Here is a 56,152-nt window from a genome sequence, read left to right as displayed (position 1 = left end):
CATCGCTTGCGGCGGGCCTGGTGTTGATTACAGGCGCTATCGGTTGTCTGGCGGCGCCCCCCATCTTCCGCTGGTTGAAAATTGAAGATGACGCGGTCAAGGGGTTCACGCTGGGCTTGTCATCTCATGGCTTTGGCACAGCCTTTGCGTTTGAATTCAGTACATTGGCAGGTGCTTTTGCGGGGCTGGCGATGGGGCTGACGGGCTTGCTGACCGCCTTCCTGGTCCCGGTGCTGGTGGGTCTGTTGGGGCTTGGTTGATAAATCGAGCCCACATTAAAAGGCTGTGGCCGATTTGCCAAAAAATGCGACCGGCAGTAAAGTTCGCCCCCGTTAAGGTGTGCACAAACCCAATCAGAGGTACAAACTGACGATGACTCCGCTCGAGCGATACCAGCAGGATCTGAAACGTGATGATTTCTCCTATGATCCGACACAGGAAATGGCTGTAGGGCATCTGCAGCGCCTGTACGATGATCTGGTAGCCGCGGAGCGAGCGCCCAAGCCGAGCTTCATGCAGCGTCTGGGCGGCAAGATCAAGCGTCAGAAGGAAGAGCCCATCAAGGGGCTGTACTTCTGGGGTGGTGTTGGTCGTGGCAAGACTTACCTGATGGACACCTTCTTCGACAGCCTGCCGTTCGAGCGCAAGATGCGTACCCACTTTCACCGCTTTATGCAGCGTGTGCATAAGGAGCTGAAAGAGCTTGATGGTACCAAGAACCCGCTGGTTGAAATCGGTCGCAAATATGCCGATGAAACGCGCATCATCTGCTTTGACGAGTTCTTTGTTACCGATATTACGGATGCCATGATCCTTGGCGGCCTGATGCAGGAGCTGTTCAACAACGGTGTGGCTCTGGTCGCTACCTCCAATATTGTGCCCGATGGTCTGTACAAGGATGGTTTGCAGCGCCAGCGCTTCCTGCCGGCTATCGATATGCTCAAACGCTATACCGAAGTGGTGAATGTGGATGGTGGTGTCGATTACCGTCTGCGCACCCTGGAGCAGGCCGAACTCTATCATTGGCCGCTGGACGAGGGCGCTGACAAAAGCCTGAATGCCAGCTTTGAAAGCCTGGCACCGGACCTCGAAGAAGAGCAGAAAGAAGCGGAAGTAGAGGTTAATGGCCGACTCATTAAAGCGCGTCGTGTTTGTGAAGATGTGGCCTGGTTTGACTTTAGCGCGCTTTGTGAAGGTGCGCGCTCGCAGAACGACTATATTGAGTTGGGCAAAATCTACCACGCGGTGCTGCTGAGTAATGTGCCGCAAATGGGACGCAAGAATGATGATGCCGCACGTCGCTTCATCAACCTGGTGGATGAGTTCTACGATTCCGGGGTTAAGTTGATTATCTCTGCTGAAGTGGGGATTCCTGATATCTACACCGAGGGTCGTCTGAATTTCGAGATTGAGCGCACTCAGAGCCGGTTGCTGGAAATGCAGTCGCATGAGTACCTGGCACGAGAACATCGCGCCTGACGTTCAGTGCAATCTACACTTCCCATACCCGATGGGTGTGGGTATAATGCGCGCTCCCTGATTACAGGGTGCCGAAAAAGTGTACGTTAGAGTCTTACAAAAGGCGCTAACCAATAACTATAAGGTAAGTCGGAATTATCGGTAACAGCCGGATTCGAGACTTAAATTGTAAGGTGAACCATTCATGAAAACTTTTACTGCCAAACCGGCCGAAGTAAAACGCGACTGGTATGTTGTGGACGCAGAGGGCAAAACTCTGGGTCGCCTGGCTACTGAAATTGCACGTCGTCTGCGCGGCAAGCATAAGCCGGAATACACTCCGCACGTTGACACCGGTGACTACATCGTTGTTGTTAACGCCGAGAAAGTACACGTTACCGGCAAGAAGCGTAACGACAAAATGTACTACCGTCACTCTGGTTTCCCGGGTGGCCTGAAGGAAGCCAACTTTAACAAGATGGTTGAAACCTTCCCTGAGCGCACTATCGAGCTGGCTGTTAAAGGCATGCTGCCGAAAGGTCCGCTGGGCCGTGCCATGTACACCAAGCTGAAAGTGTACGCCGGTGCTGAACATCCGCACCAGGCTCAGCAGCCGAAAGAACTGAACGTCTAAGGGGAAGGTGAAGATGTCTACTACTCAGTATTACGGTACCGGCCGTCGTAAAACCTCTACTGCTCGTGTATTCCTGCGTCAGGGTACCGGCAAGATCATGATCAACAACCGCACTCTGGAAGAGTACTTCGGTCGCGTAACTGCGCGCATGATCGTTAAGCAGCCGCTGGAACTGACCGACACTGTCGAGAAGTTCGATGCGCACATCACCGTTAAAGGTGGTGGCGGTTTCGGCCAGGCTGGTGCTATCCGTCACGGTATCACCCGTGCGCTGATGGAATACGATGAGACTCTGCGCGGTGCTCTGCGTGAAGCGGGTTACGTTACTCGTGACGCACGTATGGTTGAGCGTAAGAAAGTCGGTCTGCGTAAAGCACGTAAGCGTCCGCAGTTCTCCAAGCGTTAATCGCTGGCGATCTGGTCGCATTATGTATGCGAAAAAAGCCTGCAGCCTGCGTGGTTGCGGGCTTTTTTTGTTTCTGGGGTCAGGTCAATAAAAGCGTTGTTCGCCTAATGGAGAGGGCATTATACCTTGTAAAAAAAGGGTATTTTCTTTAACATTCGGCGCATTTGAACAAACCGATTTTGTGTTTTTCATGACTGAGCGGCCCGTTTGTCTTTTGTGTCCAGCAGAAGCGGCAGGTCGATTGAGGGGAGATGAAGTTAATGAGCAATGACGGCGTGAATAAGGGTCGACGTCGTCTCCTGATCGGTGCCACATCTGCAGTGGGTGCAGTAGGTGCTGTAGGAGCGGCCGTCCCGTTCGTGGCTTCCTGGAATCCGAGTGCCAAGGCGAAAGCCGCTGGCGCGCCTGCCAAGGCGGATATCAGCAAGCTCGAGCCAGGTCAGCAGATGACCGTTGAATGGCGTGGTAAGCCGGTATGGATTGTCCGTCGCGGTGAAGAAGCGCTGGCTAATCTGGAGAAGCTGAACGATAGCGTAGCGGATCCAAATTCTGAAAAGCCGCAGCAGCCGGATTACGTTCCGAAGACCGCTGCCCGTGCTATCCGTCCAGAATTCGCTGTCATGGTAGGTATTTGTACCCACCTGGGCTGCTCGCCGACGTATCGCCCGGAAGTTGCACCGGACGACCTGGGTCCGAACTGGCTCGGCGGCTTCTTCTGCCCCTGTCACGGTTCGCGTTTTGACCTCTCAGGCCGTGTATTCAAGTCCGTACCGGCTCCGACCAACCTGGTCATCCCGCCGCACTCGTACGAAGACGACAATACACTGATTATCGGTGTTGATCCGGAGACTGCATAATGGCTGGCACACGAAATAAAGGGAATCCGGGCCTGATGGGCTGGATTGACGACCGCTTCCCGGCAACTGCCATGTGGGAAGATCACCTGTCCAAATACTACGCGCCGAAGAACTTCAACTTCTGGTACTTTTTTGGCTCCCTGGCACTGCTGGTGCTGGTTAACCAGATCCTGACCGGTATCTGGCTGACCATGAGCTACAACCCGAGCGCCGAAGGTGCGTTCGCATCCGTTGAATACATCATGCGTGATGTAGAATACGGCTGGCTGTTGCGTTACCTCCACTCTACCGGCGCCTCTGCATTCTTCGTGGTGGTTTATCTGCACATGCTGCGTGGCATCATGTACGGTTCCTACCGCAAGCCGCGTGAGCTGGTGTGGATCTTCGGTATGACCATCTACCTGGCGCTGATGGCTGAAGCCTTCATGGGCTACCTGCTGCCTTGGGGCCAGATGTCCTACTGGGGTGCTCAGGTAATCATCTCCCTGTTTGGTGCCATCCCTGTCATCGGTCCGGACCTGCAGCAGTGGATCCGTGGTGACTTCCTGATCTCCGGCATCACTCTGAACCGCTTCTTCGCCCTGCACGTTATCGCACTGCCGATCGTGATCCTGGCGCTGGTTGTTCTGCACATCATCGCCCTGCACGAAGTGGGTTCCAACAACCCGGACGGCGTTGAAATCAAAGAGAAGAAAGACGAAAACGGCGTACCGCTGGACGGCATCCCGTTCCACCCGTACTACACCGTTAAAGACATCGTCGGTGTTGTCGTCTTCCTGTTCGTGTTCTGTACCGTAGTCTTCTTCTTCCCTGAAGGTGGCGGTTACTTCCTCGAGAAGCCGAACTTCGAGCCGGCTAACCCGTTGAAGACACCTGACCATATTGCCCCGGTCTGGTACTTCACACCGTTCTACGCCATGCTGCGTGCGATTACCTTCCCGATGTTTGGTCTGGACGCCAAGTTCTGGGGTGTTGTGGTGATGGGTGCTGCGATTGCAATCCTGTTTGTGCTGCCCTGGCTGGATCGTAGCCCGGTCAAGTCCATGCGTTACAAGGGCTGGCTGAGCAAAGTCTGGCTGCTGATCTTCATTGTCAGCTTCGTGATTCTGGGTGTTCTGGGTGTTCTGCCGGCAACTGATGGTCGTACTAAGCTGTCTCAGCTGTGCACAGCGCTGTACTTCGCATTCTTCCTGCTGATGCCGTTCTACACACGCATGGAGCGTACTAAACCGGTTCCGGAAAGGGTGACAGGCTAATGAAAAAGTTTTTTATCACATTGTTGATGGCGCTGGCGCCGGTAACTGCCAGTGCTGCCGGTGGCGCCGGTGTGCCGCTGGACTCCTTCGACGCTGATCTGACAGATAAGGCGTCTCTGCAGCGTGGTATGCAGACCTTCGTTAACCGCTGCATGGGTTGTCATGAAGCGGGCTACCAGCGTTTCGAGCGTGCTGCTCAGGACCTGGATGTACCGAACGAACTGGTTGAGCAGTACCTGATCTTTGATCCGGAAGTGAAAATCGGCGAGCACATGAAAAATGCCATGCCGAAAGAAGTCGCTGCCGGCTGGTTTGGTGCGCCGCCGCCCGATCTGACGCTGGAAGCACGTCTGCGTGGTGGTGACTGGGTTTACACTTACCTGCGCAGCTTCTACATGGACGAAAACCGTCCCTGGGGTGTCAACAACGCGGTATTCCCTGATGTTGGTATGCCCAACGTGCTGGAAGACCTGCAGGGTAAAGTCGCGCTGCACTGTACGCCTGCAGAACTGGCTCATGGCGGTGAAGGTGAAATTGATCCCCTTACCGGTAAAACCATGGGTGGCTGTCTGACAGTTGCCGAGTCTGGTTCCCAGTCTCCGGAAGAGTTCGACAAGACTGTCTACGACCTGGTCAATTTCATGACTTACATGGGCGAGCCTTCGCGCATGGAGTCTGAAAGCCTGGGTACCAAGGTCCTGATCTTCCTGGCGATTCTGTTTGTCTTTGCCTTTGCTCTGAAGAAAGAGTACTGGAAAGACGTACACTGATCTCTGGTACACTCGGGATCTGAAACTACGCGGTCGTAAGGCCGCGTAGATTTTTTGTTTTTAGAAACAACCTTTTTGATGGGGATAGTTCGATGGGCGTAGTGGCCAAGCGTTCTTCCATGACCTTTTATTCGGATGGTTACGACCATTACAGTCACCGTGTACGTATCGTACTCTGTGAAAAAGGCGTGGCAGTTGATGTAGTGGATTGTAAAGCTAGTGAGCTGCCGGAGGATGTTGCGGCACAGAATCCCTACAACAGCCTGCCGACATTGCTTGATCGCGATCTGGTTTTGTATGAACCGAACGTGATGATGGAATACCTCGACGAGCGTTTCCCGCACCCGCCGCTGTTGCCGGTATACCCGGTTGCGCGTGCTGAAAGCCGTCTGTACATGCACCGTATCCAGCGTGACTGGTGTGTACTGGTTGACCGTATCCTGGCCGACGAAGGTACCGATGACGAGCTGGACGAAGCGCGTAAAGAGCTGAGCGACAGCCTGGTTGCAGTATCACCGATCTTTGATGAAAAGCCGTTCTTCATGAGCGACGAGTTCACGCTGGTCGATTGCTGCCTGGCGCCGATCTTGTGGCGTTTGCCGCAGCTGGGTATTGAGCTGCCTGAAGCTCAGACCACTGCGCTGCAGGGCTACATGGATCGCCTGTTCGAGCGTGAAGCCTTCCAGGCCAGCCTGTCTGACTACGAGCGCGAACTGCGCGACTAAACGCGGGCGCCTTAGTAAAGGCAGCACCACGTTACAAACAGGGATGGAGGTCACTTCATCCCTTTTTTATATCTACGCGACCCATGACTGCTGCAGGAGGTTATTTCCTGTAGCGATGTAATCTGGAGAGTGAATCATGAGTGCCATCAAACCCAGCCGACCCTATCTGCTGCGCGCGTTGTATGATTGGGTACTGGATAATGACATGACGCCACATATCGCTGTCGATGCGAGAGTGGTTGGCGTTCAGGTGCCGGAGCAGTTTGTCCAGGACGGACAGATTACCCTGAACATCGCCCCGGGAGCGGTGCAGGGGCTGCTGATCGATGATCAGGGCATCAGTTTCAGTGCCCGCTTTGGCGGTGTGCCCATGAATGTATATGCACCCATGGTTGCGGTACTGGCGCTGTTCACCCGTGAAAACGGAATGGGTATGGGGTTCGGTATGGAGCCGGGGGCCGATATTCTGGTGGAGCAGGCGGAGGCTGAAGAAGAAGAGCAGTCTGCAACGCTGGCACCTGTACCGGATGCACCGGAGCAGTCTGAAGCTGATGCAGGGGCTGATGAAAACGGTCAGGACGAAGCGGAAAAGCCGGCTGCGAAAAGCGGTAAGCCGACCCTGCGAGTGGTGAAGTAACAGGGAAGAGCCGCTGCTGGATCAGCAGCGGCTATCAGGCATCAATTGATGTATTCGAACACCTTGACGATCTTGCGTACACCGACCACGGAGCGAGTGATATCCACTGCAAGGTCGGCTTCCTGTCGATTTACCAGTCCCATCAGATAAACCACACCGTTCTCGGTAACCACTTTGATTCGGCCGCCGGCAACGCGTTTATCAGCCAGCATCTGTACCTTGATTCGGCTGGTGAGGTAAACATCGTTGCTGCGAACGATGGTTGATGTCGGGCCAGCAATATCCAGCTCATTATGTACCTTGCGTACATGCTGTGTCTGGCGTGCAATGCGCTCGGCTTCCTGCTTCACGTTCTGGTCCGGGACCTGACCAATCAGCAGTACCTGACCATTGTAGCTGACAACATTTACATGCGACTGGGCCAGTGCCTGGGAGCCCTTGCCAACATTGACCAGAATCTTGGTCTCGATGACTTCGTCTTCCAGATAGCGTCCCAGGGTACGGCTGCTCGGGTCTTCCTGGATCGGCTCTTCACGGGCAGTTCCAATCAGGGTTGCGCAACCGGATGTAACCAGGGTGGACGCCAGCATAAGAGCGACCAGAGGGCGTTTGAACATTAATCAGCCTCCAAACAGTTGATATTCAATCAGATCACACAAACAGTGCAGTACCAGAAGGTGAGCGCCATGTATCAGGGCATCTTCGCCACCGGGTATGCAGATCTCGATTTCATCCGGCAGCAGCAGGGCTGCCATATTGCCACCATCGCCACCGCTCAGCGCAATGACCATCATCTCCCGGTCATGGGCCGCCTGAATGGCTTGCACCAGGCTGTTGGCACGACCGTGCGTTGATATCAGCAGCAGAATGTCACCGGGCTGGCCCAGTGCGCGAATCTGCTTGGCATAGACATCGGCAAAGCCGGTCTCTTCGCTGATACCGCTAATGGCGGCTGCATCGTTCAGGGTCATGGCGGGCAGGCCCGGGCGTTCATGACGAAAACGATTCAGCAGCAGTGAGCTGAAATGCTGTGCCAGCGCGGCTGAACCGCCGTTACCGACACACAGGATCTTCTGTTCACTGACCAGACATTGGAGCAGGAGTTCACCGGCCTCAGCTATCAGGGGAGTGTGCTGCTCAATAGTGAGCGCATTGGTCTCCATGGTGTTGTGAAACTGGCTGACAATGCGGTCTTCGAGTTCCATTTAAAGCCTTTTCCGGTGTTCAGGGTCTAAAAGCGTCTTTATACCATATCGGAGGGTTAGACTCCGAATCTCCTTCATACGCAATAACATCAAAACGGCAAGGCAGTTGGCTCCAGTGCGGGTTGCGGCTGAGCATGTAGCGAGCCGCGCGGACCAGTTTCTGTTGCTTGCGCCAATCGACCGATGCCGCAGCACCACCGTGGAGCCGACCTGAGCGTGCGCGTACTTCCACAAACACCAGGTGTTCGCCGTCACGCATGATCAGATCTATCTCGCCCAGGCGGCAGTGAGCATTGCGTTGTATGGTCTGGAGTCCTTGTTGGCAGAGCCATTGCTCTGCATGCAGTTCGGCATCCTTGCCGATACGGTTGCGATCCATCGCATTCTCCATAAGGTTTACTGGGCCGGTACTCCTTCACTGATTTCAGCAGCGTCGGTATTGGCATCCGTTGCCTGGCCCGTCTCGTTGGGGGATTCAATTTCAGCGGCCTGTCCTTCAGTGATGCTCAGGGGCATGCCCTGTTCAAAACGGGTGCAGGTCAGTTCACGCTGAAGCTGGCGGTCGCGCATGACCTGCAGGCGGCCGGTTTCGCCATCAATGTAGACGCCGGGTGACAGCTGCAGCTGTTCCAGCCAGGGGTAGATATTGATGGCGTCCACGCCCAGTGCATAGAGGCGACCGAAGCGGGACAGGGTGTTTTTGCCGCTGCTGCTGAGCAGTCGGTGAGCATCGCTCGGCGGCTGGAGAATCCAGGGCAGATCACAGAACTGAATGCCATTCAGGTCCACGTCACGGGTTGCATCAGCATCGCCGGGGTAAAGGTGCGAGGTGGCATAGATCGGCATGTCGGCTGCAAAGTGGTAGTCCAGCATCGGCTTGATCAGACGGGCTGCTTCAGGCAGGGCCGTCAGCAGAATCGCATCGGCATCCTTGCGGCGACGCTCCTGGAACTCCAGGCGGTGGCGCAGCAGTTCACGCAGCGACTGTTCACGCGCCTTGCTTGCATCGGTCTTCATCAGCTGTGCAATCTGCGCGTCATAGTTGGCATTCACATCGTAGCCAAGGGTGCCGACGACCTGGCCGCCAACTTGCTCGACATGGTTGGTCAGGCTGTCACGGACACGGTCGCCCCAGGGAGCGCCAGGGGTGATGACAAGAAAGCGCTTGTGGCCTTCAGCAACCGCTTTCTGGGCCAGGGTGCGGGCTTCATGCTCCGAAGAAAGTTCCAGCTGCCAGGGCGTGGAAGGGCCGGCAGGGGCAGAATTCAGGGCCAGCACGGGAATGTCCAGCTGTGGCATGCTGGAAAGCTGCTGAATGAGGGTGTTATCCAGCGGGCCGATGAGGAAGTCGACGTTCAGCTGACGTGCCTGCAGCATGATTTGCGAGGCATCAAACAGCTGGGACGAGTCGATATTGACCAGTGTTGGTGTCGGTTTTCCCTGCTGGCGTGCAACTTCCAGCGCGGCTTCCATACCTTCACGAATGGCTGCTGCCGGTTTTGCCAGGTTGCCGCTCAAGGGCAGTACAACCCCGATACGATTGGCGCTAATCAGCTCGCCAGCGGCTTCAACCACCATCAGGTCTTCCGGCGGGAGCTGCATGGCAGGGTGTGATTCCCAGAGGATGCGCCAGTCATTGAGGGCTTGCTCACGCGTCGGCAGGTCAGTGCTTTGACGCAGCATCAGTGCCAGCTCCAGCCAGCCCTGTTCAAAATAATCATTACTGGTGTTCATGCTGGCGCGCAGCTGGGGCTGAGGCACACGTTGCAGTACCTGCCAGATCTGATTGTGGTAGCGCTGCTGCTCGGCAGGGTCAATGCTCAGCTGGCTGCTCAGCATCAATTCACGTGCAGCAGCCAGTGGATCATCCTGCTGCAGCCAGACATCGGCACGCAATTGTGCCAATTCAGCCTGCTGATCGGCAGGCAGCGCGCCAAAACGTGACGGGTCCAGATAGCGCATCAGTTCCTGGGTGTTGTCAGTGTCCAGCGGTGCGCGCACACGGGCAACTTCAAACGCCAGCTCCGGGGGGAGCTGCTCCAGGTCGATAAGCGTCAGAGTGGCCAGTGCCTGTTCCGGCTGGTCTTCCTGCAGCATGATCTGTGCCGCGCGCAAACGCAGTTGCGCGGCGGTTACCGGTGTTTCTGTCTGCGCCTGACGTAGCAGGTCATCAATGCTTTCCTTGGCGGTAGCCGTTTTGTCGACGACCTGTGGGGGCTTCTGCGGGCTTGAGCAGCCACTGATCAGCGCGGCTGTAAGCAGAAGGCTGAAAGACAGCCGGGGCAAAATCGTCATATAATCAGGGTCCTAGCAACCAGTGAGTATCCTTAATGTCTGAACCGGTTCTCTACATCGTGGCAACGCCGATCGGTAACCTCGCAGACCTGTCCGAACGTGCGCGAGAGGTGCTGGGCCGTGTCGATCATGTCGCTGCCGAAGACACCCGTCACAGCGGACGTTTGCTGGCTCACTTTAACATTAAAGTCCCCATGATTTCAGTGCATGATCACAACGAGCGCCAGCGGGCCGAGCATGTGATCAACCTGTTGCGAAATGGCGAGAGTATTGCACTTGTCAGTGACGCCGGTACGCCGCTGATTTCTGATCCCGGGTTCCACCTGGTACGAGCCGTGCGTGAAGCCGGGTTCAGGGTTTCACCGGTGCCGGGTAGCTGTGCCTTTGTCGCCGCTCTGTCTGCATCGGGGCTGCCGTCGGACCGCTTTCAATTTATCGGTTTTTTGCCCGCTAAAAGCGGCGCGCGCCTGCAGGCGCTGGAAGCACTGTCCGAGAATACGGAAACATTGGTGTTCTATGAATCGACACACCGCATCGTCGACAGTCTCAAGGCGATGTCCGAGGCGTTTGGGTGTGAGCGCTATGCGGTGGTCGCCCGAGAGCTGACCAAAACCTTCGAAACCATTCATGGTGACAGTCTTGAGGGGCTGTTGGAGTGGATTCAGGCCGACGCCAATCAGCAGCGCGGTGAGTTTGTTGTGCTGGTGCAGGGGGCTGAAAAGGTGCTTGATGATGAGAGTATCAACCCCGAGGCTGAACGTATTCTGCGGATTCTGGCCAAGGAGATGCCGCCCAAAAAAGCAGCGGGTGTTGCTGCTGAAATCACGGGCTACAAGAAAAATCGCTTATATCAGCTGCTGATCGACTGAAGCTCTTGCTTAACAGCGCCAGCTCGTTATACTCCGCGCCGAGAGTCTGCCAGGCAATCGTCGCTGCGTTTACGCAGGGGAGGAAAGTCCGGGCTCCGCTGGGCAAGGTGCCAGATAACGTCTGGGCGGCGCAAGCCGACGGAAAGTGCAACAGAAAGTATACCGCCTAAGCATCTTCGGATGCCGGTAAGGTTGAAATGGTGCGGTAAGAGCGCACCGCGTGGGTGGCAACATTCCACGGCGATGGTAAACCCCACCCGGAGCAAGACCAAATAGGGACCCATTAAGGCGTGGCCCGCGCCGGGTCCGGGTAGGTCGCTTGAGGCCAGTGGCGACGCTGGTCCTAGATGAATGATTGCCCACGACAAAACCCGGCTTATCGGCAGACTCTCATTTTTCCCTTGCTGATCATTCGTATCAGCTCTCGTTTGGACTCCCTGTCTACAACTAGCGACCCTTTTTTATTCCTGAAGTCTGGATTCATCATCACGACATAATTGTGTCAGCTCTTGGACATGGGTACTTCACACTTCGTTTCTAGCATCTGTTTAACCATCATGTTTGCATGGATGGCCACGCGCGATCCCCATTTCGCTTTAGAACCTGCATTCAGGAGTGGTTAGATGATTAGAATCAACGAGTTCCAGCCGAACCCCCAGGGCACTGACCCTCAAATGGCTGTGTTTGAACTTCAGGGTGAGCCGGGCACGCTTTTTACCGGCTGGATCACGTCCATTGAAGGTGATAACAGCAGCGCGACGATTGATAGCGCCTACCAGATAAGCGGCACCTTCGATGAGCATGGCTTGCTGACTGTTGAAGTGCCTGATTTGGAAAACCCGAGTTTCACCGTTGTTCTCAGCAGTGAGTTCAATGGCGCCTTGGGGAATACGTTCAGCCTTCTGAATACAGGTGCATTTTTTGGCAGGGTGCATGATGCACTGGGTGTGCCGGATGCTTCGGCTGATGCTTCTTATCTGTTCGGCGCGGCACTTGGTGGGGCTGACTTTGCGTACACAGGTGATGAGCCCCGTCTGGTGTTTCGTGACAGCCTGAGCGGGGACTGGTATGCCATTAACGATCCCGACAATGGCCAGGTGATCGACATCAATGGAAATGTGGTCGCTCCAGATGAGTTCGGCAGTGATCCGGCTTCGGGTACGGATACTTTCGGCAGCGCCAATCCGTCCCGTTCGGCTCCTGCGGCTAATCATTTTGTCGAAAGCTTCGAGCAGGCGCCCGGTACAACGTACTTTCTCTTCAGCGATATTGATGACGGCAGCTTCGATTTCTTCGGTCGTTTTGCTTCTCCGGATAACACTAATAGCGCGCGCGATGACTTCCAGAGTGGTTTTGACGGTGGCTATGCCATTTTTGGCCAGGACCATGATGGCGAAGGCGGTGCCTCTACTCAGGTTGTCAGCATTCCTGGCATTGATATCTCGGGCTATGTTGACCTGGCAATGGCGGTTCGCGTAGGTGCTCTCTCCAGCGAGCCGACCTTCCAGAACTACGAAGCCGGTGATGGAATCAGGATTTTTGCCAGTGTTGATTCGGGGGCGCGAGTGTTGGTAGCTGAGTTTGCACCTCCGGTTAGTGGCTCCGGTGACCTTAGGCTGGATACGGACGGCGACGGCATTGGCGATGGCGAGGTTTTGACCACTGCATTGAGCCGTTTTGTTATTGATCTGCCCAATGGTGGCAGCCTGCTCGATCTTGAAATCGAAATGACTTCAGATGCGAGTTATGAGCCGCTTGTTATCGACAAGGTTGAAGTGGGCGAAATGCTGGAGTTGGCACCTGAACCCGAAGGGCCTGAAGCAGTCTTTATTCATCAGATCCAAGGTTCCGGCACTGACGTTGCGATCAGTGGTGAAGTGCAGGTTCAGGGTGTTGTGACAGGCGTTTACGATGAATCCGACGAACTGAAAGGCTTCTTTGTTCAGGAAGAAGATGCTCACACTGATAATGACAGTGCCACATCCGAAGGCATTTTTGTGTATCTGGGCTCCAACTCCGTAGATGGCTTGGCAGAAGGCCAGATTGTCACGGTGACAGGTGTCGCTGAAGATTACTTTGGCATGTCGCAAATTAATGTGACTGATGGAGGCAGTGTCACCATTGATGATGCAACCGACAACCTGAATCTCGTCTCCAGTACGTTGCTGGAGTTGCCTGCTCCCGGTCGAACTGATGCTGCTGCTACCTTTGAAGCTGTCGAAGGGATGTTGGTGAATTTCACCGATACACTGGTGGTCAGCGAGTACTACGAGCTGGCGCGTACCGGGCAGATAGTGCTTCAGGATGAAGAGCGTTCCTATCAATATACCCAGCTCCATGAGCCTAACGCTGAGGGCTATGCGGCTTATCAGGATGACGTTGCCGCAAGCCGCATTGTGATTGATGACTTGAACAACCTGCAGAACAGTGACGAAATCTACTACCCCGGCGCTGAAGGCTTTTCAGTTGATAATTTCATCCGTGGTGGCGACCAGGTCGAAGACTTGACGGGTATCCTGCATTGGAGCTGGGCTGGATACCAGGGCTCGGATGCCTGGGTTGTGCGCCCTACAGAAGCCGCCCCGGTTGAGTTTACAGAAAGTAACCCGCGTACAGATGTGCCAGAAGAGGTGGGAGGCCGTCTTAAAGTTGCCAGCTTCAATGTCTTGAACCTCTTCGCAACAATAGATGATGGTGCAGCCACTACCCAGACGGGTATGGAACCTCGCGGCGCTGACAGCGAGGCAGAGCTGCAGCGCCAGCTTGATAAAATAGTCGCTGCACTGAGTAAAATGGACGCTGATGTCATTGGTCTTATCGAAATCGAGAACGACAATGACGAAACACTGGCCCTGCTCGTTGATGAGCTGAATGCTGCACTGGGGACTGATGTGTATGACTATGTTCCTACCGGTGTCATTGGTTCGGATGCGATCAAGGTAGGCTTTATCTACGACAGCTCCAGCGTGCGTATTGCCAATGATGGCGAAGCCGTCGCTGTATTGGACACCCCTGAATTTATGGCGCCGTTGGGTACTGGTGACAAGAACCGGCCTGCTGTTGCGGTAACTTTTGAGGAACTGGCAACCGGCTCGCATTTCACGGCCGTAAACAACCATCTCAAGTCCAAAGGCTCTCCGGTGGCCGGGGAAGACGATCCGGGCATCGAAGATGGGCAGGGAAATGGTTCTGAAACCCGCAAAATGGCTGCAGATGTCCTGGCTGACTGGCTGGCGACCAACCCGACTGGGGCTCCGGATGATGATGTTCTGATTCTTGGGGATCTGAATGCCTATGCCAAGGAAGAGCCCTTGCAGGAGCTGCGTGAGGGCGCCGATGATCAGGCGGGTACCGAAGACGACTTCATCGACCTGGCCGCGGAAATGATCGGGGATGATGCCTATTCCTATGTCTTCGATGGGCAGCTGGGCACACTTGATTATGCACTGGCTAACCAGGCATTGCTGCCGCAAGTAACCGGTGTTACCCAGTGGCATATCAATGCGGATGAAGTGAGCCTGCTCGACTATAACGACGATATACAGGACCCGACCGAGCGAGGATATGAAGCCAAGCCGAGCGGTAATGAGCTGTATGCCGATGATCCTTACCGGTCATCGGATCATGACCCGGTCATCGTTGGGCTTGATCTTGCCCCGGAATGGAACCTGATCCGTGGCGAGGACGGGCGCAATGACCGTATTAAGGGAACCGATGGCTCAGACCTGATCATGAGCCTGGGTGGTCGTGTTGACCGCCTCTGGGGACTTGAAGGCGAAGACTACTTCGCTGTCGGTCATGAGATGCATAACGGTGTTCGTGAAACCGATATGATCATGGACTTTGAAGGCGGCAAGGACTCGTTGATTCTGATGGAGGGCGCCGAAATAAGGTCGATGCATGGTAGTGAGCGGTCCATGGTTATTTTCCTCGAAGGCGACCGCGACATGATCCATCTATTGGGCACGAACCTGTCGGCTGAAAACCTGAATATCCGGTATGAGCCCGCAGATCTGTTCCTCTAACACCACCTGATACAGGGTACGCATCGAAAGGCCACAGCTATCTGTGGCCTTTTGTTTTTGTATACTGAGTTCTTTGAAGCTCAAGTACATGGAGGCAAGGAACGATGGGAACAGTACCAGGCCCGGATGGCCTGCCACGCTGTGGCTGGTGTGGCGAGATTAGCGAGTTCTTCCCCTATCATGACAATGAGTGGGGCTTCCCGGTCGACGACGATATCCGTCTGTTTGAGAAATTGTGTCTGGAAAGTTTTCAGTCAGGGCTGAGCTGGCGCACGATTCTCGCCAAGCGGGAGAACTTCCGCGCTGCCTTTGCTCATTTTGATTTCAATCGGGTGGCGCAGTTTGATGAAGCCGATATCGAGCGTCTGTTGGCGGATGCCGGTATTGTGCGTCACCGCGGCAAGATTGAAGCGGTCATCAATAATGCCCGGCGGGCCTGCGAGCTGGTTGAACGAGAAGGCTCACTGGCTGCGTATTTCTGGCAGTTCGAGCCGGATGAACGGGATCTTCCCGCGCCACAGACTCAATCGACGTCGGAAGCCTCGATTGCACTCTCCAAAGAGCTAAAAAAGCAGGGCTGGAAATTTGTCGGTCCCACAACCGTCTATGCGTTTATGCAGGCGATGGGGTTGATCAACGATCACCTGGACGACTGTGTCTATCGAGCCAAGGTGGCTGAGGCACGCAAGGCATTCAAGCGACCGGTGAAAGCGAGGTGAGTATGCTCAAGGGTGAATGCAACTGTGGCGCTGTACAGTTCAGTATTCAGGGCCCCTTGCCGGGGTTGTATCAATGTCACTGCTCCTTGTGCCAGAAGCAGAGCGGAACGGCCTCGAATGCCGGTACGCTGGTCGAATGTGAGTATTTCCGTTGGGAGTCCGGTGCTGAGTTCATCAAACAGTGGCAAAAGCCCAGTGGTTTCAGTTCACATTTCTGTCGTGAGTGCGGATCACCGGTACCGAATCGCTTCAAGGACTATATGTGGGTGCCTGTGGGACTCATGTCGGGGATTACCACGCCGGTGGTGGCGCATATCTGTGTCGAAGACACGCCTGCCTGGGATCAGCCACAAGACACTTCGCGAAGTTACCCCGGGATGCCGGATGATATTGACGAATTTCTCCAGTTTCTTAAATCCAGCGCCCACTAACGGCCTGACAGCAGTTTCCGGGAGGCTTGGGGCCCATGTTTGAGCAGCACAGTGCCATGAAATACCTCTGGGGTCTCTGTTTTCTGCTGGTGCTGGTGTGGTCAGCGATTGAGCCCAGGGACCGACTGACCTGGTGGCTTGAAGTGGCGCCGGCTTTGGCAGCGGCGGCTCTGCTGCTGGCGACTCGTCGCGCCTTCCCGTTGACGCCTCTCTTATATGTGCTGGTGCTGGCCCACTGTGTGATCCTGATGGTGGGTGGTCATTACACCTATGCCGAGGTGCCGCTGTTTGATGGTCTCTGGGGCGCGGAGCGCAATAATTACGACAAGCTGGGCCACTTTTTTCAGGGCTTTGTGCCGGCAATTGCGGCACGGGAGTTGTTACTGAGGTTTCAGGTGGTGAACGGTGCGTTCTGGCGTAATCTGTTGATTCTCTCGTTCTGCCTGGGCTTCAGTGCCTTCTATGAGCTGATCGAGTGGTGGGTAGCGGTGCTGTCAGGCGAGGGTGCTGAGGCCTTTCTGGGCACTCAGGGCTATGTCTGGGATACCCAGTCCGATATGGGCTTTGCGCTGCTGGGGGCCAGTCTTGCCTTGTTAACCCTGTCCCGTTGGCATGATCGGCAGCTGGGTAAGCTGCACTCATAAATGATGCAAAGCGGGTGGCAGGCCAATCTCCATGGCTATGGGGCGGTGGTCCGATATGGTCCAGTCCAGTACTTCGACCTTGCGCAACTCAAGGCCCGGAGTGATCAGGATATGGTCCAGTGCTCGCCGGGGTTTCCAGCTGGGGTAGGTATGAAGTATCTCTTCTGCGTAAACAAGGTCGAGCCCCTGCATGGCGGGCTTGGCCAATAAATGCTCCAGCGGGTTGTTCATATCGCCCATCAGAACCACGTACGGATGGTGTTCCACCAGATTTCGTACATAGCGCAGTTGACGGTCTTGTGCTTTCGCACTCAGGGACAGGTGAAGTACCACGATCAGCAGGGAATGCTCGCCTTCGCCCAACTGAACCACAATAGCGCCACGGCCGGGAATCAGCCCCGGCAGCGAGTGATCCTGAACCCGCTCGGGCTGGATACGGCTCAATACTCCGTTGCTATGCTGTGCCAGCTTGCCCAGGTTGCGATTGAGCTGCTGGTACCAGAAGGGAAATTGCCCGACGTCAGCCAGATACTCCACCTGGTTGATATAGCCACTGCGCATGCTGCCGCCATCACATTCCTGTAGAGCGACCAGATCATACTCTCGCATCAGCTTCCCGATGTGCTCCAGCGTTTCACCTCGTTGCTGATGCGGTAACAGGTGCTGCCAGCTGCGGGTCAGGTAGTGATGGTAGGCCTGGGTTTTGATACCAACCTGGATATTGAAGCTCAACAGCTTCAGAGTCTGTCGGTTGCTGGTCTCAGGGTTGGCAGTGCTGCTCTCGGGCCGGACTGCCTGCTGGCGGTGTGCCTTGAGTGTGCGAAGAGCCATGGTCTTGACGCCTTGTCAGAGTTCCTTGGCTTCAGGTTATTGCACTGCTTGCCGAGCGTCCAGACACAATCAGGGCTCGAGGCAGCTTTGTTGCTCTTCAATCGTTAACGCTCGGCTGTCGCCGGGTGCCAGGTGCGGGTCCAGCTGGATGATGCCCATGGACTCGCGGTGTAGGGCGCAGACCTCATTGCCAATGGCCGCAAACATGCGCTTGATTTGATGGTGCCGTCCCTCGTAGATGGTCAGCCGGCAGTGAGTCTCTGCTAGTCGTTCAATCTGTGCCGGTGATGTCCAGACCGCTTCCCGGGCCAGCCAGATACCCTTGGCGAACTCCATCTCCGCTGACGTACTGATCGGCTCCTTGGTCGTGACCCGGTAGGTTTTGGGCGTTTTGTGCTCGGGAGCGGTTATCTGGCGCGACCAGTGGCCATCGTTGGTCAGAAGCATCAATCCAGTTGTTGCGCGGTCCAGTCGACCGGCGATATGAAGCTGTGGCCGTAGCGCGTCAGCTACCAGTTCCATGACTGTTGGGTGAACCGGGTCTGTGGTCGCACTTAGATAGCCCGCCGGTTTGTTGAGCATCAGGTAAACGGCATCCTGCTGCTGCAGAATATGGTCATCCAGCTGAATACTGCTGAAGGCGTTAACCGGGAAGCGTGGGTCGGTTGCTATGGCGCCATCTACCTGAACCCGACCGGAGGCGACCAGGCGTCGGGCAGTTTGGTGGCTGTGCTCGGTATGCTTACAGATAAAACGGTCCAGGCGCACTGGATTGAGTCCTTATAAAATGAGTCCCAAGCATACCCTCTGCCTTGAAGTGGGCAAAGCAGGCTCTTCTTTTACAGTGGGGCTTGAGCTAGGGTGAAGTAAAGAGAATGAGGAGTTAACAGTGACCCAATCACTGACGATTGATTTTGTTTCCGATGTGGCCTGCCCCTGGTGTGCGGTGGGCCTTAACAGTCTGCTACAGGCGCTTGAACAGTTGTCGGACGAAGTGTCGGCAAGCATTCGCTTTCGCCCTTTCGAGCTGGCGCCGGATATGCCGGAAACCGGGGAGCGTATTCTGCCGCACCTGTCGCGTAAATATGGCATCAGTGAAGAGCAGGTGAAGCAGAACCAGGAGCAGATTCGCCTGCGCGGCGCCGAGTTGGGTTTTGTGTTTGATTTTCGCGCCGACAGTATGAAGTGGAATACCTTTGCTGCGCACCAGCTGTTGCACTGGGCAGGTGAGCAGGGTGCTGAGTACCAGCTGGCACTCAAGCAGGCACTGCTGGAAGCTTACTTCAGCCATAACCGAAACCCTTCAGACATAGAGGTACTGGTTGAGTTGGCGGCCAAGGCCGGGCTGGACAGTGTCGTTGCACGTGAGCTTTTGCAGGATCAGCGTTATGCTGAGGTTGTGAGAGCAGAAGAGCAGCAGTGGGTGGAGCTGGGTGTCAGCTCGGTTCCGACAGTGGTGTTCAACCAGCGCTATGCCGTATCAGGCGGTCAGCCCGTCGAGAGTTTTGTGGCGGCAATGCGCGATGTACTGGCTCAGGAGGAGCGCTGATCCGGGCAGGTCGATCTTGCCCAGGCTTGGCGCTACACTGAATCGGGTGATCCCAAGGGGAGCGTGGATATGAAAGGGGTTGTGTTCAATATTCTCGAAGAGATGGTGCTGGAAAAAGGCGGTATGGAAGCCTGGAACGAGATTCTGGCGCAATCCAGTGATGCCAGCGGTATCTATACATCTGCGATTTCCTATCCGGACTCGGAGCTGTTTGCTCTGGTGGGCGGGGTTGCCGAGTATCTCGACCTGCCGGTACAGGAAGTGGTTAAAGGGTTTGGCGAGTATATGTTCGGCAAGCTCTCCCGGCGCTATCCCATGTTTATGGAAGACAGTCCTGACCTGTTCACGTTTCTCGAGAGCATTGATGGTGTGATCCATGTTGAAGTAAACAAACTGTATGAAAACCCAAGCCTGCCCCGAATACAGTGCACGCGAACTGACGATAAACTGATCATGAATTACCGTTCCGAACGCAAACTGTGCATGTTGGCTGAAGGCCTGACGTTCGGTGCTGCCAAGTACTACGCCACACCCATCACTATCACGCATAGCCAGTGTATGCATGATGGGGCTGACCACTGTGTTTTAGAGGTTCAATATATTGATGCCTGAGGTGAAGGATAATCCTTACAAGGTGGCGTACGAGCGCGAGCGGAACGCGCGCCTGAAAGCCGAGCAGCTGTTGGAGGACAAGTCCCGAGAGCTGTATCAGCAAAACCGCCGCCTTGAAGAAAGCTATGACCAGCTTCAGCAGCAACAAACTGCGCTGGTACAAAGCGAAAAGCTTGCGACCCTGGGTACGCTCACTGCCGGTGTAGCGCATGAGATCAATAACCCTTTGGCGTATGTGATCAGCAATGTATCGGCGGCCAAGGAATATATAGAGGCCTATGATCAGCTGGTGAAGTTTGTTCAGCAGCACGATCTGGCAAGCTTGATGCCCGAGGCATTACAGCAGGAATGGGACAGCTTGCAGGAAACTCTGGATCTGGCCTTTATTCAGGAAGATTATCCCGGTGTGATTGAAGATACCCAGGAAGGTCTGGATCGGGTACGCGACATCGTGCACAGCCTGCGCAGCTTTTCCCGTGTCCAGGAGGGCGAGCGTGAGCCGGCCGATCTGGTTGAGGCGCTCAAGTCCACTCTGCGCCTGCTGAACAATGAACTGAAGAATCGTGTCAGAATCTCGCTTGAGCTTGAGCCCTTACCTCTGGTGCGATGTAACCTGAACGAGATTAATCAGGTGTTCACCAACCTGATCATTAATGCTGTGCATGCCATGAGGGACCAGCCGCGTGCCGAGTTGAAGGTCAGCAGTGAAGTACAGGATGGTTATGCGCTGATCAGTGTGGCTGATACCGGCTGTGGCATGACCCAGGATGTGGTCAAGGAGATATTCACGCCTTTCTACACGACCAAGCCGGTAGGGGAAGGAACGGGGCTTGGACTATCGATCACCTGGGGCATCGTGCAGGACCATGGCGGCGAAATTCAGGTGGAAAGCGAACCGGGCGAAGGCACCCGGTTCCTGGTGAAATTACCGCTGGCTAAGGCCTGATCACTCGCCTTTGAGCTGCTTGACCAGTGCGGAAGGGAGGTCTTTCAGTGTCAGTGTCTCGGTGCTCGGGTCAAAGGTAATCGACTTGCCCAGCGACTCGTTGCTGAAGCTGATGGATACTTCCTTGGTACGTCCGGTGTAACGGATGTATTTCTTAAGGCTGCTGCGATCCGGGATGAACTCTTCCTTCATCTCGGGTGCTCGCTCGGCAATAAAATCATCCAGAGATACTTCGGCTACCGAGTCCACATTGCCGGACAATTCGTGGTAATTCACCGCTGCACCTTCCTTTGACTGCTCCATGCAGAACTCGGCTACCTCTTTCTGGTAGCGTTTGGCAGTATCCTCTGGCATCGCCTCGGAATAATCGCTCACCAGCTCCATAAATCGTTCGGTATCGGCCTGGGTGTCGACGGTATCGGTAAAGCCGAAAAAGTCCATCAGGTGCTGCTGCAGCGGGCGGTCGCCAAAGCCGAAGCTGAGCGTCAGATAGCGCTTGCCATCCGGGTTATCGATATCGTGCAGGTCTATGCAGGCACAGAGGCCGGTTTTGGCAAAATCGATATAGCCGGTGTCCTGCAGGTCGTTATCAGCGTTCAGCAGCAGGCCGTCTTTCTGTTTCAGCAGCGCAATCCAGAGGCGGTGTGAGGCCTCCAGCTCCTCTTCGATAAACAGCCAGTGTCCGTCCGTTTCCAGGTCTTCCTGCTCCATCAACATGGCCAGGTTTTCAATCACCTTGGCGGTGAACTGGGTAAAGCTCAGCGTCTGGTCGCGCCAGTTCACCAGCAGGCCCTTGAATACCGTCGCTTCCTCGGCGAAGCAGCCATAGCGTTTGCTGGCGCGGCGGGTAAACAGTGGCTTGATCTCCGCCAGCATACGATTGTTCAGGCCTTCGCGATCGAAAGGCGTTTCGCGCAGGCTGAAGGACTGATCGCCGGTACGGCGGGTCAGGCGGTGGGCAATGGCGGCTGTGGCGGGCATGGTCGGACTCCCTGCAGGATGTGAACGGGACGGGGATTATAAACAATCCTCGCCCCGAAAACGTCCTTGCCAGGCAGAGAGTTTCGGCACCTTAACTGTTTTGCAGTAGCCGCTCGGCCAGCTCAACAAAACCATATCCCCCATTACGGGTGGTTATAAAGCGGGGAGGCTGAGGCAGGCTGTCGAGGAAACGGTGGATATTGGCGACCCCAACGGTGTTATTGAACTGCTCGAACATGGCAGCGTCGTTGCCCGAATCGCCGATAAACGCAACTTCATTGTCGCTGATGGCAAAGCCTGTGCGCTGGGCTTCCTGAGCCAGCCATGCCCGTGCTGAGCTTGCCTTGTCGTAGTCACCAAGCCAGGCATTGATATGGATGGAGCTAAGCCGTGCCTGCACGCCTGCCTGTTGCAGCAGATTAAGTAGTGTGTACTGCTGCTCGGGCGACGCTTGCCATTGCTGGCCAATATCAAAGGCGATATCGGTTTCACGGTAGGGCTGATCATCAGTGGGGCGGGCAAAATCGTGCTGTTGAGCCAATTCCGTTTGCAGTTGTTGCAGCAGGCCGAAATTCCGGCTTCTTTCCTCAGAGGTCTGTCGGTAGTGACGCTGGATCTGGCCCTGTTCGTCTCGTTGCATCCAGAAGGCACCGTTTTCGCCAATCACGGCGGTGACTGGCCAGGTGCGGACGATACAGTCACACCAGCCGGCACAGGCGCCGGTTACCGGGATGACATCTATACCGGCCTGCTGCAAACGGTCCAGAGCGGCAAAGGTGGCGGGTGGCAGGCGGCCTTCCCAGGTCAGGGTGTCATCTACATCAGTAAAGAGGTAACGAACGGGGTGTTCCAGCTGGTCTGGCAAGGGCAGAGGGGGCATTGATGTCATCTTAGTGTTCCAAAGTCAGCACCAGAGGCTGGTGGTCGGATAGGGGCGTGGTGGTGTCCACATCAAGGGCAGTTGCCTGCACCTGCTGCAGCCAGAAATAGTCTCGGCAATGCGGGCCATCGGGCCACTGGTCTCGGTCATGGATACCGCAGGTGGGCTGACGAAGCTGAGCATCGCCAAAGGCTGTGGCGGCATCCTGCCAGCCCAGCCTGGTGAACGCGTGGTATTCGTCGTGTCGGCTATCCATGTTCAGGTCACCGCAAAGGACTGTATGGTCGGTTGCCCAGGGCTGAGCAAAGATGCCGGGGGCAGAGCCGCAGCGGTGTTGATACTGCCTCAAGGCCGCCTGCTGGATTGCATCCAGGTATCTCAGTTGCTGGCGTCGTTCCTCATCGTCGTGATAAGCCAGGTGGGTATTGAGAACGCGCAACGGGCCTGTATCTGTTTCGACCAGAGTTTCTACTACGCAACGGGGCGTACGCCAGGCGTTGGCATTGCCACCGGCAACAGCGCCCGGCAGGCAGTGTACCCGCCGATCCAGCAGCGGCAGCCGAGTCAGTGTCAGGTTGCCGAACTCCTGCCGCTGTTCTCCGTTGCTTCCCGGCCAGCTGAGTGCGGCGCCCCATACGGGCGTATGGTCCGGAAAGGCCTGGGCCAGTGCATTGAGCTGGTCCGGATGATCAGGCGTTGTATAGTCGGGAAAAAAGCGCGCGACCTCCTGCAGGCAGATCAGGTCCAATGGTGCCTGAGCCTTGATATATGCGATGGTTCGATCCAGGTCGACCAGGCCATCGCAGCCTTTGCCGTTCTGGATGTTCCAGCTGAGAATACGCAGTGAATTGGACATTACTTAAGCCCCGCGTGCATAAAGGATTGAACGAAACGGCGCTGGAATAGCAGAAACACCGCCAGCAAGGGGCCGATGGCTATCAGGGTGCCGGCACAAATCACCGGCCAGTCAACGCCGGACTCGGGGGCACCAAAAATGGCCATGCCGACAGTGAGGGGGCGGCTGCTCTCGGTATTGGTGACGACCAGTGGCCAGAGGAAGTTGTTCCAGTGGTGGCTGATCGAAACCAGTCCGTAGGCCAGGTAGGTGGGTTTGGCCAGGGGGACATAGACCTTCCAGAGCACACCCAGCCTTGAGCAGCCTTCCAATCTTGCAGCGTCTTCCAGCTCCTGAGGCACGCCCTTGAATGTTTGGCGCAACAGGAAAATGCCAAAGGCACTGGCCATATAGGGCAGGCCGACACCGATATGGGTGTCGATCAGGTCAAGCCCGGCCAGGGTGCGGTAGTTTTCCACGATGAGTATTTCCGGCATCACCATCAACTGCAGCAGTACCAGTGCAAACACCAGTCCTCGGCCGCGAAACTGCATGCGGGCCAGGGCGTAGCCTGCAAGTGTGCAGAGGATCAGCTGGAAGAAGAGGATCAGCCCGGTAATGATCACCGTGTTCAGCATGTAGCGCATGAACGGTGCCTGGTTCCATGCGGTGACAAAGTGTTCGGTAGTCAGAGGTGCAAAGAGATCAAATCGGGTGGCATATTCTGCCGGGTGAGTAGCTGCCCAAAAAGCGTACAGCAAGGGCAGTATCCACAGCAGGCCCAGCAGCCAGGCGGCTGAAGTCGAAAGCCAGGTGTTGAATCGCGTCATCATGTTGCAGTCTCAGCGGTAGTGAATGCGGCGCTCGAGTACGCCAAATTGCAAAAGTGCCAGCAGAATCAGCAGAGCCAGCATTACCACGGTCAGGGTGGCGGCGTAGTTGCTGTCGAAGAAACTGAAGGCGTTTTCGTAGATGTAGTAGAGCAGCAGGTTGCTGGCGTTGTTGGGGCCGCCCTTGGTCAAAATGAACAGATGGTCTACCAGCTTGAAAGCGTTGAGGATGGCGTTGACCAGCACAAACAGGGTGGTTGGCATCAGCAGTGGCCAGGTCAGTCGGCGGAAGGTGTGCCAGCGTCCGGCGCCTTCCAGTGCGGCGGCATCGTAGAGGTCTCGGCTCAGGCTTTGCAGAGCGGCCAGATAGAAAATCATGAAGAACCCGGCTTCTTTCCACACGGTCATCAGCATCAGACTTGGCAGTGCCCAATCGCTGTCACCCAGCCAGTTGATACCGGGGTGGCCGAACAGCGCCAATACCTTGTTGAAAAGCCCGATCTCGGGGCTGTAAAAAAACAGCCAGATGTTGGCGACGGCGATCATCGGCAGCATGGTGGGGGTGAAGTACGCCAGACGCAGGGCGGTACGGCCGCTGATCTTGCTGTTGACCCACAGGGCCATGGCCAATGCCAGCGCGATCGAGGTAGGTACTGTGCCCAGGGCATACCAGAGGTTGTTACTCAGGGCCTGCCAGAAGACCGTGTCGTCCAGCATCATGCGGTAGTTATCCAGCCCTGCAAACTCGGCCGGTGCGCCACCGCGCTCAGGGAAGAACAGCGAATGCCAGACGGTTGTCAGCGTCGGGATATGGGTAAATGCCAGTAGCATGGCCAGGGCAGGGAGCAGCATCAGCCAAGCATGTAGCCATGAAAGTCGGTTCATCGAATTGCCTTGAAGTAGGCCGGACAACCCCACCCGACACTGATAGGCCGGGTGGGTTGATCACGGACAAGTGGATCAGTAGCGAGACAGAATGCGCTTGGCCTGGTTCTGGGCAGCATCCAGTGCGGCCTTGGGCTCGGCCTGACCGTTCAGCACTGACTGGATGGCATCGTCCAGCAGCTTGCGCACGCGTCCGGCCTGGTGAGTTGCCAGCTCAGCTGTGGCGTATTCCAGCTGGTCGCGAGCCACGGCCGCCGGCGGGAAGGATTTAACGTACGCTTTCAGTTCTGGCGTTTCATATGCAGCCGGGCTAACACCCATGTAGCCGGTCGCGATACTCCAGTTGGCTGCCTGCTCGGGGGAGGTCATGAAACGCACCAGTTTCATGGCCGCACGGCGCTCTTCCTGAGTGGACTCCTTGAAGATGTAGAAGTTGCCACCGCCTGTCGGTGAGCCCAGCTGCTGGTGTGCCGGCATCATGGCGACGCCAAAGTCGAAGTCGGCGTTCTTTTTCACGGCGGTCAGGTTGCCGGTGGAGTGCCACATGATGGCGGTTTTCTGCTCCAGGAAGTTTTGACGCAGGGTGCCCCACTCGATGGTGCCTTGCGGCATGATTTTGTACTTGCTGCCCAGGTCGCTCCAGTATTGCAGGGCTTCAACAGTGCCGGGCTTGTTGAAGTAGGTCTCGTTACCGGCGCTGTTCATCAGTACCTCACCGTTCTGTTTGGCCAGTGCGCCAAACATCCAGTAGGGGTAGCCGGTTGAAGGGATCATGGCACCCCAGCGCTCAACCTGACCGTTACTGTCTTTCTTCACCAGCTTCTGGCCCATGCTGACCAGTTCGTCCCAGCTGCGCGGTGGCTGTTCCGGGTCCAGCCCCGCATCGCGGAAAGCATCCTTGTTGTAATACATGACAATGGTGGAGCGCTGGAACGGAATACCGTAGGTGGTGCCGTCTACCTGGCTGTTCTCCATCAGCGCCGGGTAGAAGCTGTTCAGCCACTGGCGCTCTTCATCGGTTTCCACGATGTCGTCAAAGGCGACAATGGCGTCAAGGTCCTTGAGTTCATGCACGTCGATAGCGGCCATAACGGACAGCTGGGTCGACTGGCCACCCTTCAACGCGGCCAGGGCTTTGACGCGGGCATCGTTATAGTTGCCGGCGTAAATGGCGCTGACATCAATCTCCGGGTTCTGCTTTTCGAACTGGTCGATCATGCCGTCTACAACCTTGGTCAGCGGGCCGCCAACCGATACCGGGTAGTACATGGTCAGTTCAGTCTTGGCCTGAGCGGCTGTCGCAGCCAGTGAAGTCAGGCCGATTGCCAGCAGGTGCTTTCCTTTATGCAACATGGTGTGTTTCCGTCTCATCGGGGGTTAGAGTGGGTGATGCAAAAACAGGGTTGAGTCGCTGCCCGCTCTGCAGGCAGAAGTGGTGCTCGTGGTGGCGGTCCCAGCTCAGACCCAGCTCTCGGCCCTGGGGCAGCTGCTGGTGACCGGGCAAACGCAATTTGATGGTTTGCTGATTCAGGTGCGGCAGCACCGCATCAATAATGGTATCGGCGCCATGATAGTCACAGTGCATGACGTGAGCCGGGACGCCTTTTGGGTCGACCCTGACATGTTCCGGGCGCACGCCAAGATGCTGCGCATCCTTCTGCATGAGATTCATGGGCGGGTTGCCGATGAAGCGGGCGACGAAAGTACTCTCCGGTGCGCCATACAGTGTTTCGGGCGTGCCGTTCTGGACGACTTTGCCCTCATTAAGCAGCAAAATACGGTCGGCCATGCTCATCGCTTCCACCTGATCGTGGGTGACATAGAGCACGGTCATACCCAGGCGCTGTTGCAGCGACCGCAGCTCCGCGCGCATCTCGTTGCGAAGCTTGGCATCCAGGTTGGAAAGAGGTTCATCCATCAGGCAAAGCGGTGCTTCGGCGACAACGGCGCGCGCCAATGCAACTCGCTGGCACTGACCACCGGAAAGCTGGCCCGGTTTCTTGTGCAGTTGTGCACCCAGGTCGACCAGCTCGGTGACCTGACGCAGCCGGCGGTTCTGCTCTTCAATGGCAACACGTCGTGCCCTGAGGCCGAATACAATGTTTTCGGCCACGCTCAGGTGCGGGAAGAGGGCGTAAGACTGGAACACCATGGCCAGGCCACGCTTGCCCGGTGGCAGGTGGGTAAGATCCCGTCCATTCAGGTGGATGGAGCCGGACGTTGGCTCTTCCAGTCCAGCGATCATTTTCAGAGTGGTGGATTTACCACAGCCGGATGGCCCCAGCAGGGCCACGAACTCACCGGGCTCGATGGTAAAGCTGACATCATTGACAGCCCGGGCATCGCCCCAGTGTTTATTCAATCCTTTAACTTCAAGCTGGCTCATTTTACGGGCTCCTGTTGCTGGGGGGATGCGCACACGACTTCCGCGTCGGTAGCGGCAAGAAGAGCCTGTACCGGCTCGGGCAACATTTCGGTGATAAACAGGTCTATTTCACTGAGGTGGCCGGTGCGGACGGGGGCGCTGCGCAGATACTTGCTGCTGTCGGTGACCAGAATGCGCTGATCGCTGCAATCGATAATGGCGCGGGTCAGGTGCGATTCTTCCGGTGAGAAGTCGATCAACTCGCCTTTGGCGCTGAGGCCGCCGATGCCGAAGATGCCGAAATTGACCTGAAAACGGCGCATGAAACGGGTGGTGTCTTCACCCATCAAGTCCTGATCGGATGGGCGAATGCGTCCGCCGGCCAGCAAGGTTTCGATATTGGGGTTCTGACACAGGGTCAGAGCGGCATCCAGGTTGTTGGTGATCACCTGAAGGCCGGGGTGGTCCAATAATGCCTGGGCAACCTGCTGTGGCGTAGTACCGTTGCCCAGAAAGATGGACGCCCCTTCGGGCAGACGTGCGGCCACTGCCCTGGCAATGGCCTGTTTCGCTTCCAGATTGATGACCTGACGATTGGTGAAGGACAGGTTGCGGTTCTGGCGTGGGCGGGTAATACCACCGTGCACCCGTTGTACCAGACCCAGGTTGCTCAGCTCATTCAGATCCTTGCGAATGGTTTGCACGGATACGCCGAAGGCCTGGGTCAGCTCGGTGCTGGTCAGGTTGCCTGCGGCTTTATCCAGCAGTGCAAGAATATGGTTTTGTCGCTCGGATAGTGTCATCGGGTTTCGTTCGCGCGCTCAATGTGTTTCGCAAGGTTGCGGTTGGTGTTCGAGCGAAGATTTTCTGTGTGCCGGGTTACAGCGGGGCAACAATCAGATGACGGAGCGGTTAAGGTTTTGTGGCTAAACTGGGTCAGGCTGGGGCTTATAAAGAACCGGTTGGCGAGGCGGTTAGGCTAATCCAGGTGAACAGCAGTGACTGATAAGCGGTACAAGCCGAAAAATATGCCATTTTTAAAGGTTTGGTCTTTATTTCTGTTTTTTTAACCAAAACAGAAATTATGGCTGATCATGGGTTTATATTCATAAATTTAAATCTGTATGGGCGGTCCGCTGAAGGTAAAATTGATATAAACAAAATTTGAGTGCGGCACGATGTATTACCGTGATACCTGGGTCGAGGTTGATCTCGATCGAATTCAGCAAAACGTCAGCAGAATCAAACAGCATTCCGGCTTCGATCACCTCTATGCGGTGGTGAAGGCCAATGCCTATGGTCATGGCGATATCAATGTCGCCCGGGCGGCGCTGGATGCAGGTGCGGATATGCTCAGTGTTGCCTTTCTGGATGAGGCGCTGCACCTGCGTCGTGCCATCAAGGATGTGCCTATCCTGGTAATGGGGGCCATCCGTCCAGAAGACCTGGCGGTTGCGGCGGCGGCCAACATCGATGTCACCGCGCATGACCTGCACTGGATTGAGTCGATTCTGGCTTACGATGGCGTACCTGCCAACCTGCACCTCAAAATTGATACCGGCATGAACCGTATCGGCCTCAAGGATGCTGACAGCGTGCATAAGGCCTGTCAGCTGATTGATACCAACCCGAAGCTCAACAGGGTTGGTCTCTTCACCCACTTTGCCACGGCCGATGCTCAGACGCGCGCAGGCTATGATGCCCAGATGCAGCAGCTTGATGCCCTGACTGCGCAGGTCGATCTGGCCGATTTCCGCTATGTCCATCTGTCCAACAGTGCTGCCTTGCTGCGCTTCGGCCGTCAGTCGGTGGCCAACACGGGGCGCCTCGGCATCTCCATGTATGGCCTGCCGCCGAGTCATGAATTTGAGCTGCCGTTTGAGCTGAAACAGGCGTTTTCTCTGCATAGCCGTATCACCCAGATCAAGGAGATCGATGCCGGCAGTGCCGTCAGTTACGGTGCGACCTATGTGGCGGGCGAGAAAGTACGATTGGGCACCCTGCCGATTGGCTATGCCGATGGCTGGTTGCGTTATCACCAGGGTCGTCAGGTTGAAATCAACGGTGTGCAGTATCCCATCGTAGGACGCATCTGCATGGATCAGTGCATGGTGCAGATTGATGATCGGGTGCAGATTGGTGACCAGGTCGACCTGATCAACGACAACCTGACGGTTGAAGATGCCGCGCGTGATCTGGACACGATTGGGTATGAGATCGTTTGCTCCATTTCCGACCGCGTGCCACGAATTTACAAGCAGGGCGGCGCCGTGACCGGCGAGCGCAATGAACGCTTCCGCCCTGATGTTACAGGAGAAGAATAAGATGCAGTCACCAAAAGAGATTCGCCTGGCGATCCGCAATGGTGCCCACAATACCAATACCTCCGGTCTGGCTGGTGGGTTTGTGCAGGCCAACCTGGCGATTTTGCCGGCAGACTGGGCGGCCGAGTTCCTGCTGTTCTGTCAGTTGAACCCCAAGCCCTGTCCTCTGGTGGGGGTTGCTGCCAATCCGGGTGATATTGCCATTGAAGGTCTGGCAGCCGGGATGGATATCCGTACCGATGTGCCCAAGTACCGTATTTTTGAAGAAGGTCAGCTGGTCAACGAAGTGGAAGATATCCGCGATTACTGGCGTGATGACCTGGTGACCTTCGCGCTGGGCTGTTCCTTCTCCTTTGAAGAAGCCTTGCTGGCCGACGGTCTGGAAATCCGCAACGTAACCGAAGGCGTGAACGTGCCCATGTTCCGCACCAACCTGGCCTGCAAACCGGCAGGGCGTTTCAGTGGCAACATGGTGGTTTCTATGCGCCCGATGAAACCGGCAGATGCGATCCGTGCCATTCAGATCTGCAGCCGCTTCCCCTCGGTGCACGGTGCCCCCGTCCACTTTGGTGACCCGGCCGCAATCGGTATTGATGATATTCACACACCGGATTTCGGTGATGCCGTCAGCATTCGCGAAGGTGAAGTGCCGGTGTTCTGGGCCTGTGGTGTAACCCCGCAGGTAGTACTTGAGCAGGCGCGCCCGCCGTTCTGTATTACCCATAGCCCGGGGCACATGCTGGTGACCGACCTGCCCAACAGCAAACTCTCGGTTTTCTAACAGCCTACTCAATGTTTTAAAGGCGGTTGAGCTGCGTGCTTGGCCGTCTGGGGATCACCCCCGGATTCAGGAGTGACAATGACAATAAAACTGAACTGTGATCTTGGTGAAAGCTTTGGTGCCTGGCGCATGGGACTGGATACAGCCGTGATGCCGCACATCGATCAGGCCAACGTGGCCTGTGGTTTTCATGCTGGCGATCCGCAGGTGATGCGCAAAACGCTGAATTTGGCACGAGAGCATCAGGTAACCGTCGGTGCCCATCCCGCTTATCCTGACCTGGTCGGCTTTGGTCGCCGCTCACTGAACTGCCATCCGGAAGAGGTAGTCGCGCTGATGCACTACCAGGTATCAGCACTGGATGGCATGGCGCGTGTGCAGGGGCTGGATGTGAGCTACGTGAAGCCCCACGGTGCGCTCTACAACGACATGATGGCCAACGCCGATGTGCGCCGCGCCGTGATGCAATCCCTGGCAGAGTTTCATCGTCCCATGGCGCTGATGTTGCAGGCAACACCCGCGTACAAGCAGCACCGCGAAGAAGCCAAAGAGTGGGGCCTGGACCTGATCTTTGAAGCCTTTGCCGACCGCTGTTATGAAGATGACGGCCGTTTGCGTGCTCGTACTAAGGCTGGCGCTGTGCTCAACCGGGAGCAGATGCTGAAGCAGGTGGAGCAGTTGCGTACTGAAGGCACCATCAGCACCTTTGGCAGACAGACGCTGGAGCTGGAAGTGGATACGCTCTGCGTCCACGGGGACAACGAGGAGGGCGTGAAAGCGATTCGCGAGATCCGGGAGGTTCTACAGGGATGAGAGTGGAAGTTGCCGGCGAAAGCGCCCTGATCATCTACTTTGGCGAGCACGGCCAGCCCGGTGTGGCTGCGGCTGTGGCCAGTGCTGCCGAGCAGCTGCGCGAAGAGCTGGGCTACCGCCTGATCGATCTGGTGCCCTCTTATGCGTCCCTGTTGGTGCTCTATGATCCTTTCCGTACCGACCACCTGGAAGTGCGTCAGTTGATCGACCGTGTATTGCAGCGCATCGATGGTGGAGACGAGACCGAAGGGCGTCTGGTGACCTTGCCGGTGTACTACGGCACAGATGCCGGGCTGGATCTGGACTCACTGGCCGAGCGTGTCGGCCTCAGCGTGGAAGACGTTGTGGCCCTGCATCAGGCCGGTGAATACCGCGTTTATGCCATCGGCTTTGCACCGGGCTTTGCCTATCTGGGCGATGTAGATGAGCGTATCGCCTGCCCGCGACTGGCCACACCGCGTCAACGTGTACCTCGTGGTGCCGTGGGCATTGCCGACCGCCAGACCGCGATCTACCCCGCCGTGTCTCCGGGTGGCTGGAACCTGATCGGACGCTGTCCGCAGCGCATGTTCGACCCCAATGCTGAACCGACCATGCCGGTTCAGGTGGGTGACCGGGTTCGCTTTGAATCGATTTCCCGTGATGAATTCTTCGCTTTGGGAGGCAGTCTGGATGATGAATGAACAGGACCTGTCCGGTCTGCGCGTTCGCCAGCCGGGCCTGATGACGCTGATCCAGGATGCCGGTCGTTTTGGCCAGCATCATTTGGGGCTCACTACGGGCGGGCCTCTGGATGCGGAAGCCTTCTACTGGGCCAACCGCCTGTGCAGCAATGAGCCGAGTGCCGCTGCGCTTGAGGTCAGCTTTGGTGGTTTGGTGCTGGAGGCGGAGGCCGACACGCTGATCGCCCTGACCGGCGCTGAGATGACCTTGAAGATCAATGGCACCGAACAGGATAGCTGGCGCAGCCATGCCGTTGCCAAAGATGACCTGATTGAGCTGGGCTATGCCACATCCGGTTGTCGCGCCTATCTGGCAGTCGCGGGCGGGCTCAAGGTAGCGCCCCAGTTTGGCAGTGCTGCAACCGTTGTGCGTGAGCGCATAGGCGGCCTTGAGGGCAGCAAGCTGGCGCCGGGTGACTTCCTCTGCTGCGATACGGGCACCTCGGCACCGACCTTGAGCCTGCCTGAGTCCGGTCGTCCCGACTACGGCACCGACAAACCCTTGCGGGTGATCCTGGGTTATCAGCAGGACCATTTCGATGCCGTTCAGCAGGCACTGTTCTTCAGCAGCGAGTACAGCACCACCGAGCGCAGTGACCGCATGGGGTACCGTTTGGAAGGGCAGGAGATTCACGCCGATATCGACGGCATTCTTTCGGAAGGTATCTGCTTGGGTGCCATTCAGGTCCCTGCCGATGGCCAGCCGATCATCCTGCTGCACGACCGCCAAACCATCGGCGGCTATCCCAAGCTGGGCTCGGTATTCACACCGGATCTGGCACGCCTGGCGCAGTTGACCCAGGGTGCCCGAGTGCACTTTGAACCCATTACCATTGATGATGCCCACAACCAGCTGTGGCTGGCGCGGGTACGCCGTGAACGCACTGAACTGGTGCCTTGCTGAGCGCAAACGGAGTTTCAAACCGATGAACCAACCCCTGACACAAAACAGTGTGCGCGACGCCGTCGCCCTGAGCCACCAGATTGAGTCCCTGCTGGTGCAGCGTAATCTGCGCGGCATGGCCCATGTTCGCGACTGCATGCTGCCGGGTTATTGCCTGCGGGCAGCCCTGATGCTGCAGCAGGCTTCAGACACCGTTCTGATCGGCACCGGCTTCCCCGTTGCCGGCACCTTCGAGACTGATGGCCCCGTTGGCGCCATCTCGCTTTACCAGGCACTGGACGCTACTGGCCGTAACCCGGTGCTGGTCTGTGGTGACCCGCTCGCCAGCGTACTGGAGAAAGACTACCGCGTAGAGCGTCTGCCGCTGAATGAGCGTGACGCCAAGGTCCGCCTGCAGCAGGCCGACGATATTCTCGCCAAGCATCAGCCTTCGCTGGTGATCTCGATCGAGCGCCCGGGTCAGTCCGATGACACCGACTATTACAACATGCGTGGCGAATCCATCGGCCAGCACACCGCCAGCTTCGACGAAATCATGCATCAGGCCGGCTGCCCGACCATTGCCATCGGTGATGGCGGCAACGAGATCGGTATGGGCAACGTACGTCCGGCCTTGAAGAGCCTGGACATCAAGGCGGCGGTGACACGCTGCAATGAGCTGGTGGTGGCTGACGTATCCAACTGGGGTGGCCACGCCCTGGTGGCCTTGATGGGCTGGCTCAATGGCCAGGACCTGCTGGCCGAGTTTGATAATACCGCGGTACTGACTTACCTGTCGGAGCGGGGCAGCGTGGATGGCGTGACACGTCGGAATGAACTGACCGAAGACAGCCTGCCGGCCAGCGATGGCCAGGAGCTGCTGCTGGCCCTGCGCCGCTTAACTGAATTTGCCTGAGGTAGCCAGGGGCTATCTGAGCAAGCGTTTTTAAAGATTAGTGGAGAACACACAATGAGCACTGTTTACCTGAATGGCGAATTCATGCCGATGGATGAAGCCCGCATCTCCCCGATGGACCGCGGCTTTCTGTTTGGTGATGGCATCTATGAGGTCATCCCATCCTACGACGGCAAGCTGGTTGGCTTTGGTCCGCACATCGAGCGCATGAACCAGGGCATGGACCTGATCGGCATCAACTTCGGTTACTCCGAAGCGGATTGGCGTCAAGTCTGTGAAGCACTGATCGAAAAGAACGGTGCCGGCAACCTGGGTATCTACCTGCACGTGAGCCGTGGCACCGACAGCCGTCGTCACCATGCATACCCGGAAAACGTTGAGCCGACCGTATATGCGTTTGCGTTCGAAATTCCGGCAGCACCGGTGGCGGATCGTGAAAAGGTGAAACCGTACAAGGTGTCATCTACCGAAGATCTTCGCTGGCAGCGTTGCAACATCAAATCCACCGCGCTGCTGGGTAACGTCATGCACTTCCAGCAGGGTCATGCTGCGGGTCACAACGAGATCATCCTGTTCAACGCCAATAACGAAATGACCGAAGGCAGCGCCTGCAACGCCTACATCGTCAAGGATGGGGTTGTGATCACGCCGCCACTGGATAACCAGATTCTGCCGGGTATCACCCGTCTGATGTTGCTGGACATCCTGCGCAAGGATGGCAGCATCAAGGTGGAAGAGCGTATTGTCACCATGGATGAAGTACGCAACGCGGACGAAATCTGGCTGACCAGCTCCAGCAAGGAAATTGCCCCGGTCACCGAGCTGGATGGCAAGCCGGTCGGTACGGGTGAAGTCGGTCCGGTATGGGAAAAAGCCCAGACCCTGTATACCGCTCAGAAATACAACTACTAAGCACTGCTGTTAAGTAGTCGCTGCATGCCGCCGGGGCGTTCTGCCCCGGCAGCTTCCCGCATTACTTCTGATACATCTCGGTCCGGTTTCGGCCCCGTTTCTTGGCGCGGTAGAGTGCATGGTCCGCATATTTCAGCACCTTGGCAGGCTCATCGGCCTGTTCGGGCCACTCTGCTACACCGATTGAAATCGTAAGAACACCCACCTCCGCAAACAGGTACTTTGCTACCGCCTTGCGTAAACGTTCTGCCAGCTCCTGCGCCCCTTGCAGGTGGACGTTGGGCAGCAGAATCATGAACTCTTCGCCTCCTGTGCGGCAGGCCAGGTCTTCCTGGCGGGTACAGGATTTCAGTATCTCTGCCAGGGATTTCAGTACCTCATCGCCACAGTCGTGGCCATAGGTATCGTTGACCTGTTTGAAGTGATCGATGTCGATGGCCAAGACGCTGAAAGGCACCTGCTTCTCATGCAGCAGGGCCAGGGTCAGCTCGCTGCCACGGCGGTTGCTTAAACCGGTCAAGGGGTCTGTTTCGGCATCGTTTTTCAGCTCACCGATGCGTGTATGCAGCAGGTTGATCCCCAGCAGCATGGCGCGCTTGAGTTCGGCACTTTCGAAGTACCAGGAACGCACACGCTTAATGCGATCGGGTGTGCAGGGTTTATCCAGTGACTGGGCGTTGTCAGCCAGCTGCCAGAGCGGTTTGGATACCAGACGCGCCAACCACCAGATCAGCAGCAGGGTGACCAGTGCCAGCGGCAGGGTATGGTAAATGACTGCATGCATCTGGCTGTTCAAGGGTGCCAGTGTCGCCTCCAGTGGCCGCTGAGCAACGATCCCCCAGTTGGCGCTGCCGACAGGGGCAAAGCCTGCCAGCATCTCGATGCCCTGGCTGTTTTGCACCTGGTCCGAGCCTTCGTTACCGCTGACCACCTGTTCGATCACGGCATTGTCATGAACACGCTCACCCACGCGCTCGGCATTAGGGTGGTAGAGCAGGCGTCGGTTCTGATCCACCACAAACAGGTAGGAGCCATCCTTGTAATAGTGTGTGCCCAGCAGAGAGTTGAGGATGCTGCGCTCCTTGAGGTAGATGGAGCCACCGATATAGCCCAGGTATTCGCCGGTTTCTGCAAACAGCGGGTGTGATATAAAGACCAGCAGGTTATTGGCAGCAGACAAATATGCCTCGCTGATCAAAGGCTTGCGCTCTTTCAGGGCCTCAAGTGCGCCGGGAGACTGCAGGTGATGGCCGACGATCCGCAACGCCTCGGGTGAAGTGGCCAGAACTTCACCCTCTGCACTCACAATCACTACCGAGTTGAAGCTTTCGGTCAGTCGGCGCAGCCGGTTGGCAATGGCTTGCACCTTATCCTGCTTGTGCAGTTCGGGTACCAGCTCTTCGGCTGTCACCGCCAGTTGCTGCTGGGACGCCTGCAGAAAGTTTTCGGTGGATGTGGCCAGTTTGCGGGCGTATACCTGGTTGCTGTCCAGGCTCTGCTGGATTAGCAGCTTACGCTGCACCTGATAGCTGGCACTCAGGCTGTTGAGCAGGGTGATGGCGGCAGACGAAAACGCCAACAACAGAATCAAGTGCTTCAGGTTGAACTGAAGAAAATTCTTGGCGAACACGTTCGTTACGACTCCTGAACGGCTCCGGCTGAATACCTTGCGTTGCAGCCACTGCGGTGAGGCAGGACGAGACCGCGCAGGTAAACAAACCAGTGTGGGGGCGGACTGTCAGGCCGGGTTCAGGCTGACAGACAGTAAGAAGGTTATGATGCCATCCTCCCCGTGGAAAGCCATACCTGTTGGTAAAGTTTGCCGGTTTACGCAGACAAGTGTGCGCGAATCAATTCCAGAAACAGGTTGCGAGCCTTGTTGGGACGGGCCGACTTTTTCACGATGGCTCCAGAATCCAGCTTATAGTTGCGGGTGTTAGGTAACAAAGCGCGTAGTTCCCCTGGTTGGGTATTCTGATCTACATAGTGCTCTGGTAAAAATCCTACATATTTCCCCGAGCGGATCATTGCTAGCCGAGTCTCATAGTAATAAGCAGTGGCACGAGGATCCATGGGCTCAATTAGATGTATAGCTTTCTTATGTGGTTTGACTCCCGCTTGGATCAATGCTTGAGAATCAACAATTTCATCGGTTAGCTGACGTTCAGGAACCTTATACAGGGGGTGCTGGCGATGGCAGTATAGGCGGCATACATCAGTAAATAGGTGGATGTACTCCAGCCCTTCAATCTCATGATGTAATGGAACGAAGCCAATTTCAGCCTCTTCGTTGATTATTTTTTGTTCAATTGTATTCATGGAGGCTACATCGACCGTGATATACACGTCTGGTGCTTGATCGTGTAACTGATGGATTAATTCGGGTAGTTGTAGTCGGGGGTCGCCACTTACGGTATCGGAAAATAGAAGTCGTAGGTCCCCAGAAAGGGTTGAATTGAGGTTGTTTACGGTGGCGCGAAACTCTTCTAGTGCTCCAAAAAGCTGTTTGGCCGAGTTATAGATCGTTTGGCCCTCGTCCGTAAGAGAGAAGCCGCCGCGCCCGCGTTGACAGAGGGTTAGGTTCAAGCGTGATTCGAGGTTGGCAATATGAATGCTGATAGTGGAGCGGGTGATATTGAGCTCTGTTTCAGCTGCCGAGAAGCCTCCGCACTCTACAACTGTGGTAAACACCTTTAGTTGTTTGATCTCGTAATCACCTACCTGTCCCAACCAAAATTTACGAGTTCCCATAGATATATCCAGTACAACAGAAGGTCTTGTACATGCCGGTAGTGCCGTCATGCGCTGTCTACCATGCGTAAGCGCAAGGCAAATTCCATCTTAATCAATTTGCTTGGTTGGTGATACCAAGCCAGAGGGGTCAATGGCTAAGTTTGACGGCAATTAAACCAGGCTTTTATGCATGAAGGTTTTTAAGGAGAAAAGGCAGGCCTAAACTTGCTTCACTTATTCACGCACTGGTTTGGCAGGTTTGAACATGAAAAGTTATCAAAGCATGGACCATTTTTGGATGCCATTTACGGCTAACCGCGCATTCAAGGCGTCACCGCGGATCATCGAACGCGCTGAAGGCATGTGGCTGCACAATGACCAGGGGCAGAAAGTTTTGGATGCAACAGCGGGTCTTTGGTGTGTCAACGCAGGCCATGGTCGCAAGCAGATTGCTGACGCTGTGTCACAACAGATCCAAACACTGGACTATAGCTCCCCATTTAACTTGGGTCATGATATCGGCTTTGAGTTTGCCGAGCGCCTGGTTAAGCATACCCCGGCGGGCCTAAACCGTGTTTTCTTTACTTGCTCTGGCTCTGAAGCAGTGGAAAGCGCGCTCAAAATCGCTCTGGCATATCAAAATGCTCGAGGTAAGGGCGGCAAGTATCGGTTTATCGGCCGTGAGAAGGGATATCATGGTGTGAACTTTGGTGGTATCTCCGTGGGGGGGCTTACTCCTAACCGAAAAGGTTTTGGCCCACTGCTACCAGTTGATCACTTGCCACATACTCTGGATATTGAGCGTAACGCCTTCTCCAAAGGTTTGCCTGAGTTTGGTATCGAGCGTGCCGAAGAGCTAGAAAAACTGCTTAGTTTCCATGGTGCTGATAGCGTAGCTGCGGTTATTGTTGAGCCCATCAGTGGAGCAGGTGGCGTTGTGCTGCCGCCGGTAGGTTATCTGAAAAAGCTGCGTGAAATCTGTACCCGTAACGATGTGCTGCTGATTTTTGATGAAGTTATCTGTGGTTGGGGGCGTCTGGGTGCTTCCTTTGGTTCGGTCAAATTTGATGTCCAGCCGGACATGATCACCTCCGCCAAGGGCATTACCAATGGCGTACTGCCGCTGGGTGCGGTGTTCGTCAAAGACGAAATCCACGACACTGTTGTGAACTCCGCACCCGAAGGCCAAGTGGAATTTTTCCACGGCTACACCTACTCAGCACACCCGGTAGCCTGTGCGGCAGGGTTGGCAACGCTGAATATCTATGAAGAGGAAGGGTTGCTGGAGCGCGGTTCCGGGGAAATTGGCGAGTATTGGGAGCAGGCGTTGCACTCACTTAAAGGGTTGCCAGGCATTATCGATGTTCGCAACTGCGGCCTGATTGGTGCGGTCGAATTTGCAACCGCCGATGGTTCTCTTGTGGGACCAAAGATTATGCAGCGCTGCTACGAGCTGGGTATGTCCATTCGCGCCGTGGGTAATGCCATAGCATTGTCACCGCCTGTGATTATCGAAAAAGAACACATTGATCAAATTGTCGATATCTTTACCCAGATTTCGCGCGAGATGTTTCAGGCCAAATAACAAATATCTCTCCCTTGGCAAGGCCGTCTTGCCATGGATTTGACCGTGAAGGTCGACCCCTTCCGGGTGCCCCCAAGGCGCCCGGTTTTTTTGTCGCTGCAGCTGCAGTATCAGCCTGCCAAGCCCTGTTCCTGAAGAATATCCTCAATGATTGGAATTGGGTTCATCATGTGCTCGAACACCAGGGTGCGAACCTTCTTTGTATCGCGAGACAATAGCGTTTCAATCAACATCTTGTGTTCGTTACGTTTGTCTGCCAATGCCTCTGGTGAAAAGACGGTGTGTCTAAGCCAGAGCTGGCGATAGCGCTCGGCCTGATCAAGCATAGTAGTGCGTAGCTCCATCAATTTGTTGGAACCGCAGCCACTGGCAATAGCGTTGTGAAATGCCTTGTGACGGCTATCCCAAAGCGACAGCATCTGTTCGGCGTTTTCCACCTCTTCCACTCGTGACAGAGTATGTGCGCTGGCAATGACCGAAGCTTCCCAGCTGTCATCACCTTTCTGGACTGCCAGTTCGGCGATCATGGCTTCAAGGCTGGCGCGGGCAAAATAGATGTCATGTAGTTCTTCGGTCGACATGGCGGCTACTCTAAAGCCACGTTGGCTGGCCGCTGTTACCAGGTGCTCAGCTACCAATCTTGATAGGGCCTCTCGCATAGGGCCTGTACCTATCTCATAGCGGTCACGCAGGTGGCTCATTAAAAGCTTGTCATCGGGCTTGAATGCGCCGGATGTGATATCGCGCTTTAGCTGTAGGTAGGCAGAATCCGCAAGATTGGTTTTTTCGTTCATATGCTTAGGGCCGTTAAGAAATCTCCTTGCATTATATCGACAGGCGGCAAATTTCAGCAAAGGCTGTATTTTGTATATTTTATATAAAAATGTAGATATTTTTTGCAAATGTAGTTTTTATTGTTTATTGTACATATAACAAACTCGATGACAGTGACTGATAAGTTGCTCTTTCGATATATAAGACAAATACCAGAATGAAGACCGAGGTTCTTATGACCGCTACCGTTCAATCGCTGAAAGAATCCACCCTGACAGGCAAGGGCTTCACTTTGCAGCCATCAACTCTTAGTGAGCGCTTGGTGGAATTGAAATTCAGCTCCGAAACCGTGCAAGCATTTCTGGCGCGTATCGCTGAGTGGCCGGTACAAGCGCTGGAATACAAGTCCATGTTGCGCTTCCGTGTTGCTGCTATTCTGGACGAACTCTGCGGTGGTGAATTGAAACCGCTGTTGATTAATAGCTTGGTTGATCGTAAGACCGGTGCTTTGATGATTACACCGGAAGGACTCACCAGTGTTGATCAGGCTGAAGAGATGGTGAAGTTCACTACGGCGATTGCCCATTTGTTTGGGCGTTCAAACTTTGATGCGATGAGTGGCCAGTACTACGCTCGTTTCGTCGTGCAGAACGATGACAATTCAGACAGCTACCTGCGCCAGGCTCATCGTGTAATGGAACTGCACAATGACGGTACCTTTGTTGAACAGGACACCGACTATGTTCTGATGCTCAAGATTGATGAGCAAAATATGGAAGGTGGTAACTCACTTTTGCTGCACCTTGACGATTGGGCAGACCTCAATCATTTCTACTCCAGCGAAATGGCACATCAGGAGATGCGTTGGTCGGCACCGCCCAGTAAAAATACTGGTAAGGATGTGTTCCACCCGGTATTTGATATGGACCGAAGCGGTCAGCCGATCATGTCTTATATTGACCAGTTCGTACAGCCTGCCAACTTCGAGCAGGGCAACTGGTTGACTGATCTGTCCGAATCAATTGAGAGCAGTCCTTCTATTTTGTCTGTGCGTGTACCGGTAGGCAGCTTCCTGCTGATCAATAACCACTTCTGGCTGCATGGCCGCGATAAATTTGTCGCACATCAGGGGCTTCGACGTGAGCTCATGCGTCAGCGGGGCTACTTCACTCACGCCAAAACACTGCGCAACCCCAAGCAGTAACGTCTTGACACAAAATGTGAATAAGTAAGCGAAGACCACTCCTTAGGCGGGTGGTTTTTGTCGTTCCAGCAGGAGTTGAGTATGTACGATTTTATTATTATTGGCGGTGGTATTGTGGGTATGTCGACTGCCATGCAGCTGCTCGAACGTTACCCGGACAAGAGGCTCCTTGTCGTGGAGAAGGAAAGCGGGCCGGCACAGCATCAGACTGGCCATAATTCTGGTGTGATTCACGCAGGTGTGTACTACACCCCAGGCAGTCTTAAGGCTAAATTCTGCTTACAAGGCAATATCGATACCAAACGCTTTTGTGATGAAAACGATATCGAATATGACGAATGTGGAAAGCTTTTGGTTGCCACCAATGAGCTAGAGATGGAGCGCATGAGGGCGCTTTGGGAGCGCACAGCGGCCAATGGTCTTGAACGCACTTGGCTGTCTGCAGGTGAACTTAAAGAGCGTGAGCCGAATATTGTGGGTATTGGTGGTATTTTCGTGCCCTCAAGCGGAATTGTGAACTATCGCAAGGTGACTGAAGGCATGGCTTGCCGTATCCAGTCGATGGGAGGCGAAATCCGTTACAACACCGAGGTTACAGGGCTGAAAGAGGAGGTGACGGGGGTCGTTGTCGTATCTTCTGAGGGCAGCTTTAATGGCCGTTACCTTATCACCTGCTCCGGACTAATGGCCGACCGAGTGGTCCGCATGCTGGGACAGGAGCCAGAGTTCCGTATCTGCCCCTTCCGCGGAGAGTATTACCTGCTGCCTCCCCAGCATAATCAGATCGTGAAGCACCTGATTTATCCGATTCCGGACCCCAATATGCCATTCTTGGGGGTTCATTTGACGCGAATGATCGACGGTACGGTCACGGTAGGTCCGAATGCTGTATTAGCTTGGAAACGTGAAGGCTATCGCAAGACCGATATTTCCTTGCATGACAGCTGGGAAAGCCTGGGGTATTCCGGTATTCGTAAGGTACTGCGTGCTAACTTCAAGCCGGGCCTGGTCGAGTTGAAAAACTCCCTGTTTAAGGGGGGGTATCTGAAGGAAGTACAGAAATACTGTCCCTCTATTGTCAAATCTGATCTCAGGCCTTATCCCGCGGGGGTGCGTGCGCAGGCGGTATCAGCAGACGGCAAGCTGGTAGATGACTTTCTGTTTGTTCGCACTCGTCGTACCATTAATGTATGCAATGCACCTTCACCTGCAGCAACTTCGGCACTGCCTATAGGGCGTCATATCATTGGTGAAGCCTGCAAGCAGTTTGGCATTGAGTGAAGTGGCTATTCACTTGTTTGGTCTGCGTAAAACTTAACGTTTAAAGCAGTCTGAGAGCCTGCAGTGGGGACGGTGTTAGTATCGGATAATCCTCATAACCGACGGGCCGTTTGTATCGGTCTGTCTCAGTTTCAGAGAGTCGATAATGCAGAGCTGCAAACTTGAAAAAAATAAGGCCTACATAGATGGGCGATGGGTAAGTGCCGCGTCTGGCAAGATGCATGCCGTGCTTAATCCGGCAACGGGTGAAAAAGTCGGAGAGGTTCCTGATCTGAGTGCTGAAGAAGCGAGCGCGGCCGTTGAGGCAGCTGACCGTGCCTTTGACGGTTGGAGAAAAACCACTGCCAAACAACGCTGTTCACTTTTGCGCCGTTGGTACGAACTGATTATGGACAATCAGGAAGCTTTAGCCCAGATTTTGACTAAAGAGCAAGGTAAGCCCTTGTCTGAAGCACGTGGTGAAGTGGCTTATGGTGCGTCCTTTGCTGAGTGGTTTGGTGAAGAAGCCAAGCGTACATATGGCGACCATATTCCTTCTCCGTCCCCAAACAACCGCCTGATTACTATTCTTCAGCCTGTGGGGGTTGTGGCAGCAATTACACCCTGGAATTTTCCAGTCGCAATGATCACCCGGAAGATTGCCCCGGCACTTGCTGCTGGCTGCACAGTAGTGCTCAAGCCGGCAGAAGATACCCCGTTATGTGCACTGGCACTGGCAGAATTGGCCGATCAAGCAGGTTTCCCAGCGGGTGTCGTTAATATTGTGACTACCTCTGATCCTGTATCCGTGGGAGATACTCTAACCTCACACCCGCTTGTACGTAAGGTTTCCTTCACAGGCTCTACTCCTGTCGGTAAGCATATTCTGCGTCAGGCTGCGGGAACTGTGAAAAAAGTTTCCATGGAACTGGGAGGTAACGCACCGTTCATAATCTTTGATGACGCCGATTTGGACGAGGCAATCAAGGGTGTGCTTATTTCCAAGTATCGTAATGCTGGGCAGACTTGTGTCTGTACCAACCGTATCTATGTTCAAAGGGATATCAAGGATCAGTTTGTCGAGCGCTTCAAGACTGAGGTTGCGAAGCTGAAAGTGGGCAATGGTGTTGATGCCAATACTGAAATAGGGCCTTTGATCAACGCGCGAGCGGTTGATCGTGTAGAGTCTGTGGTACGCCATGCCCAAGAGCAGGGCGCTGAGCTGCTGTATGGCGGTAGCCGTGATGACGCCGGTGAGCTTTTTTTCCAGCCGACTCTGCTTGGCAATGTGGATGAAAGTATGGAAATAGCTAATCAAGAGCTGTTTGGCCCTGTATCAACGCTCTTCGTCTTTGATGATGAAGCAGAAGTGATAGAACGTGCCAACGCCACGCCCTTTGGGTTAGCGGCCTACTTTTATTCTCGTGATATTGGCCGCTGTTGGCGTGTGGCAGAGGAGTTGGAATACGGCATTGTCGGTATCAACGAAGGTATCATTTCCAATGAAGTTGCACCTTTTGGTGGCGTAAAGGAGTCTGGCATGGGGCGTGAAGGGTCTCGTCACGGTATTGATGACTACCTGGAGATCAAATATCTCTGTATGGGGGGGATTTAACACTGAGGCTGTTATACGTCGACGTGAAGGGGCTGCCTATGCTCCTTCCATGTAGTTTCAAAAAAACCGGAGCCTTAACAGGCCCCGGTTTTTTGTTTATCAGGCTGGGAAGATGGTTTTTAGATATGGGCCATCACACTCTTGAAACGAAATTTCTAATCTTCAGTAAGACTTTCGTATAAGTTGAAGTCAGTTCCAGAGAGGATAAGTGTGTGCATAAGTCTGTGTTTTCGTATTTTGATATATACCACTGGTTGTATTTGCACTAGTACGGTGCATTGAAGGGGTCTATCTGTTTGAGGTGTTTTTTTCAAGTCGGCCAATGTCGTCTTGTATAGGGCAGTTTCCTGAAGAAAGCATATCGTTTCGTTTTTTGTGTGCAGGATTGGTGCATTTGAAGGCTTTTTTGGTGCGTTTTTCCGAAACAAACAGTTTTTGGATTGTTTGAAGAGTTTCAAAGTAAACGTCAGTGTTCAGCCGTTTACCCAACCTCAGGTGTTTGCGATAGTCCTGCTATCCCTTGTGGATATCTCTGAAGCAGGTCGAGATAAGAAGCATGCTTCAATACAGCATGGCTTTCCAATTCTAATAACTAATGGGTAAGTGATTATGAGGAAACTTCTGGGCAAAATGTCACGTCGTGTTACAGCCGGCGCACTTGCGTTGGCTCTTTCTGCGGGTGCTAGTGTCAGTGTAGTGGCGGCTGAGCATAATTGGCGCTTTGCTAACCTATACAGCCGTGGGACTGCATTTGGCGAGGTATACCAAAGCCTGGCAGATAATATCGAGAAAATGTCGGACGGACGTATCTCTGTACAGATGATGTATGCCGGTGAGGGTGTTAGTACAAATGGCATTTTCGGTGCGGTGAAGTCTGGACTCATTACTATGGGGGCTCCTTTTCAGCCTATGCATGCAGGTGAAATGCCTGCTGGCATCATTGAAGTAGGTTTGCCGGGCGGTACTGATAATCCTGCCGAATTGATGGACCTATTCTACGAGAAAGGTTGGCAGGCTATTCTGGAAGAAGCTTATGCTGAGCATGGCCTAGTATGGCTCGAGCCGTACATTCAGCCACCGGTTTACATTTTAACCAAAGAGCCTGTGAACTCAGTTGAAGACTTCCAGGGGCTGAAAATACGTGCTCCCGGTGCTTATGGAAAGTTCTTGCGCAACCTTGGAGCATCTCCTGTAAACCTGACATGGGGGGAGATTTACACTAGTCTTTCTACCGGAGTTATCGATGGCTCTATCGGTTCTAATCTGATTGACCATCGGGATGGTAACCATGTCGAAGTGGCTAAATACATGTACCGCATGCCCTTGGCTGGTGCCCAGGTATTGCCCGTCATCGTTAATCAAAGTGCTTGGAACAAACTACCAGATGATTTGAAAGAAATTGTGCGTGGTGCTACCGCTATCCATGCTCAAGAGCAGCTAACCAAATCGCGTTTGTGGGAAGCGCAGGCAATTGCTGACATGGAAGAAAAGGGTATGAAATGGAGCCCGGAACCCAGTGAAGCGGATAAGGCTGCATGGAAAGCCGCTGGAGCCAACCTGTGGGATGAATATGCTAAGGAAGGACCTTTCAGTGCACGTATGATCGATGTACTGAAAAAAGATGCTATGTGAGTAAAACCGAAAAGCAGAGGGCTCAGCCCTCTGTTTTTGTTTCTGGGGTAAATATAAATGACCACTTTACTTCGTAGCTATTGTTTGGCCATTGAGTTTTTTGTTCGCATTATAGGGCGTTCGGTTGCATGGTTTGTTCCGATCCTGTCATTGGTCGTGGCGTTTGAAGTTTTTGCGCGTTATGTTTTAAATAGTCCAACTATTTGGGCATACGATTTGTCACTCTTTTTGTTCGCTTATATTGCTGCACTGGGTGGGGCATATGCACAACAAAAAAATGCACATATAAACGTCGATATTTTCTACCTTAAAGTTTCAGAAAGAACGCGTCGTTTTTTCAACATGCTCACATACCTTTTGGCAATGTATTTCATGTTTGTCCTAATAAAGGTGGGTCTGGATCAGCTTGAGCAAACCATAAAATTCAATTATCGACGTCAAAGTGAATGGGCTCCGCCTATGCATCATTTCTGGGTGATGATTATTACTGCAGGAGGTTTAATGATGTTACAGCTTTCAGCACAGTGGGTCAGTGACTGTTACGGCTTAATTACGGGTAATGATCTTATTAGTCAGCCGGAGAGTGATGAATAATGGGTATTGAGCTTTTGACGGCAGTCTTACTGTGCTGCATTTTGTTTGCCTTCGCTCTAGGCGCACCGGTAGGTTTAGCGTTAGGTGGTATTGCGATGGCTGTGGGCTACTTGACCTGGGGGGAGGGGATTTTTAACCTGATTCCGTCGACCATCGACTCCACTTACTTTAGTTTTATATTATTAGCTATACCACTTTATATTTACATGGGCCAGCTTTTGACGCGGTCTGGTATTGGGGATGCGATGTTTAATGCCAGTCAAATGTTGATTGGCCGTATCCGTGGTTCACTTGCAGTCAGTGTTATAGGTGTATGTTCCATGCTGGGTGCAATGGTTGGAATTATCGGAGCTGGAATTATGACATCCGGCAGTATTGCACTGAAACCTATGCTCGAAAGGGGATATGATCGCCGTTTGGCTTTGGGAGTTATAATGGCTGGCGGTGGCCTTGGGATTTTGATTCCGCCGAGTGTCCCAATGATTATGTTTGCGTCTTCTACACAGAATTCAGTTGGTCGCATGTTTATTGCTGCACTTATTCCTGCATTGATTTCTGTGGTTTCACTAGCGCTGTATGTGATTATCAGCTGTAAACTAAAGCCCAGCCTGGCACCTATGGATACAGGGGCTGAAGCGCAGATGAGCCCCCGCAAAAAGTTTTTAACAATGCGAGATGGCATGTTTTCTGTGCTGCTTATTGTTGCGGTACTGGGAAGTATTATTTCTGGCATTGCAACCCCGACTGAATCAGGTGCAATAGGAGTAGTCGGCGCTTTGATCCTGGCCGTCGTTTTTAAGCGCTTCAAGGTTGAAATGTTCAAGTCTGCTGGCTTTGAAACCGCTGTATTGATTAGCGTGGCCATGTGGATTATTTTCGGCGCGACTTTGTTTAGTAACTACCATCTTATGATGGGAATACAGGGAATGGTTGCTTCTCTTACACAAGATTTGGGACTTCCTCCGATTGGCGTTATTATAATGATGCAGCTAATAATGCTGTTGTTGGGATTTATAATTGATGAGTTCATTATTGTACTCATGTGTGCCCCTTTGTTCACGCCAATAGCAGTGTCGCTTGGTTATGATCCTATTTGGTTCGGTATTCTGATGATCCTTAATATCGAGATTGCAGTTCAGACACCCCCTTATGGTTTTGCGCTTTTTTATCTTAAAGGGATAGCTCCCCCAGGTGTAACCATGGGGGAAATATACAAATCAGTAATTCCTTTTATTTGTATAAAGTTGGCCGTTTTAATCCTTTGTATGATGTTGCCTGACTTGGTTCTTTGGCTTCCAAATAAATTGATGGGGTGAGATATGTATCACAATATTTTGATACCCATGGACCCAGATTATCCTGATAATTTTGACTCGTTGGTAGCATTGGCGCTTAAAGTTGTTGAAGAAGGGGGAAAAGTTTCCACCCTATACGTCAACAAAAACTACATTCATCATGCTATGGCTGCAACTTCAAGCGATAAGCCAACAGAAATAGAAAAGGCGGTATTAGAAAAGGTAATTGAAAAGTTTAACTGCTCTGTACCTGAACAAGTAAGAGGTCGTGTCTATACGCAAAGAGGGGTAGTGCATGACGAAATTTTGAGAGTTTCCAAGCGAGTAGGTGCGGACCTGATAATTATGTCACCAAACAAGCGTCCTTGGTTGGATCGATTCCTCGGCTCCAATACAAGAAAAGTGATGCTTGAAGCTCATTGTAGTGTGTTCGTGCAGCGTTAATGGCAATTAGACTCTCCGAAACTAAAAGTGGCCGGGGCACCTTGCCCCGGCGTTTTAAGTACACATCTCTTTTGAATCAGTGTTTGGCTGTGACATTGGCTCCTTTGATACCCACCCGGGCATATATGGATCATTTTTGCGCTTCGATATGCTGGGTGTCAGTCAAAGTATAAGGAGCCAACATGAAAACGCGTGATGAGTGGCTGGCGCTGAGCCAAACGCTGGAGTTCAGAAACCAGGCGTATATCAACGGTGAGTTCCGCGCTGCAGCCAGCGGCCGTGTATTCCCGACGCAAAACCCCGCGACTGAAACCGTACTGACGGAAATCGCCGAGTGTGATGTCTCGGATGTGGATTTGGCGGTTGAAGCGGCACGGACAGTATTTCGTGCCGGTACTTGGGCGGAGTTGGACCCGGGGCAGCGCAAGCGCATCATGCTGAAGTGGGCCGACCTGATGGACGCGCACCGCGACGAGTTTGCGCTGCTCGATACCCTGGAAATGGGCAAGCCGATCAGTGAGATGCTGAGCATCGATGTGCCAGATGCCATCGACTGTATCCGCTGGACCGCGGAGTGCATCGACAAGGTATACGGTGAAATCGCGCCCACAGCTGCCGGTACGCTGGCGATGATTCATCATGAGCCGGCCGGTGTAGTCGGTGCCATCACCCCCTGGAACTATCCGCTGATGATGGTGTGCTGGAAGATTGCGCCGGCGCTGGCGGCGGGCAACTCTGTGGTGCTCAAGCCCTCCGAGAAGGCGATGCTGAGTGCTCTGCGTCTGGCCGAGCTGGCCAGCGAAGCAGGACTGCCGGATGGCGTGCTGAACGTAGTGCCGGGCTTTGGCCATACCGCCGGCAAGGCACTGGCACTGCATATGGACGTCAATGTGCTGGCGTTTACCGGTTCCACCCGCGTGGCGGGCATGCTGATGGGATACGCCGGTGAGTCCAACATGAAGCGTGTCTGGCTGGAAGCCGGCGGCAAGTCGCCCAACATTGTCTTTGCCGACGCCGATATCGAAAAAGCGGCGGCGGGTGCGGCGGCAGCGATTTTCTCCAACCAGGGCGAGGTGTGTATCGCCTGTTCGCGCCTGTACGTGGAGAACAGTATCAAGGATGAGTTCATGGCCGCGTTGCTGAAAGCGTCCGAGCGTTACCGTGCCGGTGATCCGCTGGACCCTGCCACGACCATGGGGCCGGTTGTCGATCAGACTCAGCTGCAAACGGTCGAGCGCTACATTGGCAGTGCCATCGAAGAGGGTGGTCAGGTTGTGCTCGGCGGTCAGCCAGAGTACCAGCCGGGCAAGGGCTTCTTTGTGAAGCCGACCATCATCGATAACACCCACAACGGCATGAAAGTGGTGCAGGAAGAGATCTTTGGCCCGGTGCTGGCCGTCAGTGGTTTCGACACCGAAGAGGAAGCGCTGGCATTGGCCAACGACTCCCGCTATGGCCTGGGTGCCGCCCTCTGGACTCGTGATATCTCCCGCGCCCATCGTGTCAGCCGCAAGATTGAAAGCGGCATGGTCTGGGTGAACACCTGGGGCGAAGGCGATTCAACCGTGCCCTTCGGCGGTGTGAAGGGGTCCGGCAATGGCCGCGACAAATCCCTGCATGCGCTGGAAAAGTACGTCGATATCAAGAACGTCTTTATTCGACTCTAACCAGGTTAGCCCGGCCGCTGACTGCTCGGTGGCCGGGTTTACTGAGCGCCCTGGTTTTCCAGCTCGTTCAGGTGGGTCAGGAACAGGTTGAAGATCTCCGATTGAGTCGAGGTATTCAGCCGGGTATGGATGTTCTTGCGGTGAACCTTCACGGTGCCGGGGCTGATATTGAGCATGCCGGCAATCGCCTTGGAGGAGTGGCCCTGCAGAATCAACGCCGTTATCTCCTGTTCGCGACGTGTCAGAACCCCTGAGGCGAAGGTTTTCAGGGCTTCTTTCATGGCACTGTCCGATTTCTCGTACTTCACATACTCCTGCGACTGCGACAGCCAGAACTGTCGAATCAGAGAGCTGATCACTGGCGCGATGCTTTGCAGGCGCTGCAGTTCGGCGCGGGTCACCGGCCCCAGTGTGGATTTCCGGCCCAGTGTAAGGGCGCAGGTCACCTGCTGGTTCAGCTGGGTCACGAGACTGATCTCTTCGGTCAGGTCAAAGTTCTTGTAGCAGCTCTGATAGTACTCCGTGGACTCGAAGGAATCCGGTGCGATCTCGGAGAGCCGGCTGATGGTGGCAATCTCTTGCGCTTGTATGGCGTTGAACAGCGGGTCGAGCACAAAGTACTTGTTGATGTAGTTGTGCAGGGTGATGCTGATGTCGCCCGGGTCGGTGGGGTAGATAATAATCGGCTTGAAGGACTTTTTATAAGTGACCATCAGAGCCGTGTCGAAATGACACAGCTCCGATAGAAACTCAACCAGCGAATTGGGAAAGCTCTTCAGCCGCGAGTGGTCAATCAGTGTAGCCAGGCTGCGATTGAACTGGGCTGAGGGGCTTTCTAAATGACTGCTCTTGATCATTTTCTACTGCCTGAGTCAGTTGGGCTGTTATTCGCTCTGCTTGAGTGACGCCAGGGTCAGGTCAAAGCAGTGGCGTGCTTTTTCGCACAGCTCATCCACTTCGCTGCGGCTGATTACGAGTGGGGGCGCCAGTACCATGCGGTCACCCACAGCGCGCATGATCAGGCCGTTTTCAAAACAGTGATCTCGGCAGACCAGCCCGGCGTTGGCGTCTTCAGGGAAGGGGGTGCGGCTGGCTTTATCCTGCACCAGCGCCATACCGGCCATCAAACCCACTCCTTCAATATGGCCCACCAGCGGGTGCTCCGCCAGAGTGGCGCGCAGCTGCTGCTGGAAGTAGGGGCCGATATCCGTGCCAACGTAGTCGACAATGTTTTCCGCTTTCATCAGGCGGATATTCTCCAGCGCCACGGCGGCAGCCGTCGGGTGACCGGAGTAGGTGAAGCCGTGGTTGAAATCCTCGTCATGAGCAATCAGAGCATCTGCCACACGGTCACTCATGGCGACCGCGGCAATGGGCAGGTAGCCGGAAGACAGCCCCTTGGCCATGGTGATCAGGTCGGGTTCGATACCCAGTGTCTGGCTGCCGAACCAGCTGCCGGTGCGGCCAAAGCCACAGATCACCTCGTCGGCTACCAGCAGAATACCGTACTTGCGACAGATTGCCTGGATTTCACGCCAGTAATTGGCGGGCGGTACGATGACCCCGCCAGCGCCCTGCACAGGCTCGCCAACGAAGGCGGCAACATTATCTGGGCCGACCTGCAGAATGCGATCTTCCAGTGCCTGGGCGCAGGCCTTACCGAACGCTTCCTCGTTCATATCGCCGGCTTCGCCATACCAGTAGGGCTGACGGATGTGTTCGATATTCGGCACCATTGGGCCGCCCTGAGCGTGCATGCCTTTCATTCCGCCCAGGCTGGCACCGCCGATAGTGCTGCCGTGGTAGCCGTTTTCCCGTGAGATGATGATATTGCGGTAGGGCTTGCCGACCACGCTCCAGTAATGGCGTACCAGGCGGATCATGGTATCCACGGCTTCAGAACCGGAACCGGCAAAGAAAATACGGTTCAGATCTCCGGGTGTCACCGAGGCGATTTCCTGCGCCAGGGCGGTTGCCGGGGCATGAGTGGTCTGGAAAAAGGTGTTGTAGTAGGGCAGCTGCTGCATTTGCTGAGCGGCCGCATCCACCAGCTCCTGACGGCCATAGCCCATGTTGACGCACCAGAGGCCGGCCATGCCGTCGAGAATTTTATTGCCCTCCGTGTCCCAGAGCCAGACACCCTCGCCCTTGCTGATCACGCGCGCGCCCTTGGCATTCAGAGCACCGGTATTGGTGAAAGGGTGCAGGTGGTGGGCGGCGTCGGTGGCCTGAATATCGCGGGTTGTGAACATGCTCTCTTGCTGGATCGGCATACTGACCTCCGGTCTTATTGTTGGTGTGGGGGCTGGATCACGAATGTGATCACAAACCGAGATTTTGTGATCACATTTTTAGCAAGTCAATAGGTTGTTCAAAATATGTCCAGGCGGCATGTTATTTGGTGGAGTGTTGAATGATCGCGAAAGAGGCGATTCTCAATGTGTCTGGGCGGTCAGGTAATAGCGAAACTCCGGGCTGTCTGCCAGGCTCACACCTTCACGGATATCCGCTTCAATGGCTTTGCACAAGGCTGCTTCGTCCTGGGCTTCAATGGCGCTCAGGGCTTCGCTGTGACGGTCGATCAGCTGGTCCAGGTCCAGTTCATCCAGTGCCAGGCGCATGAAGGGACCAAGCTGAAGCCAGAGACTTTCCACCATGGGCAAGGTGACCTGGTTGGGGTTGGCGGCATAGAGCGTGCGATGAAAAGCCTGATTGAGAATGCCGGACTGCTCCAGTTGGCCTTGCGCCTGCAATTGATCGATCTGGGCATCAATTTGTCTAAGCTCATTGAGGGTAGCTGGCGTAATATAGGGGAGTGCGCGTGCCGCCGCATGGGTTTCGATACAGATGCGGGCTTCGCACAGTTCCCTGAACTTGGGCGCAGTCATGCCCGGCACCTGGATACGACGATTGTCCCCGATCTCCAGGGCGTTTTCTGCCGCCAGCTGCCGCAGTGCCTCGCGAACCGGCATATTGCTGACATCCAGAACACCGGCCAACTCGCGAATGGTCAGAGCACGTCCGGGCAGTATTTCTCCACACATCACGGCGTTGCGAAGTGTCTTATATACCCATTGGGTGATAGTTACAGCGTCAGAGCGCTCGGTTAAGGTGATTTGTATTGGGGACGTTTTATCCATGTCGGTTCCGGCCTGGAAGTGTTGCCCACAGTGTAATGTGATCACGGATGCCGGTGAATGTTTTCTTTCAGCACCGGGCTGTAAAGCAACTGCGATACCTTGCACGCGAAACGACCGCAGCCTGCCAGGTCTGGCCCGATATCCGGGCCGATGGGTGAGCGGGGCGCGGAATGATATCCAGAGAGAATCTTCTATGTCTGTTGATAATGAAAAAGAATTGGACCTTTTTATTACCGATCTGAACGGTAATCTGCGAGGCAAACGCATGCCGGCGTCGGCGCTGAATAAAATCATGGAAGAGGGCGTTAAACTGCCGCGTTCCGTGGTCGGGGTCGATTTCTGGGGTGATGATGTCCTGGATAACGGGCTGGTATTTGAAACGGGTGACAGTGATGGTGTTTGCATGCCGGTGCAGAAAGAGCCGGTATCCGTGCCCTGGGCGGAATCTCCACGCAGCCAGCTGATGGCAACCATGTTCAACCCTGATGGTTCTCGTTTCCTGGCGGATCCGCGCCAGGTGCTGGCATCGGTAGTCGACCGTTTCAAGGCACTGGGACTGACGCCGGTAGTGGCCACCGAACTTGAGTTTTACCTTATGGATGCCGAGTCTGAAGAGACTCAGCGTCCCAAGCCGCCGGTACTGGTTGAAGGTCATGGTCGCCGACTGGCGGAGACGGACTGTTACTCGATTGATGAAATGGATGGCCTGGCCTCTTTCTTCGCCGAGGTCCGTGCTACCTGTGAGCTTCAGGGAGTGCCGGCCGATACGATTATCTCCGAGTTGGGCCCGGGCCAGTTCGAGATCAACCTCAACCACGTGGACGACCCCATGCTGGCCGGTGACCAGGCCATCATGTTCAAGCGCCTGGTGCGTGGTATTGCCCGTAAGCACAACTATTCTGCCACCTTCATGGCCAAGCCCTATGCCGACAAGAGTGGCAACGGTTTCCATGTTCATTTCAGCCTGCTGAATGAACAGGGTGAGAACGTGTTCGACAATGGCGGTGAAGAGGGTACGGATGTACTCATGCATGCGGTGGCCGGTCTGATGCAGACCATGCCGGAAAGCATGCTGGCCTTTGCACCGCACCTGAACTCCTACCGTCGCTTTATGGTGGGGGCGCATGCGCCGACCTGTGCCAGCTGGGGCTATGAGAACCGCACCGTGGCGATCCGTATTCCGGAAAGCCCACCCGTTGCACGCCGTATTGAACACCGTGTTTCCGGTGCGGACGCCAACCCATACCTGGTGCTGGCGACCATTCTGGCGGGGGCTCTGTACGGTATTGAAAACAAGCTGATGCCGCCGGAGTCCGTAGAAGGCGATGCCTACTCGGAAGATGTGGATCCTGAACTGGCGCTGCCGAACAAGTGGGATGATGCCATCAAACTGTTCAGCCGCAGCAAGATCCTGAAGGCGTACATGGGTGAGGAGTTTGTCCATGTCTTTACCGCTGCCAAGCGCCAGGAGCTGCAGAAGTTACACGCGCAGATTTCCGATATTGAATACGAGTCCTACCTGGGCTTTCTTTAATACGAGCTGCTGAGTAATTGGGGTAAAGAGTATGAAAGTCGGAATCCTGGCGGCGGGAACCTCGCCGGATGAGCTGGTCAGCCAGCATGGCAGTTACGCCGATATGGTGCAGGACCTGCTGCAGCGCTCAGGTGTCGACGCCGAGTTCTGCCGCTATGAGGTGAGGCTGGATGAATTTCCCGCCGGAGCCGGTGCCTGTGATGCCTGGGTAATCACCGGCTCCAAACACAATGTGGACGAAGGTACGCCCTGGATTACGCGTCTGGAAAGCCTGGTGCTGGAGATTGTTGCGGCGAGAAAACCTCTGGCTGGTATCTGCTTCGGGCATCAGATTATTGCTCAGGCATTGGGCGGCAAGGTTGAGCGGTTTGACGGTGGCTGGGGTCTGGGGTTGCAGGAGTATGCCTTGCTGGATACCGGGTTGCTCGACACCGGTGAAGCATCAAGCTTCAGTATCAATGCCATTCACCAGTATCAGGTGGTTGAGAAACCGGAGTCTGCCGAGGTGTTTGCCACTTCTGATTTCTGCCGTTATGCCGGCCTGGTGTATGGCGACAGGATTGTCACGCTGCAAGCGCATCCCGAGTTCCAGAGTGATTTTGAGCAGGCGCTGCTGCAGTTGCGCAAGGGCGCGGTGTTTTCCGATGCGGATGCCGACAAGGCGCTGGCTAGCCTGGATTTGTCAGCCAGCGGCACAGACTCGGACCGGGTCGGTCACTGGCTGGCCCGCTTGATGATGACGGCCGAGTAAGTATTAAGGCTTAACTGGCCGGGTTTTATAAAAGGGGATACCCGTTGTCGCAGGTATAAATCTTGCGGCGATGGGTGTCCTTTTTTTGTGTCCAAAATAAACCGACCCGGTTTTTTTTATCGAAATACAGCCGTCCTTTATAACCCTCGTTATTATTTTTGCACTGAATTGGTGCGAGCTGTTCGATTGCAGGGCATGGTTTTGCTTGGTTTGGACGTTCGTTGCTTTTGCAGGTGATTTATCGGGTGTTTGTCTTACATTCGAGGATCTTATGAAAACGTAAATATATCCCCTGGTGGGTATATATCTGCAAGCGGGGTGAAACGTAAGGTGTTTACACAAGGGCAAACGTCTCTGCGGAGATCATTTCCCACTGGGTTTACATGCCGGCGCCAAGACCGGTTCATCTAAATACGAGAAACAACATGTCTGCACTTTCACATACCACATCGTATTATGCAGCCTCTGCAAACGATAAGCGCATTCGCCCGGCTCTGGAAGGTCAGGTGCAGGCGGATGTATGCATCATCGGCGCTGGTTTTACCGGACTGTCCACGGCGCTGCATCTGTCTGAACAGGGCTTCAAGGTTGTTGTACTGGAAGCCACGCGTATCGGCTTTGGCGCATCAGGCCGTAACGGTGGGCAGATTGTTCACAGTTACAGTCGAGACATCGATTTCATCGAACGCCACTATGGCCAGGAAACCGGCAAGGCGATGGGGGCCATGGCGTTTGAGGGTGGCAAGATCATTCGCCGCCTGGTGAAGGATTACGGCATTCAGTGTGATCTGAAAGACGGCGGTATTTTCGCAGCCTGTAACGGCAAACAGTTCAAAGAGCTGCAAGAGAAAAAGGCGCTGTGGGAGAAGCATGGCCATCCGGATCTGGAGCTGCTGAGCGAGTCCGAAGTGCGCTCTTACATCGGTAC

Annotated in this window: 56 protein-coding genes and 1 other RNA gene (2 of these 57 running past the window's edge); 37 read left to right on the top strand and 20 right to left on the bottom strand. The window is 54.7% G+C overall.

Annotated elements, in window-relative coordinates:
* The 9 genes from BW956_RS01330 to BW956_RS01290 all read left to right on the top strand — a co-directional run.
* On the top strand, positions 1 to 260 hold the 3' end of the coding sequence (locus tag BW956_RS01330; RefSeq protein WP_076460216.1) for an LrgB family protein. The gene continues 454 nt to the left of window position 1, outside the view; only the last 260 of its 714 coding nucleotides appear in the window; its start codon lies off the left edge, out of view; the stop codon is at positions 258 to 260.
* Between the two features lie 112 nt (positions 261 to 372).
* Positions 373 to 1,479 carry a cell division protein ZapE gene (gene zapE / locus BW956_RS01325; protein ID WP_076460214.1) on the top strand — a complete coding sequence of 369 codons (1,107 nt, stop codon included), beginning with the start codon at positions 373 to 375 and terminating at the stop codon, positions 1,477 to 1,479.
* A 184-nt stretch (positions 1,480 to 1,663) separates the two neighbouring features.
* A complete protein-coding gene (rplM, locus tag BW956_RS01320; protein ID WP_076460212.1) occupies positions 1,664 to 2,092 on the top strand; it encodes a 50S ribosomal protein L13 in 429 nt (142 codons plus the stop codon).
* A 13-nt stretch (positions 2,093 to 2,105) separates the two neighbouring features.
* On the top strand, positions 2,106 to 2,498 hold the full coding sequence (gene rpsI / locus BW956_RS01315; RefSeq protein WP_010321800.1) for a 30S ribosomal protein S9: 393 nt from the start codon (positions 2,106 to 2,108) through the stop codon (positions 2,496 to 2,498).
* 260 nt (positions 2,499 to 2,758) lie between these two features.
* The gene (gene petA, locus BW956_RS01310) at positions 2,759 to 3,355 is read left to right on the top strand and encodes a ubiquinol-cytochrome c reductase iron-sulfur subunit (protein WP_010321799.1); all 597 of its coding nucleotides are present in this window, start codon (positions 2,759 to 2,761) and stop codon (positions 3,353 to 3,355) included.
* Positions 3,355 to 4,611, top strand: coding sequence for a cytochrome b (locus BW956_RS01305; RefSeq protein ID WP_076460210.1), 1,257 nt, complete (start codon positions 3,355 to 3,357; stop codon positions 4,609 to 4,611). Before petA ends, BW956_RS01305 begins: the two co-directional genes overlap by 1 nt.
* The gene (locus tag BW956_RS01300) at positions 4,611 to 5,381 is read left to right on the top strand and encodes a cytochrome c1 (protein ID WP_076460208.1); all 771 of its coding nucleotides are present in this window, start codon (positions 4,611 to 4,613) and stop codon (positions 5,379 to 5,381) included. Before BW956_RS01305 ends, BW956_RS01300 begins: the two co-directional genes overlap by 1 nt.
* 92 nt (positions 5,382 to 5,473) lie before the next feature.
* Complete coding sequence (locus tag BW956_RS01295) at positions 5,474 to 6,106, top strand: glutathione S-transferase N-terminal domain-containing protein (RefSeq protein WP_010321796.1); 633 nt, start codon at positions 5,474 to 5,476, stop codon at positions 6,104 to 6,106.
* Positions 6,107 to 6,242: 136 nt separating this feature from the next.
* A complete protein-coding gene (locus BW956_RS01290) occupies positions 6,243 to 6,743 on the top strand; it encodes a ClpXP protease specificity-enhancing factor (protein WP_076460206.1) in 501 nt (166 codons plus the stop codon).
* A 41-nt stretch (positions 6,744 to 6,784) separates the two neighbouring features.
* Here the strand turns inward: BW956_RS01290 and BW956_RS01285 are convergent, their stop codons facing one another.
* Genes BW956_RS01285 through BW956_RS01270 form a run of 4 tightly spaced genes read right to left on the bottom strand, consistent with a single transcriptional unit; the run spans position 6,785 to position 10,243 of the window.
* Complete coding sequence (locus tag BW956_RS01285) at positions 6,785 to 7,360, bottom strand: BON domain-containing protein (protein WP_010321794.1); 576 nt, start codon at positions 7,358 to 7,360, stop codon at positions 6,785 to 6,787.
* A gap of 3 nt (positions 7,361 to 7,363) precedes the next feature.
* A complete protein-coding gene (locus BW956_RS01280) occupies positions 7,364 to 7,948 on the bottom strand; it encodes an SIS domain-containing protein (protein WP_010321793.1) in 585 nt (194 codons plus the stop codon).
* A 19-nt stretch (positions 7,949 to 7,967) separates the two neighbouring features.
* On the bottom strand, positions 7,968 to 8,327 hold the full coding sequence (locus BW956_RS01275; protein ID WP_175611946.1) for a YraN family protein: 360 nt from the start codon (positions 8,325 to 8,327) through the stop codon (positions 7,968 to 7,970).
* Positions 8,328 to 8,344: 17 nt separating this feature from the next.
* Positions 8,345 to 10,243, bottom strand: coding sequence for a penicillin-binding protein activator (locus BW956_RS01270; RefSeq protein ID WP_076460204.1), 1,899 nt, complete (start codon positions 10,241 to 10,243; stop codon positions 8,345 to 8,347).
* A gap of 35 nt (positions 10,244 to 10,278) precedes the next feature.
* Between BW956_RS01270 and rsmI the strand changes: the two genes are divergently transcribed.
* The 6 genes from rsmI (at position 10,279) to BW956_RS01240 (ending at position 16,931) form a co-directional block, all read left to right on the top strand.
* Positions 10,279 to 11,112: a 16S rRNA (cytidine(1402)-2'-O)-methyltransferase gene (gene rsmI, locus BW956_RS01265; protein ID WP_076460202.1), complete on the top strand. Its 834-nt coding sequence runs from the start codon at positions 10,279 to 10,281 to the stop codon at positions 11,110 to 11,112.
* A 41-nt stretch (positions 11,113 to 11,153) separates the two neighbouring features.
* An RNA gene (rnpB, locus tag BW956_RS01260) (RNase P RNA component class A) lies at positions 11,154 to 11,507 on the top strand.
* 228 nt (positions 11,508 to 11,735) lie between these two features.
* Entirely contained in the window at positions 11,736 to 15,137 is a 3,402-nt protein-coding gene (locus BW956_RS01255) for an ExeM/NucH family extracellular endonuclease (RefSeq protein ID WP_076460200.1), read from the top strand.
* 104 nt (positions 15,138 to 15,241) lie between these two features.
* Positions 15,242 to 15,856, top strand: a complete 615-nt coding sequence (locus tag BW956_RS01250; protein WP_076460198.1) for a DNA-3-methyladenine glycosylase I — start codon at positions 15,242 to 15,244, stop codon at positions 15,854 to 15,856.
* Positions 15,857 to 15,858: 2 nt separating this feature from the next.
* Positions 15,859 to 16,287, top strand: coding sequence for a GFA family protein (locus tag BW956_RS01245; RefSeq protein WP_076460196.1), 429 nt, complete (start codon positions 15,859 to 15,861; stop codon positions 16,285 to 16,287).
* A gap of 35 nt (positions 16,288 to 16,322) precedes the next feature.
* Complete coding sequence (locus BW956_RS01240) at positions 16,323 to 16,931, top strand: DUF2238 domain-containing protein (RefSeq protein WP_217695077.1); 609 nt, start codon at positions 16,323 to 16,325, stop codon at positions 16,929 to 16,931.
* On the opposite strand, the gene BW956_RS01235 is transcribed toward BW956_RS01240, so the two are convergent.
* Positions 16,926 to 17,762 carry an endonuclease/exonuclease/phosphatase family protein gene (locus BW956_RS01235; RefSeq protein ID WP_076460194.1) on the bottom strand — a complete coding sequence of 279 codons (837 nt, stop codon included), beginning with the start codon at positions 17,760 to 17,762 and terminating at the stop codon, positions 16,926 to 16,928. The two genes, BW956_RS01240 and BW956_RS01235, sit on opposite strands and share 6 nt — an antisense overlap.
* Positions 17,763 to 17,831: 69 nt before the next feature.
* Positions 17,832 to 18,530, bottom strand: a complete 699-nt coding sequence (locus BW956_RS01230; protein ID WP_076460192.1) for a pseudouridine synthase — start codon at positions 18,528 to 18,530, stop codon at positions 17,832 to 17,834.
* Positions 18,531 to 18,651: 121 nt separating this feature from the next.
* On the opposite strand from BW956_RS01230, the gene BW956_RS01225 reads away from it, so the two are divergent.
* The 3 genes from BW956_RS01225 (at position 18,652) to BW956_RS01215 (ending at position 20,869) form a co-directional block, all read left to right on the top strand.
* Entirely contained in the window at positions 18,652 to 19,311 is a 660-nt protein-coding gene (locus BW956_RS01225; RefSeq protein WP_076460190.1) for a DsbA family oxidoreductase, read from the top strand.
* Positions 19,312 to 19,380: 69 nt separating this feature from the next.
* Positions 19,381 to 19,923, top strand: coding sequence for a heme NO-binding domain-containing protein (locus BW956_RS01220; protein ID WP_076460188.1), 543 nt, complete (start codon positions 19,381 to 19,383; stop codon positions 19,921 to 19,923).
* On the top strand, positions 19,916 to 20,869 hold the full coding sequence (locus tag BW956_RS01215) for a sensor histidine kinase (RefSeq protein ID WP_076460186.1): 954 nt from the start codon (positions 19,916 to 19,918) through the stop codon (positions 20,867 to 20,869). The genes BW956_RS01220 and BW956_RS01215 overlap by 8 nt, the downstream gene beginning before the upstream one ends.
* Here the strand turns inward: BW956_RS01215 and BW956_RS01210 are convergent, their stop codons facing one another.
* The 8 genes from BW956_RS01210 to BW956_RS01175 all read right to left on the bottom strand — a co-directional run bounded on the left by BW956_RS01210 (position 20,870) and on the right by BW956_RS01175 (position 28,448).
* Positions 20,870 to 21,850, bottom strand: coding sequence for a nucleoid-associated protein (locus BW956_RS01210; RefSeq protein ID WP_010321780.1), 981 nt, complete (start codon positions 21,848 to 21,850; stop codon positions 20,870 to 20,872). It abuts the gene before it with no gap.
* 91 nt (positions 21,851 to 21,941) lie between these two features.
* On the bottom strand, positions 21,942 to 22,739 hold the full coding sequence (locus BW956_RS01205; protein ID WP_076460184.1) for an HAD-IIB family hydrolase: 798 nt from the start codon (positions 22,737 to 22,739) through the stop codon (positions 21,942 to 21,944).
* Position 22,740: 1 nt separating this feature from the next.
* Positions 22,741 to 23,586: an endonuclease/exonuclease/phosphatase family protein gene (locus BW956_RS01200; RefSeq protein WP_083702885.1), complete on the bottom strand. Its 846-nt coding sequence runs from the start codon at positions 23,584 to 23,586 to the stop codon at positions 22,741 to 22,743.
* Positions 23,586 to 24,398: a carbohydrate ABC transporter permease gene (locus tag BW956_RS01195; protein WP_139327101.1), complete on the bottom strand. Its 813-nt coding sequence runs from the start codon at positions 24,396 to 24,398 to the stop codon at positions 23,586 to 23,588. The genes BW956_RS01200 and BW956_RS01195 overlap by 1 nt, the downstream gene beginning before the upstream one ends.
* Before the next feature lie 9 nt (positions 24,399 to 24,407).
* Positions 24,408 to 25,280: a carbohydrate ABC transporter permease gene (locus tag BW956_RS01190; protein ID WP_010321776.1), complete on the bottom strand. Its 873-nt coding sequence runs from the start codon at positions 25,278 to 25,280 to the stop codon at positions 24,408 to 24,410.
* 75 nt (positions 25,281 to 25,355) lie between these two features.
* Entirely contained in the window at positions 25,356 to 26,633 is a 1,278-nt protein-coding gene (locus BW956_RS01185; protein WP_076460181.1) for an ABC transporter substrate-binding protein, read from the bottom strand.
* On the bottom strand, positions 26,623 to 27,666 hold the full coding sequence (locus BW956_RS01180) for an ABC transporter ATP-binding protein (RefSeq protein ID WP_010321774.1): 1,044 nt from the start codon (positions 27,664 to 27,666) through the stop codon (positions 26,623 to 26,625). Before BW956_RS01180 ends, BW956_RS01185 begins: the two co-directional genes overlap by 11 nt.
* Complete coding sequence (locus BW956_RS01175; protein ID WP_076460179.1) at positions 27,663 to 28,448, bottom strand: DeoR/GlpR family DNA-binding transcription regulator; 786 nt, start codon at positions 28,446 to 28,448, stop codon at positions 27,663 to 27,665. The genes BW956_RS01180 and BW956_RS01175 overlap by 4 nt, the downstream gene beginning before the upstream one ends.
* A gap of 375 nt (positions 28,449 to 28,823) precedes the next feature.
* On the opposite strand from BW956_RS01175, the gene alr reads away from it, so the two are divergent.
* The 7 genes from alr (at position 28,824) to BW956_RS01140 (ending at position 34,996) form a co-directional block, all read left to right on the top strand.
* Complete coding sequence (gene alr / locus BW956_RS01170) at positions 28,824 to 29,969, top strand: alanine racemase (RefSeq protein ID WP_076460177.1); 1,146 nt, start codon at positions 28,824 to 28,826, stop codon at positions 29,967 to 29,969.
* 1 nt (position 29,970) lies between these two features.
* Entirely contained in the window at positions 29,971 to 30,750 is a 780-nt protein-coding gene (locus BW956_RS01165; protein WP_076460175.1) for a putative hydro-lyase, read from the top strand.
* Between the two features lie 78 nt (positions 30,751 to 30,828).
* Positions 30,829 to 31,563 (top strand): 5-oxoprolinase subunit PxpA, encoded by a 735-nt coding sequence (locus BW956_RS01160; RefSeq protein WP_076460173.1) that lies wholly within the window; start codon positions 30,829 to 30,831, stop codon positions 31,561 to 31,563.
* The gene (gene pxpB / locus BW956_RS01155; protein WP_010321769.1) at positions 31,560 to 32,246 is read left to right on the top strand and encodes a 5-oxoprolinase subunit PxpB; all 687 of its coding nucleotides are present in this window, start codon (positions 31,560 to 31,562) and stop codon (positions 32,244 to 32,246) included. Before BW956_RS01160 ends, pxpB begins: the two co-directional genes overlap by 4 nt.
* Complete coding sequence (locus BW956_RS01150; RefSeq protein ID WP_338066311.1) at positions 32,236 to 33,189, top strand: 5-oxoprolinase subunit C family protein; 954 nt, start codon at positions 32,236 to 32,238, stop codon at positions 33,187 to 33,189. The genes pxpB and BW956_RS01150 overlap by 11 nt, the downstream gene beginning before the upstream one ends.
* Positions 33,190 to 33,211: 22 nt before the next feature.
* The gene (locus BW956_RS01145; RefSeq protein ID WP_076460171.1) at positions 33,212 to 34,084 is read left to right on the top strand and encodes a DUF4392 domain-containing protein; all 873 of its coding nucleotides are present in this window, start codon (positions 33,212 to 33,214) and stop codon (positions 34,082 to 34,084) included.
* 54 nt (positions 34,085 to 34,138) lie between these two features.
* Positions 34,139 to 34,996: a D-amino acid aminotransferase gene (locus BW956_RS01140; protein ID WP_010321766.1), complete on the top strand. Its 858-nt coding sequence runs from the start codon at positions 34,139 to 34,141 to the stop codon at positions 34,994 to 34,996.
* A gap of 61 nt (positions 34,997 to 35,057) precedes the next feature.
* Here the strand turns inward: BW956_RS01140 and BW956_RS01135 are convergent, their stop codons facing one another.
* Together BW956_RS01135 and BW956_RS01130 are read right to left on the bottom strand one after the other, a co-directional pair.
* Positions 35,058 to 36,626: a GGDEF domain-containing protein gene (locus BW956_RS01135; protein ID WP_076460170.1), complete on the bottom strand. Its 1,569-nt coding sequence runs from the start codon at positions 36,624 to 36,626 to the stop codon at positions 35,058 to 35,060.
* Between the two features lie 197 nt (positions 36,627 to 36,823).
* Positions 36,824 to 37,747: a LysR family transcriptional regulator gene (locus tag BW956_RS01130; RefSeq protein ID WP_076460168.1), complete on the bottom strand. Its 924-nt coding sequence runs from the start codon at positions 37,745 to 37,747 to the stop codon at positions 36,824 to 36,826.
* Between the two features lie 247 nt (positions 37,748 to 37,994).
* Here BW956_RS01130 and aptA point away from each other — a divergent pair, with 247 nt between their 5' ends.
* Complete coding sequence (aptA, locus tag BW956_RS01125; RefSeq protein ID WP_076460166.1) at positions 37,995 to 39,314, top strand: omega-aminotransferase AptA; 1,320 nt, start codon at positions 37,995 to 37,997, stop codon at positions 39,312 to 39,314.
* A gap of 110 nt (positions 39,315 to 39,424) precedes the next feature.
* Here aptA and csiR read toward each other — a convergent pair whose 3' ends face one another.
* The gene (csiR, locus tag BW956_RS01120) at positions 39,425 to 40,108 is read right to left on the bottom strand and encodes a DNA-binding transcriptional regulator CsiR (RefSeq protein ID WP_076460165.1); all 684 of its coding nucleotides are present in this window, start codon (positions 40,106 to 40,108) and stop codon (positions 39,425 to 39,427) included.
* Between the two features lie 215 nt (positions 40,109 to 40,323).
* Between csiR and glaH the strand changes: the two genes are divergently transcribed.
* The 8 genes from glaH to BW956_RS01080 all read left to right on the top strand — a co-directional run bounded on the left by glaH (position 40,324) and on the right by BW956_RS01080 (position 49,799).
* The gene (glaH, locus tag BW956_RS01115; protein ID WP_076460163.1) at positions 40,324 to 41,292 is read left to right on the top strand and encodes a glutarate dioxygenase GlaH; all 969 of its coding nucleotides are present in this window, start codon (positions 40,324 to 40,326) and stop codon (positions 41,290 to 41,292) included.
* Between the two features lie 81 nt (positions 41,293 to 41,373).
* A complete protein-coding gene (gene lhgO / locus BW956_RS01110; RefSeq protein WP_076460162.1) occupies positions 41,374 to 42,573 on the top strand; it encodes an L-2-hydroxyglutarate oxidase in 1,200 nt (399 codons plus the stop codon).
* Between the two features lie 145 nt (positions 42,574 to 42,718).
* Positions 42,719 to 44,167 (top strand): NAD-dependent succinate-semialdehyde dehydrogenase, encoded by a 1,449-nt coding sequence (locus BW956_RS01105; protein ID WP_076460160.1) that lies wholly within the window; start codon positions 42,719 to 42,721, stop codon positions 44,165 to 44,167.
* Positions 44,168 to 44,797: 630 nt separating this feature from the next.
* Complete coding sequence (locus BW956_RS01100; RefSeq protein WP_244894308.1) at positions 44,798 to 45,799, top strand: TRAP transporter substrate-binding protein; 1,002 nt, start codon at positions 44,798 to 44,800, stop codon at positions 45,797 to 45,799.
* Between the two features lie 57 nt (positions 45,800 to 45,856).
* A complete protein-coding gene (locus BW956_RS01095) occupies positions 45,857 to 46,393 on the top strand; it encodes a TRAP transporter small permease subunit (protein ID WP_076460157.1) in 537 nt (178 codons plus the stop codon).
* Positions 46,393 to 47,709 (top strand): TRAP transporter large permease, encoded by a 1,317-nt coding sequence (locus BW956_RS01090; RefSeq protein ID WP_076460155.1) that lies wholly within the window; start codon positions 46,393 to 46,395, stop codon positions 47,707 to 47,709. The genes BW956_RS01095 and BW956_RS01090 overlap by 1 nt, the downstream gene beginning before the upstream one ends.
* A 3-nt stretch (positions 47,710 to 47,712) precedes the next feature.
* Positions 47,713 to 48,132, top strand: a complete 420-nt coding sequence (locus BW956_RS01085; RefSeq protein ID WP_010321755.1) for a universal stress protein — start codon at positions 47,713 to 47,715, stop codon at positions 48,130 to 48,132.
* A gap of 182 nt (positions 48,133 to 48,314) precedes the next feature.
* On the top strand, positions 48,315 to 49,799 hold the full coding sequence (locus BW956_RS01080; RefSeq protein WP_076460153.1) for an aldehyde dehydrogenase: 1,485 nt from the start codon (positions 48,315 to 48,317) through the stop codon (positions 49,797 to 49,799).
* A gap of 38 nt (positions 49,800 to 49,837) precedes the next feature.
* Here BW956_RS01080 and BW956_RS01075 read toward each other — a convergent pair whose 3' ends face one another.
* The 3 genes from BW956_RS01075 to BW956_RS01065 form a co-directional block, all read right to left on the bottom strand.
* Complete coding sequence (locus BW956_RS01075; protein WP_076460151.1) at positions 49,838 to 50,656, bottom strand: LuxR C-terminal-related transcriptional regulator; 819 nt, start codon at positions 50,654 to 50,656, stop codon at positions 49,838 to 49,840.
* Positions 50,657 to 50,683: 27 nt separating this feature from the next.
* Positions 50,684 to 52,072, bottom strand: a complete 1,389-nt coding sequence (locus tag BW956_RS01070; RefSeq protein WP_076460149.1) for an aspartate aminotransferase family protein — start codon at positions 52,070 to 52,072, stop codon at positions 50,684 to 50,686.
* A 162-nt stretch (positions 52,073 to 52,234) separates the two neighbouring features.
* Positions 52,235 to 52,939 (bottom strand): GntR family transcriptional regulator, encoded by a 705-nt coding sequence (locus BW956_RS01065; RefSeq protein WP_010321751.1) that lies wholly within the window; start codon positions 52,937 to 52,939, stop codon positions 52,235 to 52,237.
* A 193-nt stretch (positions 52,940 to 53,132) separates the two neighbouring features.
* Between BW956_RS01065 and BW956_RS01060 the strand changes: the two genes are divergently transcribed.
* From BW956_RS01060 to BW956_RS01050, 3 genes are all read left to right on the top strand, one after another.
* Positions 53,133 to 54,473, top strand: coding sequence for a glutamine synthetase family protein (locus BW956_RS01060; RefSeq protein WP_010321750.1), 1,341 nt, complete (start codon positions 53,133 to 53,135; stop codon positions 54,471 to 54,473).
* A 31-nt stretch (positions 54,474 to 54,504) separates the two neighbouring features.
* Positions 54,505 to 55,224 (top strand): glutamine amidotransferase-related protein, encoded by a 720-nt coding sequence (locus tag BW956_RS01055; RefSeq protein WP_076460147.1) that lies wholly within the window; start codon positions 54,505 to 54,507, stop codon positions 55,222 to 55,224.
* A 425-nt stretch (positions 55,225 to 55,649) separates the two neighbouring features.
* Positions 55,650 to 56,152: the 5' portion of an NAD(P)/FAD-dependent oxidoreductase gene (locus BW956_RS01050; protein ID WP_010321748.1), read on the top strand. The gene runs 787 nt beyond the window's last position; 503 of the gene's 1,290 nt are visible here — the first part of the coding sequence; its start codon is at positions 55,650 to 55,652; its stop codon lies beyond the right edge, outside the window.

The sequence above is a fragment of the Marinobacterium stanieri genome, from assembly GCF_900155945.1.
GTDB classification, from domain to species: Bacteria; Pseudomonadota; Gammaproteobacteria; order Pseudomonadales; family Balneatricaceae; genus Marinobacterium; species Marinobacterium stanieri.
The sequence above is the reverse complement of the archived record's forward strand: the minus strand, read 5'-3'. Positions and strand labels throughout refer to the sequence as shown.

Excerpts from the sequence above, each read along its gene's own strand:
- zapE (WP_076460214.1), top strand. The coding sequence starts at position 373 with ATGACTCCGCTCGAGCGATACCAGCAGGATCTGAAACGTGATGATTTC.
- rplM (WP_076460212.1), top strand. The coding sequence starts at position 1,664 with ATGAAAACTTTTACTGCCAAACCGGCCGAAGTAAAACGCGACTGGTAT.
- rpsI (WP_010321800.1), top strand. The coding sequence starts at position 2,106 with ATGTCTACTACTCAGTATTACGGTACCGGCCGTCGTAAAACCTCTACT.
- petA (WP_010321799.1), top strand. The coding sequence starts at position 2,759 with ATGAGCAATGACGGCGTGAATAAGGGTCGACGTCGTCTCCTGATCGGT.
- BW956_RS01305 (WP_076460210.1), top strand. The coding sequence starts at position 3,355 with ATGGCTGGCACACGAAATAAAGGGAATCCGGGCCTGATGGGCTGGATT.
- BW956_RS01300 (WP_076460208.1), top strand. The coding sequence starts at position 4,611 with ATGAAAAAGTTTTTTATCACATTGTTGATGGCGCTGGCGCCGGTAACT.
- BW956_RS01295 (WP_010321796.1), top strand. The coding sequence starts at position 5,474 with ATGGGCGTAGTGGCCAAGCGTTCTTCCATGACCTTTTATTCGGATGGT.
- BW956_RS01290 (WP_076460206.1), top strand. The coding sequence starts at position 6,243 with ATGAGTGCCATCAAACCCAGCCGACCCTATCTGCTGCGCGCGTTGTAT.
- BW956_RS01285 (WP_010321794.1), bottom strand. The coding sequence starts at position 7,360 with ATGTTCAAACGCCCTCTGGTCGCTCTTATGCTGGCGTCCACCCTGGTT.
- BW956_RS01280 (WP_010321793.1), bottom strand. The coding sequence starts at position 7,948 with ATGGAACTCGAAGACCGCATTGTCAGCCAGTTTCACAACACCATGGAG.
- BW956_RS01275 (WP_175611946.1), bottom strand. The coding sequence starts at position 8,327 with ATGGATCGCAACCGTATCGGCAAGGATGCCGAACTGCATGCAGAGCAA.
- BW956_RS01270 (WP_076460204.1), bottom strand. The coding sequence starts at position 10,243 with ATGACGATTTTGCCCCGGCTGTCTTTCAGCCTTCTGCTTACAGCCGCG.
- rsmI (WP_076460202.1), top strand. The coding sequence starts at position 10,279 with ATGTCTGAACCGGTTCTCTACATCGTGGCAACGCCGATCGGTAACCTC.
- BW956_RS01255 (WP_076460200.1), top strand. The coding sequence starts at position 11,736 with ATGATTAGAATCAACGAGTTCCAGCCGAACCCCCAGGGCACTGACCCT.
- BW956_RS01250 (WP_076460198.1), top strand. The coding sequence starts at position 15,242 with ATGGGAACAGTACCAGGCCCGGATGGCCTGCCACGCTGTGGCTGGTGT.
- BW956_RS01245 (WP_076460196.1), top strand. The coding sequence starts at position 15,859 with ATGCTCAAGGGTGAATGCAACTGTGGCGCTGTACAGTTCAGTATTCAG.
- BW956_RS01240 (WP_217695077.1), top strand. The coding sequence starts at position 16,323 with ATGTTTGAGCAGCACAGTGCCATGAAATACCTCTGGGGTCTCTGTTTT.
- BW956_RS01235 (WP_076460194.1), bottom strand. The coding sequence starts at position 17,762 with ATGGCTCTTCGCACACTCAAGGCACACCGCCAGCAGGCAGTCCGGCCC.
- BW956_RS01220 (WP_076460188.1), top strand. The coding sequence starts at position 19,381 with ATGAAAGGGGTTGTGTTCAATATTCTCGAAGAGATGGTGCTGGAAAAA.
- BW956_RS01215 (WP_076460186.1), top strand. The coding sequence starts at position 19,916 with ATGCCTGAGGTGAAGGATAATCCTTACAAGGTGGCGTACGAGCGCGAG.
- BW956_RS01210 (WP_010321780.1), bottom strand. The coding sequence starts at position 21,850 with ATGCCCGCCACAGCCGCCATTGCCCACCGCCTGACCCGCCGTACCGGC.
- BW956_RS01205 (WP_076460184.1), bottom strand. The coding sequence starts at position 22,739 with ATGACATCAATGCCCCCTCTGCCCTTGCCAGACCAGCTGGAACACCCC.
- BW956_RS01200 (WP_083702885.1), bottom strand. The coding sequence starts at position 23,586 with ATGTCCAATTCACTGCGTATTCTCAGCTGGAACATCCAGAACGGCAAA.
- BW956_RS01195 (WP_139327101.1), bottom strand. The coding sequence starts at position 24,398 with ATGATGACGCGATTCAACACCTGGCTTTCGACTTCAGCCGCCTGGCTG.
- BW956_RS01190 (WP_010321776.1), bottom strand. The coding sequence starts at position 25,280 with ATGAACCGACTTTCATGGCTACATGCTTGGCTGATGCTGCTCCCTGCC.
- BW956_RS01185 (WP_076460181.1), bottom strand. The coding sequence starts at position 26,633 with ATGTTGCATAAAGGAAAGCACCTGCTGGCAATCGGCCTGACTTCACTG.
- BW956_RS01180 (WP_010321774.1), bottom strand. The coding sequence starts at position 27,666 with ATGAGCCAGCTTGAAGTTAAAGGATTGAATAAACACTGGGGCGATGCC.
- BW956_RS01175 (WP_076460179.1), bottom strand. The coding sequence starts at position 28,448 with ATGACACTATCCGAGCGACAAAACCATATTCTTGCACTGCTGGATAAA.
- alr (WP_076460177.1), top strand. The coding sequence starts at position 28,824 with ATGTATTACCGTGATACCTGGGTCGAGGTTGATCTCGATCGAATTCAG.
- BW956_RS01165 (WP_076460175.1), top strand. The coding sequence starts at position 29,971 with ATGCAGTCACCAAAAGAGATTCGCCTGGCGATCCGCAATGGTGCCCAC.
- BW956_RS01160 (WP_076460173.1), top strand. The coding sequence starts at position 30,829 with ATGACAATAAAACTGAACTGTGATCTTGGTGAAAGCTTTGGTGCCTGG.
- pxpB (WP_010321769.1), top strand. The coding sequence starts at position 31,560 with ATGAGAGTGGAAGTTGCCGGCGAAAGCGCCCTGATCATCTACTTTGGC.
- BW956_RS01150 (WP_338066311.1), top strand. The coding sequence starts at position 32,236 with ATGATGAATGAACAGGACCTGTCCGGTCTGCGCGTTCGCCAGCCGGGC.
- BW956_RS01145 (WP_076460171.1), top strand. The coding sequence starts at position 33,212 with ATGAACCAACCCCTGACACAAAACAGTGTGCGCGACGCCGTCGCCCTG.
- BW956_RS01140 (WP_010321766.1), top strand. The coding sequence starts at position 34,139 with ATGAGCACTGTTTACCTGAATGGCGAATTCATGCCGATGGATGAAGCC.
- BW956_RS01130 (WP_076460168.1), bottom strand. The coding sequence starts at position 37,747 with ATGGGAACTCGTAAATTTTGGTTGGGACAGGTAGGTGATTACGAGATC.
- aptA (WP_076460166.1), top strand. The coding sequence starts at position 37,995 with ATGAAAAGTTATCAAAGCATGGACCATTTTTGGATGCCATTTACGGCT.
- csiR (WP_076460165.1), bottom strand. The coding sequence starts at position 40,108 with ATGAACGAAAAAACCAATCTTGCGGATTCTGCCTACCTACAGCTAAAG.
- glaH (WP_076460163.1), top strand. The coding sequence starts at position 40,324 with ATGACCGCTACCGTTCAATCGCTGAAAGAATCCACCCTGACAGGCAAG.
- lhgO (WP_076460162.1), top strand. The coding sequence starts at position 41,374 with ATGTACGATTTTATTATTATTGGCGGTGGTATTGTGGGTATGTCGACT.
- BW956_RS01105 (WP_076460160.1), top strand. The coding sequence starts at position 42,719 with ATGCAGAGCTGCAAACTTGAAAAAAATAAGGCCTACATAGATGGGCGA.
- BW956_RS01100 (WP_244894308.1), top strand. The coding sequence starts at position 44,798 with ATGTCACGTCGTGTTACAGCCGGCGCACTTGCGTTGGCTCTTTCTGCG.
- BW956_RS01095 (WP_076460157.1), top strand. The coding sequence starts at position 45,857 with ATGACCACTTTACTTCGTAGCTATTGTTTGGCCATTGAGTTTTTTGTT.
- BW956_RS01090 (WP_076460155.1), top strand. The coding sequence starts at position 46,393 with ATGGGTATTGAGCTTTTGACGGCAGTCTTACTGTGCTGCATTTTGTTT.
- BW956_RS01085 (WP_010321755.1), top strand. The coding sequence starts at position 47,713 with ATGTATCACAATATTTTGATACCCATGGACCCAGATTATCCTGATAAT.
- BW956_RS01080 (WP_076460153.1), top strand. The coding sequence starts at position 48,315 with ATGAAAACGCGTGATGAGTGGCTGGCGCTGAGCCAAACGCTGGAGTTC.
- BW956_RS01075 (WP_076460151.1), bottom strand. The coding sequence starts at position 50,656 with ATGATCAAGAGCAGTCATTTAGAAAGCCCCTCAGCCCAGTTCAATCGC.
- BW956_RS01070 (WP_076460149.1), bottom strand. The coding sequence starts at position 52,072 with ATGCCGATCCAGCAAGAGAGCATGTTCACAACCCGCGATATTCAGGCC.
- BW956_RS01065 (WP_010321751.1), bottom strand. The coding sequence starts at position 52,939 with ATGGATAAAACGTCCCCAATACAAATCACCTTAACCGAGCGCTCTGAC.
- BW956_RS01060 (WP_010321750.1), top strand. The coding sequence starts at position 53,133 with ATGTCTGTTGATAATGAAAAAGAATTGGACCTTTTTATTACCGATCTG.
- BW956_RS01055 (WP_076460147.1), top strand. The coding sequence starts at position 54,505 with ATGAAAGTCGGAATCCTGGCGGCGGGAACCTCGCCGGATGAGCTGGTC.